The 57,671-nt window shown below is 41.5% G+C and carries 52 protein-coding genes, 16 tRNA genes, 2 rRNA genes and 1 pseudogene; 21 read left to right on the top strand and 50 right to left on the bottom strand.

Annotated features, from left to right (window positions below; translation table 11 throughout):
- Window positions 1–46: 46 nt before the first annotated feature.
- The 5 genes from uvrA to FILTAD_RS06855 form a co-directional block, all read right to left on the bottom strand.
- Window positions 47–2,920 carry an excinuclease ABC subunit UvrA gene (uvrA, locus tag FILTAD_RS06875; RefSeq protein ID WP_124069738.1) on the bottom strand — a complete coding sequence of 958 codons (2,874 nt, stop codon included), beginning with the start codon at window positions 2,918–2,920 and terminating at the stop codon, window positions 47–49.
- 9 nt (window positions 2,921–2,929) lie between these two features.
- On the bottom strand, window positions 2,930–4,912 hold the full coding sequence (gene uvrB, locus FILTAD_RS06870) for an excinuclease ABC subunit UvrB (RefSeq protein WP_124069737.1): 1,983 nt from the start codon (window positions 4,910–4,912) through the stop codon (window positions 2,930–2,932).
- Between the two features lie 166 nt (window positions 4,913–5,078).
- Window positions 5,079–5,315: an IDEAL domain-containing protein gene (locus FILTAD_RS06865; RefSeq protein WP_124069736.1), complete on the bottom strand. Its 237-nt coding sequence runs from the start codon at window positions 5,313–5,315 to the stop codon at window positions 5,079–5,081.
- A 135-nt stretch (window positions 5,316–5,450) separates the two neighbouring features.
- Window positions 5,451–6,662: an ABC transporter permease gene (locus FILTAD_RS06860; RefSeq protein WP_124069735.1), complete on the bottom strand. Its 1,212-nt coding sequence runs from the start codon at window positions 6,660–6,662 to the stop codon at window positions 5,451–5,453.
- Window positions 6,655–7,395: an ABC transporter ATP-binding protein gene (locus tag FILTAD_RS06855; RefSeq protein WP_124069824.1), complete on the bottom strand. Its 741-nt coding sequence runs from the start codon at window positions 7,393–7,395 to the stop codon at window positions 6,655–6,657. Before FILTAD_RS06855 ends, FILTAD_RS06860 begins: the two co-directional genes overlap by 8 nt.
- Before the next feature lie 119 nt (window positions 7,396–7,514).
- On the opposite strand from FILTAD_RS06855, the gene FILTAD_RS06850 reads away from it, so the two are divergent.
- The 5 genes from FILTAD_RS06850 (at window position 7,515) to FILTAD_RS06830 (ending at window position 10,232) form a co-directional block, all read left to right on the top strand.
- Window positions 7,515–7,940 (top strand): HIT family protein, encoded by a 426-nt coding sequence (locus tag FILTAD_RS06850; RefSeq protein WP_124069734.1) that lies wholly within the window; start codon window positions 7,515–7,517, stop codon window positions 7,938–7,940.
- 114 nt (window positions 7,941–8,054) lie between these two features.
- The gene (locus FILTAD_RS06845; RefSeq protein WP_124069733.1) at window positions 8,055–8,579 is read left to right on the top strand and encodes a tryptophan transporter; all 525 of its coding nucleotides are present in this window, start codon (window positions 8,055–8,057) and stop codon (window positions 8,577–8,579) included.
- Between the two features lie 120 nt (window positions 8,580–8,699).
- Window positions 8,700–9,065: a YtxH domain-containing protein gene (locus tag FILTAD_RS06840; protein WP_238988178.1), complete on the top strand. Its 366-nt coding sequence runs from the start codon at window positions 8,700–8,702 to the stop codon at window positions 9,063–9,065.
- A 311-nt stretch (window positions 9,066–9,376) separates the two neighbouring features.
- A complete protein-coding gene (locus FILTAD_RS06835; RefSeq protein WP_124069732.1) occupies window positions 9,377–9,985 on the top strand; it encodes an HTH-type transcriptional regulator Hpr in 609 nt (202 codons plus the stop codon).
- Between the two features lie 61 nt (window positions 9,986–10,046).
- On the top strand, window positions 10,047–10,232 hold the full coding sequence (locus FILTAD_RS06830) for a hypothetical protein (protein ID WP_124069731.1): 186 nt from the start codon (window positions 10,047–10,049) through the stop codon (window positions 10,230–10,232).
- Window positions 10,233–10,297: 65 nt separating this feature from the next.
- Here FILTAD_RS06830 and FILTAD_RS06825 read toward each other — a convergent pair whose 3' ends face one another.
- On the bottom strand, window positions 10,298–10,390 hold the full coding sequence (locus FILTAD_RS06825; protein ID WP_124069730.1) for a YjcZ family sporulation protein: 93 nt from the start codon (window positions 10,388–10,390) through the stop codon (window positions 10,298–10,300).
- 144 nt (window positions 10,391–10,534) lie between these two features.
- Between FILTAD_RS06825 and FILTAD_RS06820 the strand changes: the two genes are divergently transcribed.
- The gene (locus tag FILTAD_RS06820) at window positions 10,535–11,422 is read left to right on the top strand and encodes a peptidylprolyl isomerase (protein ID WP_124069729.1); all 888 of its coding nucleotides are present in this window, start codon (window positions 10,535–10,537) and stop codon (window positions 11,420–11,422) included.
- 57 nt (window positions 11,423–11,479) lie between these two features.
- Here FILTAD_RS06820 and yhaM read toward each other — a convergent pair whose 3' ends face one another.
- The 8 genes from yhaM to FILTAD_RS06780 all read right to left on the bottom strand — a co-directional run bounded on the left by yhaM (window position 11,480) and on the right by FILTAD_RS06780 (window position 19,775).
- A complete protein-coding gene (yhaM, locus tag FILTAD_RS06815; protein ID WP_124069728.1) occupies window positions 11,480–12,418 on the bottom strand; it encodes a 3'-5' exoribonuclease YhaM in 939 nt (312 codons plus the stop codon).
- The gene (locus FILTAD_RS06810; protein ID WP_124069727.1) at window positions 12,415–15,315 is read right to left on the bottom strand and encodes an ATP-binding protein; all 2,901 of its coding nucleotides are present in this window, start codon (window positions 15,313–15,315) and stop codon (window positions 12,415–12,417) included. Before FILTAD_RS06810 ends, yhaM begins: the two co-directional genes overlap by 4 nt.
- A gap of 9 nt (window positions 15,316–15,324) precedes the next feature.
- Window positions 15,325–16,545 (bottom strand): metallophosphoesterase family protein, encoded by a 1,221-nt coding sequence (locus FILTAD_RS06805; protein ID WP_124069726.1) that lies wholly within the window; start codon window positions 16,543–16,545, stop codon window positions 15,325–15,327.
- Window positions 16,546–16,636: 91 nt separating this feature from the next.
- On the bottom strand, window positions 16,637–17,896 hold the full coding sequence (locus FILTAD_RS06800) for an ABC transporter permease (protein WP_124069725.1): 1,260 nt from the start codon (window positions 17,894–17,896) through the stop codon (window positions 16,637–16,639).
- Window positions 17,889–18,788 carry an ABC transporter ATP-binding protein gene (locus tag FILTAD_RS06795; RefSeq protein ID WP_124069724.1) on the bottom strand — a complete coding sequence of 300 codons (900 nt, stop codon included), beginning with the start codon at window positions 18,786–18,788 and terminating at the stop codon, window positions 17,889–17,891. Before FILTAD_RS06795 ends, FILTAD_RS06800 begins: the two co-directional genes overlap by 8 nt.
- A gap of 67 nt (window positions 18,789–18,855) precedes the next feature.
- Window positions 18,856–19,167, bottom strand: a complete 312-nt coding sequence (locus tag FILTAD_RS06790; protein WP_124069723.1) for a DUF2178 domain-containing protein — start codon at window positions 19,165–19,167, stop codon at window positions 18,856–18,858.
- Between the two features lie 2 nt (window positions 19,168–19,169).
- Window positions 19,170–19,367 carry a helix-turn-helix transcriptional regulator gene (locus tag FILTAD_RS06785; RefSeq protein WP_124069722.1) on the bottom strand — a complete coding sequence of 66 codons (198 nt, stop codon included), beginning with the start codon at window positions 19,365–19,367 and terminating at the stop codon, window positions 19,170–19,172.
- Window positions 19,368–19,385: 18 nt separating this feature from the next.
- Complete coding sequence (locus tag FILTAD_RS06780) at window positions 19,386–19,775, bottom strand: hypothetical protein (RefSeq protein ID WP_124069721.1); 390 nt, start codon at window positions 19,773–19,775, stop codon at window positions 19,386–19,388.
- A gap of 210 nt (window positions 19,776–19,985) precedes the next feature.
- Here FILTAD_RS06780 and FILTAD_RS06775 point away from each other — a divergent pair, with 210 nt between their 5' ends.
- The gene (locus FILTAD_RS06775) at window positions 19,986–20,171 is read left to right on the top strand and encodes a YhzD family protein (protein WP_124069720.1); all 186 of its coding nucleotides are present in this window, start codon (window positions 19,986–19,988) and stop codon (window positions 20,169–20,171) included.
- Between the two features lie 177 nt (window positions 20,172–20,348).
- On the opposite strand, the gene FILTAD_RS06770 is transcribed toward FILTAD_RS06775, so the two are convergent.
- From FILTAD_RS06770 to FILTAD_RS06755, 4 genes are all read right to left on the bottom strand, one after another.
- Window positions 20,349–21,128, bottom strand: a complete 780-nt coding sequence (locus tag FILTAD_RS06770) for an enoyl-CoA hydratase (protein ID WP_124069719.1) — start codon at window positions 21,126–21,128, stop codon at window positions 20,349–20,351.
- A gap of 70 nt (window positions 21,129–21,198) precedes the next feature.
- Complete coding sequence (locus FILTAD_RS06765) at window positions 21,199–22,707, bottom strand: coproporphyrinogen III oxidase (protein WP_124069718.1); 1,509 nt, start codon at window positions 22,705–22,707, stop codon at window positions 21,199–21,201.
- Between the two features lie 55 nt (window positions 22,708–22,762).
- A complete protein-coding gene (locus FILTAD_RS06760) occupies window positions 22,763–23,110 on the bottom strand; it encodes a YlbF/YmcA family competence regulator (RefSeq protein WP_124069717.1) in 348 nt (115 codons plus the stop codon).
- Window positions 23,111–23,128: 18 nt separating this feature from the next.
- Window positions 23,129–24,280, bottom strand: a complete 1,152-nt coding sequence (locus FILTAD_RS06755; protein ID WP_345788888.1) for a DUF445 domain-containing protein — start codon at window positions 24,278–24,280, stop codon at window positions 23,129–23,131.
- Between the two features lie 154 nt (window positions 24,281–24,434).
- Between FILTAD_RS06755 and FILTAD_RS06750 the strand changes: the two genes are divergently transcribed.
- Complete coding sequence (locus tag FILTAD_RS06750) at window positions 24,435–25,217, top strand: ABC transporter substrate-binding protein (protein ID WP_124069716.1); 783 nt, start codon at window positions 24,435–24,437, stop codon at window positions 25,215–25,217.
- A 63-nt stretch (window positions 25,218–25,280) separates the two neighbouring features.
- Here FILTAD_RS06750 and FILTAD_RS06745 read toward each other — a convergent pair whose 3' ends face one another.
- Window positions 25,281–27,482: a malate synthase G gene (locus FILTAD_RS06745; RefSeq protein WP_124069715.1), complete on the bottom strand. Its 2,202-nt coding sequence runs from the start codon at window positions 27,480–27,482 to the stop codon at window positions 25,281–25,283.
- Between the two features lie 195 nt (window positions 27,483–27,677).
- The gene (locus FILTAD_RS06740) at window positions 27,678–28,067 is read right to left on the bottom strand and encodes a ferritin-like domain-containing protein (RefSeq protein WP_124069714.1); all 390 of its coding nucleotides are present in this window, start codon (window positions 28,065–28,067) and stop codon (window positions 27,678–27,680) included.
- Between the two features lie 69 nt (window positions 28,068–28,136).
- Between FILTAD_RS06740 and FILTAD_RS06735 the strand changes: the two genes are divergently transcribed.
- Together FILTAD_RS06735 and FILTAD_RS15795 are read left to right on the top strand one after the other, a co-directional pair.
- On the top strand, window positions 28,137–28,340 hold the full coding sequence (locus FILTAD_RS06735) for a YheE family protein (RefSeq protein WP_124069713.1): 204 nt from the start codon (window positions 28,137–28,139) through the stop codon (window positions 28,338–28,340).
- A 53-nt stretch (window positions 28,341–28,393) separates the two neighbouring features.
- Complete coding sequence (locus tag FILTAD_RS15795) at window positions 28,394–28,552, top strand: hypothetical protein (RefSeq protein WP_160117579.1); 159 nt, start codon at window positions 28,394–28,396, stop codon at window positions 28,550–28,552.
- 39 nt (window positions 28,553–28,591) lie between these two features.
- On the opposite strand, the gene FILTAD_RS06730 is transcribed toward FILTAD_RS15795, so the two are convergent.
- From FILTAD_RS06730 to FILTAD_RS06720, 3 genes are all read right to left on the bottom strand, one after another.
- Entirely contained in the window at window positions 28,592–29,857 is a 1,266-nt protein-coding gene (locus FILTAD_RS06730) for an MFS transporter (RefSeq protein WP_124069821.1), read from the bottom strand.
- A 487-nt stretch (window positions 29,858–30,344) separates the two neighbouring features.
- Window positions 30,345–32,102, bottom strand: a complete 1,758-nt coding sequence (locus FILTAD_RS06725) for an ABC transporter ATP-binding protein (protein WP_124069712.1) — start codon at window positions 32,100–32,102, stop codon at window positions 30,345–30,347.
- A 1-nt stretch (window position 32,103) separates the two neighbouring features.
- Window positions 32,104–33,843: an ABC transporter ATP-binding protein gene (locus tag FILTAD_RS06720; RefSeq protein ID WP_124069711.1), complete on the bottom strand. Its 1,740-nt coding sequence runs from the start codon at window positions 33,841–33,843 to the stop codon at window positions 32,104–32,106.
- A gap of 775 nt (window positions 33,844–34,618) precedes the next feature.
- On the opposite strand from FILTAD_RS06720, the gene FILTAD_RS06715 reads away from it, so the two are divergent.
- Both FILTAD_RS06715 and rsgA read left to right on the top strand, forming a co-directional pair.
- Window positions 34,619–35,938, top strand: coding sequence for a hemolysin family protein (locus tag FILTAD_RS06715; RefSeq protein ID WP_124069710.1), 1,320 nt, complete (start codon window positions 34,619–34,621; stop codon window positions 35,936–35,938).
- Window positions 35,939–36,620: 682 nt separating this feature from the next.
- Window positions 36,621–37,703, top strand: a complete 1,083-nt coding sequence (rsgA, locus tag FILTAD_RS06710; RefSeq protein ID WP_124069709.1) for a ribosome small subunit-dependent GTPase A — start codon at window positions 36,621–36,623, stop codon at window positions 37,701–37,703.
- Window positions 37,704–37,770: 67 nt separating this feature from the next.
- Here rsgA and FILTAD_RS06705 read toward each other — a convergent pair whose 3' ends face one another.
- Together FILTAD_RS06705 and FILTAD_RS06700 are read right to left on the bottom strand one after the other, a co-directional pair.
- On the bottom strand, window positions 37,771–38,151 hold the full coding sequence (locus FILTAD_RS06705) for a CopG family transcriptional regulator (protein ID WP_124069708.1): 381 nt from the start codon (window positions 38,149–38,151) through the stop codon (window positions 37,771–37,773).
- A 154-nt stretch (window positions 38,152–38,305) separates the two neighbouring features.
- Entirely contained in the window at window positions 38,306–39,850 is a 1,545-nt protein-coding gene (locus FILTAD_RS06700; RefSeq protein WP_124069707.1) for a carbon-nitrogen hydrolase family protein, read from the bottom strand.
- A gap of 128 nt (window positions 39,851–39,978) precedes the next feature.
- Here FILTAD_RS06700 and FILTAD_RS06695 point away from each other — a divergent pair, with 128 nt between their 5' ends.
- From FILTAD_RS06695 to FILTAD_RS06685, 3 genes are read left to right on the top strand one after another with little or no spacing between them, the layout of a single operon-like run.
- Complete coding sequence (locus FILTAD_RS06695; RefSeq protein WP_124069706.1) at window positions 39,979–40,404, top strand: disulfide oxidoreductase; 426 nt, start codon at window positions 39,979–39,981, stop codon at window positions 40,402–40,404.
- Window position 40,405: 1 nt separating this feature from the next.
- On the top strand, window positions 40,406–40,876 hold the full coding sequence (locus tag FILTAD_RS06690; protein ID WP_124069705.1) for a thioredoxin family protein: 471 nt from the start codon (window positions 40,406–40,408) through the stop codon (window positions 40,874–40,876).
- Between the two features lie 29 nt (window positions 40,877–40,905).
- Complete coding sequence (locus FILTAD_RS06685) at window positions 40,906–41,742, top strand: RluA family pseudouridine synthase (protein WP_124069704.1); 837 nt, start codon at window positions 40,906–40,908, stop codon at window positions 41,740–41,742.
- 43 nt (window positions 41,743–41,785) lie between these two features.
- Here FILTAD_RS06685 and FILTAD_RS06680 read toward each other — a convergent pair whose 3' ends face one another.
- Together FILTAD_RS06680 and FILTAD_RS06675 are read right to left on the bottom strand one after the other, a co-directional pair.
- The gene (locus tag FILTAD_RS06680; RefSeq protein WP_124069703.1) at window positions 41,786–42,724 is read right to left on the bottom strand and encodes a methyl-accepting chemotaxis protein; all 939 of its coding nucleotides are present in this window, start codon (window positions 42,722–42,724) and stop codon (window positions 41,786–41,788) included.
- 125 nt (window positions 42,725–42,849) lie between these two features.
- On the bottom strand, window positions 42,850–43,680 hold the full coding sequence (locus FILTAD_RS06675; RefSeq protein ID WP_238988176.1) for an aldo/keto reductase: 831 nt from the start codon (window positions 43,678–43,680) through the stop codon (window positions 42,850–42,852).
- A gap of 160 nt (window positions 43,681–43,840) precedes the next feature.
- Between FILTAD_RS06675 and FILTAD_RS06670 the strand changes: the two genes are divergently transcribed.
- Window positions 43,841–45,142 (top strand): NCS2 family permease, encoded by a 1,302-nt coding sequence (locus FILTAD_RS06670; protein ID WP_124069701.1) that lies wholly within the window; start codon window positions 43,841–43,843, stop codon window positions 45,140–45,142.
- A gap of 37 nt (window positions 45,143–45,179) precedes the next feature.
- Here FILTAD_RS06670 and FILTAD_RS06665 read toward each other — a convergent pair whose 3' ends face one another.
- From FILTAD_RS06665 to queG, 3 genes are all read right to left on the bottom strand, one after another.
- Window positions 45,180–45,482 carry a hypothetical protein gene (locus tag FILTAD_RS06665; protein WP_124069700.1) on the bottom strand — a complete coding sequence of 101 codons (303 nt, stop codon included), beginning with the start codon at window positions 45,480–45,482 and terminating at the stop codon, window positions 45,180–45,182.
- 327 nt (window positions 45,483–45,809) lie between these two features.
- Complete coding sequence (gene trmL, locus FILTAD_RS06660) at window positions 45,810–46,283, bottom strand: tRNA (uridine(34)/cytosine(34)/5-carboxymethylaminomethyluridine(34)-2'-O)-methyltransferase TrmL (protein ID WP_124069699.1); 474 nt, start codon at window positions 46,281–46,283, stop codon at window positions 45,810–45,812.
- A 16-nt stretch (window positions 46,284–46,299) separates the two neighbouring features.
- The gene (queG, locus tag FILTAD_RS06655) at window positions 46,300–47,439 is read right to left on the bottom strand and encodes a tRNA epoxyqueuosine(34) reductase QueG (RefSeq protein WP_124069698.1); all 1,140 of its coding nucleotides are present in this window, start codon (window positions 47,437–47,439) and stop codon (window positions 46,300–46,302) included.
- 56 nt (window positions 47,440–47,495) lie between these two features.
- Between queG and FILTAD_RS06650 the strand changes: the two genes are divergently transcribed.
- From FILTAD_RS06650 to FILTAD_RS15880, 4 genes are all read left to right on the top strand, one after another.
- Complete coding sequence (locus tag FILTAD_RS06650) at window positions 47,496–48,188, top strand: B3/B4 domain-containing protein (RefSeq protein WP_203229668.1); 693 nt, start codon at window positions 47,496–47,498, stop codon at window positions 48,186–48,188.
- Between the two features lie 29 nt (window positions 48,189–48,217).
- On the top strand, window positions 48,218–48,343 hold the full coding sequence (locus FILTAD_RS16175) for a hypothetical protein (RefSeq protein WP_282432573.1): 126 nt from the start codon (window positions 48,218–48,220) through the stop codon (window positions 48,341–48,343).
- A 321-nt stretch (window positions 48,344–48,664) separates the two neighbouring features.
- Window positions 48,665–49,996, top strand: coding sequence for a glucose-6-phosphate isomerase (locus FILTAD_RS06645; protein ID WP_124069697.1), 1,332 nt, complete (start codon window positions 48,665–48,667; stop codon window positions 49,994–49,996).
- 4 nt (window positions 49,997–50,000) lie between these two features.
- Window positions 50,001–50,246, top strand: a complete 246-nt coding sequence (locus tag FILTAD_RS15880) for a hypothetical protein (RefSeq protein ID WP_162497509.1) — start codon at window positions 50,001–50,003, stop codon at window positions 50,244–50,246.
- A gap of 310 nt (window positions 50,247–50,556) precedes the next feature.
- Here the strand turns inward: FILTAD_RS15880 and galU are convergent, their stop codons facing one another.
- Window positions 50,557–51,438: a UTP--glucose-1-phosphate uridylyltransferase GalU gene (gene galU / locus FILTAD_RS06640; RefSeq protein ID WP_124069696.1), complete on the bottom strand. Its 882-nt coding sequence runs from the start codon at window positions 51,436–51,438 to the stop codon at window positions 50,557–50,559.
- Window positions 51,439–51,480: 42 nt separating this feature from the next.
- On the bottom strand, window positions 51,481–52,935 hold the full coding sequence (locus FILTAD_RS06635; protein ID WP_124069695.1) for a glycosyltransferase family 2 protein: 1,455 nt from the start codon (window positions 52,933–52,935) through the stop codon (window positions 51,481–51,483).
- Between the two features lie 1,013 nt (window positions 52,936–53,948).
- Here FILTAD_RS06635 and FILTAD_RS16280 point away from each other — a divergent pair.
- Window positions 53,949–55,275: pseudogene (locus FILTAD_RS16280) on the top strand (ISL3 family transposase).
- A gap of 389 nt (window positions 55,276–55,664) precedes the next feature.
- Here the strand turns inward: FILTAD_RS16280 and FILTAD_RS06620 are convergent.
- From FILTAD_RS06620 to FILTAD_RS06535, 18 genes are all read right to left on the bottom strand, one after another.
- A tRNA-Leu gene (locus FILTAD_RS06620) sits at window positions 55,665–55,745 on the bottom strand.
- Window positions 55,746–55,779: 34 nt separating this feature from the next.
- Window positions 55,780–55,853, bottom strand: a tRNA-Cys gene (locus tag FILTAD_RS06615).
- Window positions 55,854–55,863: 10 nt separating this feature from the next.
- Window positions 55,864–55,938, bottom strand: a tRNA-Gly gene (locus FILTAD_RS06610).
- Window positions 55,939–55,943: 5 nt separating this feature from the next.
- Window positions 55,944–56,014, bottom strand: a tRNA-Gln gene (locus FILTAD_RS06605).
- 8 nt (window positions 56,015–56,022) lie between these two features.
- Window positions 56,023–56,099 (bottom strand) — tRNA-His (locus FILTAD_RS06600).
- Between the two features lie 29 nt (window positions 56,100–56,128).
- Window positions 56,129–56,204, bottom strand: a tRNA-His gene (locus FILTAD_RS06595).
- A gap of 24 nt (window positions 56,205–56,228) precedes the next feature.
- Window positions 56,229–56,302: transfer RNA gene (locus FILTAD_RS06590), tRNA-Trp, on the bottom strand.
- Window positions 56,303–56,309: 7 nt separating this feature from the next.
- Window positions 56,310–56,394: transfer RNA gene (locus tag FILTAD_RS06585), tRNA-Tyr, on the bottom strand.
- A 9-nt stretch (window positions 56,395–56,403) separates the two neighbouring features.
- Window positions 56,404–56,479, bottom strand: a tRNA-Thr gene (locus FILTAD_RS06580).
- An 11-nt stretch (window positions 56,480–56,490) separates the two neighbouring features.
- Window positions 56,491–56,566 (bottom strand) — tRNA-Phe (locus FILTAD_RS06575).
- A gap of 25 nt (window positions 56,567–56,591) precedes the next feature.
- A tRNA-Asp gene (locus FILTAD_RS06570) sits at window positions 56,592–56,667 on the bottom strand.
- Between the two features lie 3 nt (window positions 56,668–56,670).
- Window positions 56,671–56,745, bottom strand: a tRNA-Met gene (locus FILTAD_RS06565).
- Window positions 56,746–56,776: 31 nt separating this feature from the next.
- Window positions 56,777–56,852 (bottom strand) — tRNA-Val (locus FILTAD_RS06560).
- A 25-nt stretch (window positions 56,853–56,877) separates the two neighbouring features.
- Window positions 56,878–56,952, bottom strand: a tRNA-Glu gene (locus FILTAD_RS06555).
- 21 nt (window positions 56,953–56,973) lie between these two features.
- Window positions 56,974–57,065 (bottom strand) — tRNA-Ser (locus FILTAD_RS06550).
- A gap of 3 nt (window positions 57,066–57,068) precedes the next feature.
- Window positions 57,069–57,143, bottom strand: a tRNA-Asn gene (locus tag FILTAD_RS06545).
- 45 nt (window positions 57,144–57,188) lie between these two features.
- A 5S ribosomal RNA gene (rrf, locus tag FILTAD_RS06540) occupies window positions 57,189–57,304 on the bottom strand.
- Between the two features lie 266 nt (window positions 57,305–57,570).
- Window positions 57,571–57,671, bottom strand: a 23S ribosomal RNA gene (locus tag FILTAD_RS06535); the annotation flags it as partial.

Below are 57,671 nucleotides of genomic sequence, written 5' to 3'. Positions count from 1 at the left end.
GGCGCCCTTCGCCTTTCTTACTATACGATTGTTAGGCAAAAAAGTTTCATTTGGTTGTGTTTTGGGCTTCTTCAATTAGTGTATCCATTCGTTTTTTATCTCGGTCAATAATTGCTTTTAAATAATGGCCTGTGTAGGATATTTCGGATTTAGCCACTTTTTCAGGGGTGCCTGTTGCAATGATTTGCCCCCCTTTATCACCGCCTTCGGGTCCAAGATCGATAATATGGTCGACTGTTTTGATGACATCAAGATTATGTTCAATGACCAGAACCGTATTCCCTGTATCGACAAGTCGTTGAAGGACCGTCAGTAGTTTTGCGATATCATGCACATGAAGTCCAGTGGTTGGTTCATCGAGAATATAAAACGATTTACCATATGAACGTTTATGCAATTCGGAGGCGAGTTTCACTCGTTGCGCTTCCCCACCCGATAATGTCGTGGCGGGTTGCCCCAATTGAATATACCCTAATCCCACATCAACAATCGTCTGCAATTTGCGGCTGATTTTAGGGATGTTTTCAAAAAATACGAGCGCATCTGCAACTGTCATCGCTAGAACGTCTGCGATGTTCTTGCCTTTGTAGTGAACTTCCAGTGTCTCTCGATTATACCGTTTTCCGTGGCAAACTTCGCATGGCACGTATACGTCCGGCAAGAAATGCATTTCAATTTTTATGATTCCATCTCCGCGACACGCCTCGCAACGGCCGCCTTTTACGTTGAAACTGAAACGACCTTTTTTATACCCACGTACTTTAGCTTCATTCGTCGTTGAGAAAACATCGCGGACGTCGTCGAACATACCCGTATACGTTGCGGGATTCGACCTTGGTGTTCGACCGATTGGCGACTGATCGATTTCAATCACTTTTTCCAATTCCTCAATACCTGTTACTGATTTATATTCACCAGGCTTTTGTTTGGACCGATTCAATTTCTGTGCAAAAACTTTATAGAGAACAGCGTTAATAAGTGTACTTTTACCCGACCCTGACACGCCCGTTACAGCGATGAATTGACCCAGCGGGAAATCCACATTAACGTTTTTTAAATTATTTTCAGAAGCACCTTTAATCGTGATTTTACGCCCGTCTGACTTACGTCGTTCTAAAGGAAGTGGAATGAACTTTTTACCACTTAAATATTGACCCGTCAATGAGTTTGGATCATTCATCACTTTTTCAGGCGTCCCGGCAGAAACAATTTCTCCACCTGCCACTCCCGCTCCCGGTCCAATATCTATTAAATAATCGGCGGCTAACATCGTGTCTTCATCATGTTCGACAACAATGAGCGTATTGCCGATATCGCGCATACTCTTCAACGTGTCGATTAGACGATCGTTATCCCGTTGATGAAGGCCGATGGATGGTTCATCCAATATATAAAGAACTCCTGACAGTCTTGAGCCGATTTGCGTTGCTAAACGGATTCGTTGTGCTTCACCGCCTGAAAGTGTCCCTGATGCTCTCGATAACGTTAAGTAGTCCAGTCCCACATTAATGAGAAATCCAAGACGTTCATCAATTTCGCGTAAAATAAGTTTAGCAATTTGCGCATCTTTTTCGGAAAGGTGAAGGTTTTTAAAGAACTGGTCCGCTTCAACGATGGATAGCTCCGTCACTTTCCCGATATGAACGCCGTCTACTTTAACAGCAAGCGTTTCCTTCTTTAAACGATAGCCCCCGCATGTCGGGCACAACCGGTGAGCCATGTATTTTTCCATTTGTTCCCGAATGTAATCCGACGATGTCTCCTTGTATCTCCGTGCCACATTGGAAAGCACACCTTCAAAGTAAATATCACTGTCACGCGTACCTCCAAACTCGTTTGTATAACGGAATCGGATTTTTTCATCTCCTGAACCAGTTAAGAGCTTGGCCAAATCATCATCTGACAATTGACTGATTGGCACATTCAGTGGAATGCCAAAATGATTTGCGACTGTTTTCAATAATTCAGGATAATATTGTGAACTTGTTGGCTCCCATGGCGCAATGGCATGCTCTTTAAGCGTTAGCGACGAGTCTGGAATGACAAGATCCGGGTCAACTTCAAGCTTCGTACCAAGTCCATCACATTCAGGACAAGCACCGAATGGACTGTTGAATGAAAACATCCGTGGTTCCAGCTCGCCGATTGAAAATCCGCATAGCGGGCATGCATGATGTTCACTGAAAAGAAGTTCTTCGCCGTCAAGAACGTCAATTAATACCGTACCTTCAGCTAACCGAAGTGCCGATTCAAGAGAGTCGCTTAACCGAGCTGCAATATCTTCTTTTATAACAATACGATCGATTACAACTTCGATTGTATGCTTCTTGTTTTTGTTCAACTCGATATTATCATCTAAATCGATTATTTCACCGTCCACTCGAATTCGGACGTAGCCCTGTTTCTTAATATCTTCTATTAACTTTACATGGGTCCCTTTTCGTCCTTTGACAATCGGTGCAAGCACTTGGATACGTGAACGATCCGGCAATTGAATAATACGATCGACCATCTGTTCAATCGTCTGGGATGAAATTTCTGTACTGTGGATCGGACAAATCGGCTTACCGACGCGGGCGTAAAGGAGACGTAGATAATCGTAAATCTCTGTCACGGTACCGACAGTTGAACGTGGGTTACGGCTTGTCGTTTTTTGGTCAATCGAAATTGCCGGCGATAAACCCTCAATGACATCTACGTCCGGCTTGTCCATCTGCCCCAAAAATTGCCGAGCATATGAAGATAACGATTCCACATATCTCCGTTGCCCTTCTGCATAAATTGTGTCAAAAGCTAGTGATGATTTACCGGAACCCGACAAACCCGTCATAACGACCAATTTGTCACGCGGGATATTAACATTTATATTTTTCAAATTATGCGCTCGTGCACCTTGTATAACAATCTCCGTGTTTTTCATAAGCCCTCTCTACCTTTCCGCCTTCAATTCCAAAATTGTATCTCGTAACTCCGCGGCACGTTCGAAATTGAGTGCTTTCGCAGCTTCTTTCATTTCTACCTCCAACGTTTGAAGGAGTGTCGACTTTTCTTCTTTTGATAATTTCTTTCCTTGCGTGACTTTTTCCAAATAAGAAATCATTTCATCCGAAACTTGCGTTGCGCGGATATTATCCCGAATCCCTTTTTTGATGGTCGTTGGCGTAATGCCATGTTTTTCATTGTATGCGATTTGGATTTCACGGCGCCGTTGCGTCTCGTCAATCGCTTTTTTCATGGAATCAGTTATTCGGTCCGCGTACATAATGACCTGTCCATTGGAGTTCCGTGCAGCTCGACCGATTGTTTGAATGAGTGCACGTTCCGAACGTAAAAACCCTTCTTTGTCTGCATCGAGAATAGTAACGAGTGATACTTCCGGTATGTCAATTCCTTCCCTTAATAGGTTGATGCCGATAAGGACATCGTACGTGCCCAATCGCAGTTCGCGAATGATTTCAGTCCGTTCAAGTGTTTTTACTTCAGAGTGGAGATATTGCACCTTAATGCCAATATCCTTCAAGTAGTCTGTCAAGTCTTCAGACATTTTTTTCGTCAATGTCGTGATAAGAACTCTTTCGTTTCTCTTTGTTCGCTCATTTATCTCGAAGATTAAATCATCAATTTGACCTTGGATTGGTCGAATTTCAATTACCGGGTCTAATAATCCTGTCGGGCGGATAATTTGCTCGACCATTTCTTTTGTATGCTCGATTTCATAAGGTCCTGGCGTTGCGGAAACGTAGATTGCTTCCTTCACATGTCCTTCAAATTCTTCAAACGTCAATGGACGATTGTCAAGTGCCGAGGGGAGTCGGAAACCATGCTCCACCAGTACTTTTTTCCGTGCTTGGTCGCCGTTGTACATACCGCGTATTTGAGGTAATGAAACATGACTTTCATCGACAACGACTAAAAAGTCATCCGGAAAGTAATCAAGTAACGTATAAGGAGTTGCGCCTGCGGGACGAAGTGTTAAATGCCGGGAATAGTTTTCAATCCCTGAACAAAAGCCCATTTCCCGCATCATTTCCAAGTCATACCGAGTACGTTGCTCAAGTCGTTGTGCCTCAAGTAATTTATCTTGTTCGCGTAAGAATTTCAGACGCTCTTCCAATTCAACTTCTATATTTTCAATCGCTTTCACCATTTTCTCGTCTCCCGTGACAAAGTGGGAAGCAGGGAAAATTGCAACGTGCTCACGGTCACCAATGATTTCGCCTGTCAGTGCGTCTACTTCTCGAATACGATCAATTTCATCTCCAAAAAATTCGATACGGAGACAGAGTGCATCACGAGAAGCTGGTAATATTTCAACAACATCTCCTCTTACCCGAAATGTACCGCGCGTGAAACTGATATCGTTCCGTTCATATTGGATGTCCACAAACTTGCGAAGTAGTTCGTTTCTTCCCATTTCCATACCCGTCCGCAGTGATACAACATGCGCGCTATATTCTGACGGGGAACCAAGTCCGTAAATACAGGACACGGAGGCTACTATTAACACGTCGTTCCGTTCAAATAACGAAGACGTTGCCGAGTGACGTAATTTATCGATCTCATCATTGATACTGGAGTCTTTTTCAATATACGTATCTGTTTGCGGAACATAAGCTTCTGGCTGATAATAGTCGTAAAAACTAACGAAATACTCGACCGCGTTATCCGGGAAAAACTCTTTAAATTCACTATATAGTTGACCTGCCAACGTTTTGTTGTGTGCAATAACAAGTGTAGGTTTGTTTATTTCCTTGACGACATTCGAGACCGTGAACGTTTTACCTGTCCCCGTTGCACCAAGTAATGTTTGGTGCTTTTCACCTCGTTCAAGTCCTTCTAAAAGCTGTGCAATCGCAGACGGCTGATCGCCTTTCGGTGTATAGGGTGCTTGTAAATTAAATGTCCGGACCATCGTAGCCCCTCCCATAAAGAATTGCTCATATCTTATCATACTACCCTTTTTTATACGAGCGAAAAACGAACGTACGTTTTTCACGCTCTTTTCTTGTCATTTACTCTTATTATTTTTGACAGCAAAAAACGCTACATGTCTTTAAGCATGTAGCGTTAGCATACTTTTAATCCTTCTCATCGGCTTTTGCAAGTTTTTCTGCATACAACCTGAATGATTGCTCATCCCGACCATCAAGCGATATATCAATTAACGTTAAAAGTCTCTCTTTTATTTGTTCCCTGTGGATATGTTTCAGAAATAAATCCAAGTAAATTTCATTTAACAATTTCTCTGCATGACGCGTAGAGCTATTTTTACCAACGACTTTCAAAAATTCAGCATATGAATAATTACTTTCCATCACGCTCACCCCTGAAGCCTTTTAACCAGTATATCTAATTTCACCAAGAAGTTGCAAGTTTTTTTTGAATATTCTTTAACCAGTAAAGTATAAAGCATCCAATACACACTTTGTCACAATTGATGTTGACCATTCTCAATCATATTCTTTCTTTTCACCTGTTAATCGAATGGTTGCCTCCGAAATAATCAAAATGACAGCCCCCAGAAGAATAGGCGTTACAGATCCTCCGTACAAAAAGAATGCAGCTATCGTCACGGCCAGTGCTTGTATCTGTTGCACCGTACGGACAATTTTCCGGATGGCCAGTGTACGTCTAATTTCTTTCTCGGGAAAAAGCATATCCATACGGAATTCATCTCCCGCACGTAATGCATGGATAAGTTGGACGGCAGAAGCAAATGCGAGTGCACCTGCAAAAAGGAAAGCAACAATTGGGAACGGGATAAAAAATGCGCCCAAGACAGATAACACTGTAAGCCTTACCCATAAAAAGAAGATATCGTCCGTTCGAATGAATGTCCGTTTCAACAAATATGATTGCGATACAGTTCGTCCAAACGTTGGGTGTCCCATTATAAAACCAAGCCATCCTCTTCTACTTACCGATCCTTTCAAATGTGGTACATCTGTAAAGTAGTTCGCAAAACGATAAAATCGCATCATTCGATTTTGTTCAAGTGCGATGAAATGATCATATGGGAACGGCTTCTCTTTTCGTTTGCTCCGCCAATATAAATTGTACGCTACAATCAACACAGCCAAAATCGGTACAACTAGTACATTTCCGAGGAGTCCCGCATACACGAGTGCACCCGCTAATACAAATCGAATTGTACGGTCTACCCAAGCACCTTGTCCGTTTTTCACATAGCGGTAACTGTATTCAGCCTCTACAAATAGCCATTTGACGACGAGCAACAAAACCGCAATCCATATGAACTCTTGTTTCGATCCTGTTCCTGTCGCCGTTAATAATGGTAAGGCAACGAGGTAAACCAGGAACGGTAAGGGTAGTTGAGAAAAAAATGTCCATCGCAATGACCGACTCATATATGAATGGAGTTTCTTTTCAAGTGGCAGAAAATAGACTGTATCCGCTGGCTTCAACAAAGTTACCGGCAGTGATAAAGTGATTGTCGCAGCTAGAAGTATTGCTGTTAACAATACAGCAGGAAAATCCGCTGGCACATCTTTCAACCACTCACTATACGAATATCCTGCCGCCCCTATTGTGAATACAAGCACAAATACCAAGTGTCCTGTAAATACGTATTTCATGTATTTCTGGAGTTCGGTCACATAATGGATGAACCGCGCCCCCCATATTTCACGTAAATTATTCATGTTGAGCTTCCTCAGTCATCGCAATATATAAATCATCCAAAGAAGCCTTTGGACGGTTAAATGCTTTTCGCAAGTCATCCATTGTTCCCTGCGCACGTAATTGACCTTCATGAAGCAAAATAATGCGATCGCAATACTTTTCCACAGTTGATAAAACATGTGTCGACATCAAAACGGAGGCTCCTTCTTGCTTTTTCTCAGTCATCTGCTCCAGAAGTGATTTAATACCAATAGGATCAAGGCCAATAAAGGGCTCATCAATAATATAGAGTGATGGATTCACTAAAAATGCACACATAATCATTACTTTTTGACGCATACCTTTTGAAAAGTGAGCCGGGAACCATTTCAACCTTTTTTCCATCATAAATTCTTTCAACAATTCAGCGGAGCGTGCTTCAAACACGTCTTGCTCTAACCCGTAGGCCATTGCTGTTAATTCTAGATGCTCTCTCAGCGTTAATTCCTCATAAAGAATCGGCGTTTCCGGTATGTACGTGAACGCCTGTCTATATTTTTCAGGGTCTTCACTAAAAGTAACGCCATTTACACGAATCTCACCCTGCTGCGGATTCATCAAACCGATAATATGTTTAATCGTTGTACTTTTGCCTGCACCATTTAAACCAATCAGCCCAACGAGTTCACCGCTTCCTATTTCAAATGATAAGTCATGTAGGACGGGTCTACGTGTATAACCGCCTGTAACGTCTTTTAATTCGAGAATTGTCATGTCCATCCCCCATTCTTCTTTTCATTTTATCAAAAATTAAACAAAAATGCTTATACCATCACACATCTGTTATCTGAAAATATGCTACACTTGTCTCATTAATGAAAGGAAGTGGCAAAATGACCTCTTGTATATTTTGTAAAATTATCGAAGGCTCCATTCCAAGTGTGAAAGTCTATGAGGATGAACATGTTTTTGCATTCATGGATATCATGCCTGTAACAAAAGGACATGTTCTTCTTATACCAAAAACGCATCGTGAAAATGTTTATGATTTAACTGAAGATGAAGCTTCTAACCTATTTGCAGTTGCACCAAAGATTGCGCGTGCATTAAAAGAGGAATTCAAACCAGTCGGGATGAATCTTCTACAGAACAATGGTGCATTTGCGGGACAAAGTGTTTTCCATTTCCACTTACACTTCATCCCCCGTTTTGACGAAACCGACGGAATCGATTTCAAATGGGACACAAAAGAGTCCGAACTTGGCGCTGAACAAATACAAGAAATCGCTAAAGCGATTCAGTCAAATTTAGTAAAGTAACCTTGCTTACTTTCAGAATTTAGAGTATACTTATCTATAAGTTTTTCGCTGTCGATCACGAGGATACGTCAGGAGAAACTTACAAATATGGGCCTAGACGAGGAGAGATGAGAATTGAAGACGAAAAATCTTGTATTAATGGCACTTTTAACTGCGGTAGGTGCAGCGCTGTACTTAATCATTCCGGGATATAACGGGGGCATGAAACCAGATTTCATGTTGACGATGATGTTTATCGGCATATTCCTATTTCCTGAAGTAAAAAATGTATTTTTACTTGCCGGGACAACGGGTATTCTATCAGGCATCTTTTCCAGTTTCCCAGGTGGCTTTCTACCGAATATTATCGATAAATTTGTTACGGCGTTCGTTATTTACGCTATACTACTTCTACTTAAAAAGGCGTCCATCCATTTAGTCGGAGCCACTGTCCTTGCTGGTCTTGGAACAATTCTTTCGGGAAGTATTTTCCTATCAATCGCCATATTCGTACTTGGCGTTGATCTACCTTTTATGGGACTCTTCTTGACTGTCGTTCTTCCAGCCGTTGCGATGAACGGAGTAGCCTTTTTCATCATCTATCCAATTGTAATCAATCTAGTAAAACGTTCTTCATTCACAACAGCGGTTTCCAATTAACTGTCTACCAAACGCTTTCCGTTGTTGTGCGGAAAGCGTTTTTTAATTGCCCGGACAGCCTTCACATGGTTTAATTGACTATATAACAGGAATACTATTCGTATCGGAAGGGGAGTTTAAATGATGAAAACATCTACATTTTTCCTTGGTCTCGCAACTGGCTCTGTTGCAGCTGCGGTAACCGTATTATATTCTACTCCTAAATCGGGAAGTGAACTGCGCACAACTGTAAAAAGCGCATCCACGGATATGAAGAGCAAGTTTAAAGATGTAAAAGTGAATCTGGCCGTATTGAAAGAATCCATTTCTCATCTATCAAAAGAGGTAAAAGAAACAGTTCCTTCGGCAGTCGCTGATATAAAAGGCTCTGTGGAACAGTGGCAACACTCAACAGAACAGAACAAAAATAGATTGGAAGTAGAGCTTAACGCTATCCAAACAGCTATTGAAGAACTTGAACAATCTATTGCAGCCCAACAAAAATGAAATGAAAAGTTTACATTAGTTAAGTTGAACAAATGAATTTCTATATAGGGCAAACCAGCATAGTCGCCTTCAAAGTGGTAGCCGGAGTGATAAGACTGGCAGTAATCTTCTGCCTGGTTTATCACGGGAGGCATCCACGAAGCACCGAAGCGGATTCAATAGAACTTTTTAGTTCAACATATATAGGTTATCCATCCAGAAAAGGTAACTTTTTTGCCTTCCCAAAATAATTATTCAATTCCAACTTCTCTCTTCTTTGCTTTTTTGCTATAATAAAAGAAAGTTAGAAATAGAGAGAGAAGGTGTCGTCCATGGCAGAACAAACATTTTCACAAAAGGATGCAATGATTTTTAGCCAACGAATTGCCCAGATGTCAAAAGCATTGTGGAAAGCAGTAGAAAAGGATTGGCAACAATGGATCAAACCTTATGACTTGAATATTAATGAACATCATATTTTGTGGATCTCCCATCACATGCAAGAAGCCACTATATCGGACATTGCCAAGTTTGGCGTTATGCACGTGTCGACCGCATTCAACTTTTCAAAAAAACTGGAACAGCGCAATCTGTTGGAATTCTATAAACGGGAAGACGACAGACGTAATACATATGTTTCAGTAACTGAAAAAGGCAGCAGACTATTAGAAGAAATGAATATTAATTACTACAATTCGGAACATGCAGTTCTTGAAGGCTCTCTTCCTATTAAAGATCTCTACGGGAAGTTCCCTGAGCTACTGGAAGTCATGTCTGTTCTTCGCAATATTTACGGGGAAGATTTCATGGAAATATTTGAACGGGGCTTCAAAAACATTGATGAATCTTTTGACGACATAAGTGGTGATTTAATACGAAGAAGTCCAACTGGCATTACTGAGGAAAAACAGACTCTTTTGCACACAGCCGGAGAAAAATAATTTCATTTTCAGTTCCTCATCTGCTATGCTTACATTGGAACGTCTAGAAGGAGGAATGAATATGATCCTTATCATTACAGTTCTGTTCTCATTATTTTACTTATTTCAAATAAACAAGATGACATTTGCACTCTGCGCATCCAGGGAAATTCCTGAGGAAAAACAACCGAAAATATACAGGACCGTCAATATTCTAGTGACCATCCTAATTTTATCATTTTACGTTGAAGTCATGTTATCAGCATAAGAAAAAGTCCATCTCCCCATTTTAGGGAAATGGACTTTTTTATCTTTTTACTTACACATTATCAATTAGTACATATATGCTGCACCAACGATAATCAATAGGATGAACAATACAACAATCAACGCGAAGCCCGAAGAACCCTGGTTATATCCACTCACTTGAGCACCCCCTCTCTCTATATGTATCCTATGCTCACTATTTCCTGTGTTATAGGCATACTATCCAGGGAACTTTTTTGTTTTAGAACCGTTCTTATGGTATAGTATCAACTGTTCCACATTAAAGTTAGGGGAGAAAATCAAATGAAAAAAACTGTACTAGCTCTTACAATGGCTGCATCCGTTCTTGCACTTTCAGCTTGTAGCGACAAAAATGCTGCAGACGAAGAAATCATCGCAACATCAAAAGCTGGCGATATTACAAAAGCTGATCTATATGATGAAATGAAAGATGCAATCGGTATTCAGGTTGTTGAAAACCTAATTCTTCAACAAGCAATTGAAAACGAATATAAAGTTTCGGATAAAGAATTAAAAGAAGCGATTGATAGTCAAAAGGAACAATACGGTGATAATTTCGAACTATACCTTGCACAAAATAATATGAGTGAAGAGTTTTTCGAGAAAAATGTAAAATCACAATTACTTCAACAAAAAATGGTTGAATCACTTAAAGTGTCTAAAGAGGACATCGATGCAGGTATTGCAAACATGAAAAAAGAAATTCATGCACGTCATATTCTTGTAAAAGACGAAAAAACAGCTAATGAAGTGATAGCTAAGTTAAAAGATGGCGGTAAATTTGAAGAGCTTGCAAAAGAATATTCAACTGAACCTGCTGCGCAAGAATCCGGTGGCGACCTAGGTTGGTTCGGACCTGGTAAAATGGTACCTGAATTTGAAAAAGCGGCATTCGCACTTAAAAAAGGTGAAATCAGTGAACCAGTCAAATCAAGCTTTGGCTACCATGTAATTGAACTACTTGACACACGTGAAGCGAAACTGGATAAAACAGACGAAGAACTAAAAACAGAGGTTGAAGATAACCTTAAGAAAGCACAATTTGAAGAAAAGCTTGTCTCCCTTCTAAAAAAAGTAGATGTTGATATTAAGGCAAAAGAATTCAAAAACGTACTTGATGGCTACCTACCAACCGGCAAAAAAGAAGATAAAAAAGAAGACAAAAAGTAATTTGAATACAAAAAAGCTGTCCTTATCAGGACAGCTTTTTTGATTACTCTTTTTTAGTTATTCAAACGAAGGTTTGTAAAACGAACGATTGTCAAGTGGGAAAATACGCTCTGTAAATTCACCAGGAGTTGCTTTGCTGAGTGCACGGTTCAACATATTCATCTTCGCGTCGATGTTGTCGATATAATGCAGGATTTCCGCTTCTTTCAGCATAGGACGTTTCGGGCTACCCCACTCTTCTTTCCCATGGTGAGATAGAACCATATGTTGCAGTAACACCACTTCTTCCCCGACAATTTCAAGTTCGTCAGCCGCTTTGGAAATTTCATTCACCATGATTGTGATATGGCCAAGTAAGTTCCCTTCAATTGTGTATTGCGTCGCGATGGGACCTGAAAGTTCAATAACTTTCCCGACATCATGTAAAATGATTCCCGCATACAATAAGTCTTTGTTCAATGTAGGGTAGAGATCTGCGAGGGCTTTTCCTAGTTTCAACATAGATACTACATGGTCGATAAGCCCTGATACATAGTCATGATGATTTTTTGTTGCTGCAGGATAGGTCATGAACGCTTGTTGATGCTTTTTTAATAAATGACGTGTAATGCGCTGAATATGCGGATTTTGCATTTCAAAGAAGTATTGCATCAATTCTTCATATAAGACTTCTTTGCTTTTCTCCGCGGACGGTACGAGGTCGGAAATCGTCACGCTTTCATCTTCTTTTACCGGGCGTATACTTTTAATACGTAATTGATTTTTTCCCCGGTATTCGTGTAATTCACCGCCAACTTTAACTATAGAAGCCGCAGCATACGTTTTCGCATGTGCATCCGTCGTATCCCATAGCTTTGCTTCAATATCACTGCTTTTGTCCTGTAATATAAGTGTCATGAAAGGGCTACCCTGTTGCGTGACACCTTTTGTAGATTGTTTAATAAGCAAAAAGATATCCATCGGTTCCCCGACTTTATAGTCCGCTAGTTTTTTCATGAAACGATTGCCCCCTGATTGCTCCCGATATCGGAAACGTTTAGTATTGTTGCATCTTTCCATCGCTCTTTCATCGATTCGTGGCATGTAAAATAAATGCACTGATGCTTATATTGGTAATGATCCAGTACATCAATCATACGCGAAAGTCGCTTTTCGTCAAAGTGAACAAACGGATCATCCATCATAATCGGAAACGGCGCTGTATTGTGGACCGATGTCGCAAGCGAAAGCCTAAGCGCTATATAGGCTTGCTCCTTCGTCGCCTGGCTTAGTTCCACAATGGGATAGTACATTCCATTAATCGATAATGCTTCAAAGCGTCCTGTAGCCGTCACGACTAGCGCGGTATAGTTTCCGCCTGTCAGTTTACAAAACATCTCTTCCGCGAATCCAAGCACTTCAGGCAACTTTTTCTCTTTCAATTCTGCCACAGTATGTCTAATCGCCTCGGCAACCACTTTACGTTCAGACCATTTTTTCGCAAGTTCAGCAAGTTCCGCTTTCTTCATCTCAAACAGTTGTTGTTTTCGACCAACGTTTTCGTCTGTAAGGAGCTGTTCCGTATGATGAACAAGTGCAGCATTTTCCGCAACCAAAGTGTTTATCTCACTGGAAATCTCCCTCAATCTACGTTCGTTTCCATCCACTTTTAAAACTAACTCGCCTTCAGTTAAACCAGTGGGCGATTCAAGTTGACCATATGTATCTAGTTGTACTTGAATGTCTTGCAGCTGTTGTGTCAAGCGGACCACTTCCTGAAAGTCATCATATGCAGTGTAAAATTCAGTTTCTGTTTCTGCTTCTGCTTCTGTTAATAATTGCTGTATAGTCGTGCGAAGCGATGCACTAAGTTCAGCCGTCTCCAACAAATCCGATTCAATTCTTTTCATGTCAGTTGTCAATGAGGTGAATAATTCAAGCTGCTCTTTCAGCAAAAAGTATTCCCTCCTCAGCATCTCATACATCACTTCTTTTGACATCGTTTTTTGTAATGCTTTTTCTATTTCCAACGCCCGCTCAGCAATTCTTTCTTCCGAAGCTTGGCGTCGCAATCTCGATCCTTTCAAACTTTGCGTTATTTCTTGCACTTCACGAATCATCCGGAATAGTTCTGGTATTACCTCTTTTGATAACTCCGATTCAAGCCCGTATTGTTCCAAGAAATGGGCCAGTTCGATTTCCTTTTGACGCTTAAAGCCCTTCAATTTTTCTAGTTCAACTTCCGTTTGCTGGTATTTAAGTTCAAGAGACATGTATTCTTCATGTAGACGATCCCTGTTACGATTATACGTGTTCAAACGTTCAATCAGTTCCGTCATCTGTTGTTCTTTACCAGCATGTTTTGCAACGAACGATTCCATCTCCTGCTGTTTTTGTTTACCTGTCTTGTCAGTCTCTCTTTTTGAATAGAAAAATAGTGCCGCCCCACCAAATATGACACCAAGTATACCGATAAGCCATTCTTGTTGGATAAACCCGAACGTAATACAAATAAGCGCCAGTATCGATAACAGTGCAGGAACCTTCAAGCTATCCTGTTTGGATGAACTTTTACCCAGTGCAATATACGCTTTCGCCTCCGCAAGTCGTTCACGTAATTCAGGCCACTTCTGGACACTTTCTACTTCATTTACAGATGGTGCAATTTGTTCAACCGTTCCCAGTCTCTTCTCCGTATCTGCCAGTTCGCTTTCGAGGTCGCTGCGCTTGTTTTCCGTCATTCTTATCTGTTGTTCTTTGTTTGTCAGTTCAGCAAGTAAACGATGCATCTCTTGTTCTTTTTGAATGGATACGTTAGCTTGTAACAGGGCTGTTTCTGCATCGGCAGTGCGGATACCCAATCTGTCAAACAAACGTCGGTAAGAACTTGTTAACTGCCTCTCTTCGTCTTCTGCCGCCCCAGATACAGTATGCCAACTATGCCATTCCGATTCTTTCGCTAACAATGCGTCAATCTCGCCAATTCGTTCCACATCATGCTGTTTAGGCATCCCCGCAACCATCTCTGCTTGTTCTTTTTTCAGTCTTCGCTTTGCCGCTTCTGTTTCTGCTAATCTTCCAGTAAGAGATTCAAGACGTCTGATCCCATCAGCCGGGAAATTTACTGAGCGTACATGAGATAAGCGGGTTTCAAGTTCTTTTTTCTTATGATGAAGAGGGAGTAGTTGACGGATAAGAGAAACTTGTTGCAAATCATTTTGAAGTGTCTTTTCTTCTTTACGAAGATTGACTAAGTATCCTTCAACTTCCTGAATTCTATGAACAGAAGGCATATACGCTTCCACTTTTTGTTGTTCCGCTTTTAGTTCGACTTCCAATTCCCGAAGCTCCGCCATCTTGCTATTCATCTCTGGATTTTTCCCGGATTTCTTAAATAGTTCACTCATTTCCTTTTCCATTCTTTTTTCCAATTGCAGTAAAGAATCCACACCTGTCGTTCCAGACGCGAGTAGTGCTCGGCTTAACTCTTCTTCATCCATTTTTTCAAATCCTTGCAATTGCAAGAGTGAAAACGAAAAAATTGATTCAAATGAGGTCCGGTCGTATTGACGCATGAGAGCCTTTAACGTCTCTTCGCCGCCTTTAGAACCCTCTTCAAAAAATACGGTGACATCGCCCGCTGATTTTCCGCGAACTCGTTCAACTGTACATTTTCCAAATGTATCATCCATAAGCTGCACCTGTCCTCCGTATTTCCCTCCTGATTTAGGTTCGTAGCGCAGTGTCGCATTATTTTTAGGTGGGAAACCGAATAATACATGAAGGATGAATTGCTGGATTGTTGTTTTTCCCGCTTCATTCAAACCATACAAGACGTTCATCCCCGGCCCGAAATCGATTGTAACGTTTTCATGTTTTCCGAATCCATAGATGATTAGTTTTTCAATTCTCATCTTGTCCCCTCATTTCAGTTCCATCATTTCCGCTGTCAGCAATGATGCTGCCCCGGTTTGAATATCACGGATATCCTCTTCACTTAGCACATCAAGGTACTTTACGCCCCTTGTATGTTGGTAGACATCTTTCAAGACTGCCTTCCACTCAGCCTCCGTCCAGCCATTCATCTGGCCAAGAACGGATTGCACAAGTGTACTAGTTATTGCAGCGGATTGCGTCTGTTTGTTGAATGTGATTTTCTGTATCCAGATAAAGCTCTCTTGGTCATCTAATCCCTCTCGAAGCACTTCAAGCCACTCTGCTTCAGTAGATTGGCCGAATAGTTCAGCTGCCTCGTACCCTACGTCTGTCATCGTCAGTTCCACAATACAAGAACCAAAACGCGTGCGATATGTATCTACTACATCTGTACATGCAGCCAACCATTCATTCGCATGACTGATTCCTCCACACGATACCTCGATACGTTCAAAAACAATTGCTGATGAGGGGATGAATTGTAATGACGCCCCTGTCTTAGATAGTTCTACTTCATAGAATCCTTTTTCACCGCTCTCATTGCGGTGCCGCCCCTGTAAATTACCCGGATAAACAATCGGTGGTTCGGCATGAAGGCTTTGGCGTAAATGGATGTGGCCGAGTGCCCAATAATCATAATGCTTTTCCAGCAACTCTGTTTTTGTAAATGGTGCGTAGACATCATGCGTTTGGTCTCCCGCCAGGCTCCCATGAAGCATGCCGATGTGGTAGCTATTCTGATTTCCGGCCACAGGATAGTGCTCGATTATCGCTTCGTGGACATGCCTTTCTTTATAGCTGAAGCCATAAATGGATACCTCCTGATTGTTCACACGGAGTTGCGCCTCTTTGACATTGCCGTCGAATACATGGACATTAGAAGGCAGTGAAAACCGTGTCCACCTACCCGCAAGATGATCATGATTTCCGTGTGTTATAAAAACTGGAATCCCTATCGTATTCAACTTTTCCATTCCGTCATGAAACTTTTTCTGCGCACGCAAACTGCGATTTTCACCGTCATAAATATCACCGACAATCAGGACAAAATCTGGTTTCGACTTAAGCGCATACTCTATTAAATTTGAAAAAGCCGTGAATGTACTTTCACGTAATGCGTGTAACCGTTCAGCCGGCAGTCCTGTCATTCCTTTAAACGGGCTATCAAGATGCAAATCAGCTGTGTGAATGAAACGGATTGATGACACGCTAGTACCTCCTTTACCAAAACGAATATTTGTTCTAATTTTAACATAAAGAAAAAGACTCTGCGAATTTTTTCAGAGTCTTTCTCTTTTATTATTCTTTCCCTAGCTGAATTGCTTTTTTAATATCTTTCAACGAACGGGATGGTCCATACATAAGGACGCCACCGCGGTAGACTCGTGCACCAAACCATCCGAGAAGGAAAATGGTCACGAGCATAATTGCAATCGACAATAGGGGCTCCCATACTGGCAAATCCAACATGCCGACCCGCAAGAACATAACAAGCGGTGCAAAGAACGGAATGAAGGAAGTAATCTGTAAATAGCCCAATTCCGGATTTCCAAGTCCTGACGCTGCAAGGATGAATGCCACAACGATAAGCATGGTCATCGGCATAATCATTTGTTGTACATCTTCCGTTCGGCTGACGAGTGATCCTAGGAGCGCTGCAAGTGTTGCATAAAGGAAGTAGCCTAACAAAAAGAATACAATCGCATAGAGAAGAGTGACTTTATTGATATCCGAGAAGCTGAAGAAATCCGAGAACCCGCCCGGTATTTCGGTCGCAGCCGTTTTCATGGCAATGAAACCCGCAATCCCGTACAACGCAATTTGCGCGAGACCTAGCGAACCAATTCCTAGTACTTTCGCGAACATATGCTTGACGGGTGACACACTGGAAATAAGGATTTCCATGACGCGGGAAGATTTTTCTGTCGCTACTTCCGTTGCAATCATGCTGGAATAAAGGATAACTGCAAAGTAAATGACGAACATAAGCACATAAACAAGTACGCGTGCCTGGTTTAATTCATTTTCAGATTTTGCAGATGGCGAGATATTGTTTTGTTCAAATTGGATGGGCAAGAATAGCGTCTGAACTTGTTCTCCCGACAATGACAATTCTTCTGCTTTCATTTCCGTTTGAATGGTCTGAAGGGCATCTTGAATTTTCGATGGAAGACTGAAATCCGTCGCACTCATCGTCGTGTAATTTGCTTGAATCGTATTTGAATCATCAAGCGCAAGCGTCAGGAAAGAGTCTATTTTCTCCTCCTCCACTTTTTTCATAAGCTCCTGCTCTGTTTTATCGGATAATTCCACTGTAATGGCCTTTTCATTCACATTGAATTGCTCATTCAGTTTGTCGACAAGTACGCCACTTGTATCGATAACTTGCAACGTCTCTTCCGAATCGCCGCCCGTGACATTTTGAACGACATCGATAATTTTCGATACATTCGCAAAAAGAAAAATGGCAGCAATCATGACCGCTGACGTAATGACGAAAGATTTCGTTTTAGCCTTTGTAACAAATGCCTGTTTGAAAATAATCCAAAACTCACGCATGTTCTTTCCCCACCTTTTCGATGAATATGTCTTGTAACGAAGGTTCCTCGATTGCAAAATGTCGAATCGGGCCTGACTTCAACGCCTCAGCAAGAAGCGCTTCTGCAATATGTTCAGATTCAACTTGGTAAACAGCGCCTTCAATCGCTTTTTGCACAGAAGTCACACCTGAAATTGAATCCAATTGCGACAAATCATTATCCGAATGAATTCGGATATTCTGTTTACCAAACGAACGTTTTACATCACGAAGTGTACCGCTCACAATTTGCTTGCCTTTATGGATAATACTCAACTGCTCACATAGTTCTTCAACGTGATCCATACGGTGACTGGAAAATACAATTGTCGCCCCTTGGTTACGGAAGTCCAGGATCGCATTCTTCAACATTTCCACGTTGACCGGGTCTAGCCCAGAAAACGGTTCATCCAAGATAAGAAGTCGCGGATTGTGGATGAGAGAGGCAATCACCTGGATTTTTTGTTGATTTCCTTTTGATAGTTCTTCAACTTTTTTAGTTGCATAATGACTGATTTCCATCCGTTCTAGCCATTTTTTCAATTCAGATTTAGCATCCGCTTTTTTCATACCGCGCAATTCCCCAAGAAAAACAAGCTGGTCTTCCACTTTCATCTTCGGATACAGTCCACGCTCTTCGGGTAAGTAGCCGATTTCAGGACTTGTTGCATAGGTGATTCGCTTATTATTCCAGGTTATTTTCCCTTCGTTTGCATTCAGAAGACCTAAAATCATTCGAAACGTTGTCGTTTTACCCGCACCATTTGCTCCGAGAAATCCGTACATCGTACCTTCCCCTACTGAAAGTGTTAAATCGTCTACTGCGGTGAAATCCCCAAACCGCTTCGTCACATGTTCAAGTACTAATGTCATTGTTTTACCCCTTTCATCCGTTCCATAGTTAACTATACGAATCTACTTTCCTGAAGTTTCAACAAACTCAATTTTTACTACTGGCAATTGCTGCACCAATTGCATACGACACCATATGCGCCACCCAAATCCCAGTGATAATGAAAAAAGCAAGGTGCGGCCCTTCAATAATTATGACGATTATCCATGAAATAAGTATGGCAGCCGTTGTCACGCCCCACGAGATTGACCGGGCATGTTGATGGATTCTCTTATATCTTTCGTCAAACCATCGTTCTTTCTTCCCTTTTTTCCAATTCACAACCATAACAATCGAAATAATTACAAGGGCAAGCGGAAGCCCAACTAAAAATGTCCAGATATCAAATCCCTCGTACATCCTTATTCCTCCTCCGGTTTGAAAATATCTTCAATACGACAATTAAATAGTTTGGCAATTTTGAACGCCAAGACAAGTGATGGGTTGTATCTTCCTTTTTCAAGGGAGATGATTGTTTGCCTTGAAACTTCCAATCGTTCCGAGAGATCGTCTTGCGTCAATCCCATCGCAGTCCGCATTTCCTTTATCAGGTTATTCATTTCAATAGCTCCTTTCCATCAAATCCTTTTCGAAACGACTACGAATGAACTAAATACGGTCATCATAATTAATGCTGCAAGTATACAAACGGTTTGATAACCGTCCAATTGAATTGCTGTAAATTGAAATAAAATCATAAATATAAATAAGAACCCTATTAAAACAAAGTAACTGTAGAACATCCCTTTTTCCTTAATCACTCTAGAACGTTCATCTTTCTTCACGAATTCGGGCAATAAATTGGCATTACAAAATGCTACTACACTAATGCCAATCATCATCACATCGGGTCCTGTTGGGAAAACCCCTGTAGAAATAGACGCATTCGTAAACAATGCCGCAAATAGGAAAAATACAAATCCGAATACTACAAATGTGGAACGCGATACGTGTTTTCTTGTTTTCATTTTCAACCCTCCGTAAGTAAAGTAACCTTTACGTAAAGGTTACTTTACTATATGTTGAATGTCAAGCAACCTTTACAACAATTATCTAAATATTTTACTTCCTCTTCAAAAATGAGAAATTCATTTCTAACAGTAATTATTATGAACAACTATTCATTTTCAGCGTTTTCATAGTATAATGGGGAAAAGAGAGTAGGAAGGATGAATTCCATGCGAACATATAAACTAACAGCATTCGAGAAAAAAGGTGAAGTCATCATCGACGAGACATTTACAGCACAAAACGATGAAGACGCAAAAGAAAAAGGTACAATAATGCTTGAAGAAAAAAACCTAATCGAAGGCACACACCGCCTCGCATCCCCAACCGGACAACTATTGCTGTTTCATTCATAATTAGAAAAGCGTAGGGCGCCTGCCGCTAGACAGAAAAAATGCAACCAAGAGATCTTGCCACTTGGTTGTATTTTTTTCGTTTTCGATTGCTTCACTGATAAATGATACAGCCTTTGAAGGCAAAAAAGTAAAAAGTGCCCGACACTTGCTCTATTGAGTAAGTGTCGGGCACATCTATTACTTCCCTTTAAATTCCGGTTTGCGTTTTGCAACGAATGCCTGAATACCTTCAAGGTGATCTTCAGTTTTACGCATTTTTACTTGTGCTTCGCTTTCCATTGCCAATACATTTTCAAGCTCTGCCGTTTTTTGCTCATGTAAAATATGCTTTGTTGCAATCATTGAAGCAATTGGGGCCGCGAGTAGCTTCTGTGCATACCCTTGAGCAAATGCCGCTGCTTGTCCATCCGCTACTACTTCATCTATTAACCCTTTTGCAAGTGCTTCTTCACCGTTCATCACTTTACCTGTCCAAATCAGCTTTTTCGCTTGCGGTACGCCGACACGCTCTTTCAAAAAGAAATGTCCCCCACCGTCCGGTACGAGGCCGATACCGATGAAATTCATCGCAAGTTTACTAGTTTCCTCTGCAACTATGTAATCGCAAGCGAGAACAAGACTAAAGCCAAGACCCGCCGCCGCGCCATGAACAACTGCAATCGTAATCTGCGGTAACGCATACAATGCTTTTGCAAGGCGTGAAACGTGGACCATCACTTTTCCAATATCCAACGGGCTATTGGGATCGACCATTTTCTTAATATCACCACCTGCTGAAAATGCACGGCCCGCACCATTAATAACGACAACTTGCACTGTAGTATCTGTCTTTAAAAGTTCAAGGACGTCTGCAAGCTCTTCCATCATAACGTCGTCCATCGCGTTCATTGCTTCAGGCCTATTCAATGTCAAACGCGCAAGACGACCCTCTTTTACCAATTCAACTGTTTTATACAAAAAAGACACCCCTTTTAGAAAAATGAATTACCATTCACTTCTCTTATTCGGCGTCTTTTCTGTAAATCCTCTATTTTGTTAGAGGTGCAGGAAAAATTGTATTCAAATGTGCAAGCTTTTTTTCGATTGATTCATCGTATGTCAATATATAAGCAGCTGGATCTTTTGGATTGTAGAACTGCGTAATTTTCCCCGTTCCAGGGTCGATGAACTTGCTTGATGCCCCACAACCGACGCCAATGATCGTTTGTACTTCTTCCATAATGACAATATTATAGATGCTTTCTTCACCCGGTTTCGAATAACCGACGTTTTCCAGGTTTCCTAAAATGTTCTTTTGACGGTATAAGTAGTACGGTTCATAACCATTTGCCGCATTCCATTCTTCACCTAGCTTCATCATTTGTTCCACTGTCTCACGATCAGCCACTTTGTACTTGTCTTTATTGCGTGTCATTTCGGATGCCCGTTTGAACGATAACGTATGAACCGTCAGCGATTCCGGTTGCATTTTTTCAGTCTCTGCAAGAGAATGCTTGAATTCATCGATACCCTCATTCGGCAAACCGATGATAAGATCCATATTGATGTTTTTCATGCCCATATTACGTGACAACCAAAACTTATCAACGGTTTCTTGGACAGTATGATGACGACCAATCGCTTTCAGTGTTTCATCTGTATACGATTGTGGATTGACACTGATCCGGTCGATTCCCCACTTTTTCAATACGTCAATTTTTGCAGGAGTAATGGTGTCGGGACGCCCGGCTTCCACGGTAACTTCACGAACGTTTTCCATATTGGGGAATGAGGCATACATCGTTTCGTACAATCCATCCATTTCCTTAGCTTCGATACTGGTCGGTGTTCCCCCGCCAAAATAGATTGTGGTAATCGCCATATCACGTTCTGTCAACCATTTCCCCATTTCACGTATTTCTTCATGCAGGCCATCTAGAAAGTTTTCAACACGACCGCTTTTTCTATGGATTGCATAAGCAGGGAATGTGCAATACGCACATTTCGTCGGGCAGAACGGAATGCCGATATAGATACTTACTTCATTTTTTAATTCATACAAATCTGGCACTATCTGTAGTTGAACTTTTGCTATTTTTGCCAGTAAAGCACTCTTTTCACTTGAAAGTCGGTGTCTTTCCATTAAAATTTGTTGGGCCTCTTCAGAACTATGCCCTTCTCTTCGATACTTATGGTAAAGCTTCATCGGTCGGATTCCCGTCAGGATACCCCATGATTGTTGCATACCCGTAGCCTGTTCAAGCACTTCAAGGAGAATATGCGAGTATACCCGCTTTAGTTGACGGGTTTTCACGATGTCATCCCCGTCTTCCTCCATCTCAGAAAATGTTGCGGCATAGTCTAGTCCATCCTGAGTTAGGATTGCTTTTCCCACTAGCAGGCCATCTGCGTTCCGGTTTACGGACAAGTCTACTTGTATTGCGCCCTCTTCAACATCCGGTATAATTTGCGATTGTTCAAAGAAAAGATTTGCAAGATGTGTGAACATCCGAATCCAGTCTTGCTCGAATTTATCATTCAATACGATTTTCTGCATGTTCGGTTACCAACTTTCTTTATCTATCTAAAAAACCGGCCTAGGCCGGTTTTGTTTAGATGGTTTCATATATTTCCTGTACAGGTTTCATAAGAACACGGTTCACTTCATCAATAACGCCGCTCAATTTCATTTCCGCTTCAAGCATTTTCATGATCTTTGGATTTTGTTGGGCAAGTTGTGCAGTTTTTTGTGCGTGCTCAAGTTCTTCGGGAACCATTTCTTCGCCCGCCATTTGTTTTTCTTGAAGCGTCAACTGGATTTTGCGGAAGCCTTTAAATAACTCAAGTGCCTCATTGTCGGCTTTTACTTCTTCTACCGTTTGTAGTACGTCCGTAAATTCTGTTGTTTTCCGGAATGCAGCTTCCAAGTTATTAAGATCATCATAGATATTCACTGTCATTTTAATTTCCCCCTAAGATTAGTTTGTCAAAAAGACGATAAGGCCTTGAACAATTCCAATTAGTCCACCAAGAAAAGCACCTAGAACTGTGATCATTTTGAACTCACGTTTTGAAATTCCCAGAACTAGATCTTCTAAAATAGATACCGGGAATGAATCGACTTGTTCCTTTACCATTTCATCGATTTTCAATTTACGCATAGAAAGTTCCATTTGTAATTCAGCTTGTTTAAACGCAAAACTCGTCAATACCGGTGTTACATTCACCGCTGTCCATTCTGCACCATCAGGCCAGTAATCCTGAATTGTCCTATTCAAACGGCTTTCCAGCGCAAGTTCCTTTTCAGCATATATTTTGACGGAGTTGAACAATCCGTCCCAGTCAAATCCCGAAAGTAATTCTTCCACTGGACGTTGTTGTAACTTAATCCACTCGTTACGGATAATTGTATTAACAAGTTCAAATGTACCAGGGGCCGCGATGAATTTCAATGCCTCCCGCTGTATTTTTCCGACAAGTGATTCAGATTCACCAAAAAACATATTGACCATATTGCCGAGTGTACCTTTTGTCGCCAGGAAATCATCAATCAATTTCTTGAACATGGCTTTTCCTTCTTCTGAAGAAAAGTACTGTTCCGATTTATCCAAAATGTACGATGTAATCGTCGGGATACGCCCTTCAGCCTCTAAAAGCCATTTTTCTGGGACCACTTCACTAACTGTTCCCGCCGTTATTTTCCTACGGATTGCGAAAAGTTGTGCATCTAGGACTTCCATTACTTTCCGTTCCGCTTTTGCGGCACCATCCGACGCACCCGCTGTCGTTAACCATTCATTGACCGTTTTTTCCGAATGAAGAACATGGTCTTCCAGTTTCTGTTGCAGAAAACCCTGTGCCTTTTTTTCCATCTCGGGTGTTAACAACTTTTTTCGGAACGTTTCGGGTGTTAACAAATAATTGGTAACCGTCTTCCCTAGTTGAGTAGCCAATTCATCTCGACGTTTGGGTATTAAACCCGGCGTGAAAGGCACACGCCACTTGCCGATATATTTCGCTTCATGTGGCCTGAATAACATTTTAATCGCCAGGTGATTTGTAAGCCCACCGATTAATGCACCTATAAGGGCCATAAATAACAAAGTCCATAAAAAGTTCAATCGCTTCACTCTTTCCCGTTTCTTCAATTCCAATTATACCAGAACCATGCCTAACGGAAAAACGGTAAGCCTTCATGGTGCACAACTTAATCGGATAGGATGACAGAATTTGATTTCACAATTAACATATATGGTAGACATACATACAAAAGGAGTCGGTAGAATGAAAAGAGAAGTAGTCGATCATCTAGGCAGAACTGTAACGTATGAGTATCCTCCAAAAAGAATTATCTCTCTTTGTCCAGGCATAACGGAAACGCTATTCGTACTCCAATTGGAAAATGAAATCGTCGGGAGAACGAGATTTTGCATTTTCCCAAAAGACAAAGTGAAAAACGTTCCGGCTGTAGCGGGGACAAAAGATATTAAACTTGAGGCTATCCACGAAGTGAAACCTGATCTTATCATCGTGGAAAAAGAAGAGAACACGAAGGAAATCGTGGAAACGCTCGAGCAATACTACCCCGTCTTTGTTGCGGAGGTACAGACCGTCGATGAGGCCTATCGTATGATTCGTGACATGGGTCAGCTGACAGATCGTGAAAAACAGGCTGTCTCTCTTGTAGAATCGATTCAGGACCGTTTTGAATCCTTTCCGTCCGTCAATGGAAAACGGGCGGCTTATGTTATATGGAAGAAACCCTATATGGTTGTCGGGAAAGATACATACATCCAATCTATTTTGGAGAGAATGGGCTTCGTCAATCCGTTTGCACAGTTTGAAGGTCGATATCCCGTCGTAACCGCAGAGGATTTCCAACAAGCGAAACTTGACTATGTACTGCTTGCATCAGAACCCTATCCATATAAAGAAAAACATAAAGCCGAATTCCAGGCGATAATGCCGGATACTCTTCCTATGCTTATAGATGGTGAAATGTTCTGGTACGGCGCAAAAATGGTCGAAGCCGTCGATTATTTCAAAGAACAATTTCATTCGCTTTGATTTTCATCTCACAAAAAAAGAATCTCCCAACCATCAAACTAGTTGGGAGATTCTTTTTGACATTTATGCTTGAAAGCCTGCACCAATAGCAGAACCTAAAGCTGCTTTCGCTTTTGCCTCGATACGGCGCGCATGCAGAATCGGCTCTGTATAGCCGTTTGGCTGATTGACACCTTTGAATACAAGATCACACGCCGCCGCAAACGCAATCGATTCGTCAAAGTTCAAAGTCATTGGTTGGTAGAGAACATCGCCTTCATTTTGTTCATCGACGACTTTCGCCATCCGTTTCATCGTTTCGAGTACTTGTTCTTTTGAACAGACACCGTGGTGTAGCCAGTTTGCGATATGTTGACTTGAAATACGCAAGGTCGCACGGTCTTCCATTAGACCGATGTTATTGATATCCAATACTTTAGAGCACCCAACACCTTGATCAATCCAGCGAACCACATAGCCAAGAATCCCTTGTGCATTATTATCCAGTTCCGCCTGAATTTCTTCAGCTGACCAGTTGGGATTTGAAGCTATTGGAATTTGAAGGATTGCATCTTGGAAGTCTTTTGAGCTTTCAATACCTTGCTGTACATTTTTAACATCCACTGTGTGATAATGCGTCGCATGCAACGTCGCCGCGGTCGGCGAAGGCACCCAAGCTGTATTTGCTCCGGCCTCAGGATGGGCAATCTTCTGTTCCAGCATAGCCGACATGAGGTCTGGCATCGCCCACATTCCTTTACCAATTTGAGCGTGGCCCGGTAATCCACAATCCACGCCAATTGCAACATTCGAAGACTCATAAGCCGCCAGCCAAGGCGTTGCTTTCATTCCGTTTTTACGGATCATCACGCCTGCTTCCATGGATGTATGCATTTCATCTCCCGTCCGATCGAGAAACCCTGTATTGATGAATCCAATTCTTTCTCTTAGCTCATAAATACAAGCCTTCAAGTTTAGAGATGTTCTTCGTTCTTCATCCATCAGACCGATTTTCAATGTATGCCGTTTGAGGTCCAATATATCTTCAATTCGATCAAACAGTCTATTGGCGAACGCAGCCTCTTTCGAACCATGCATTTTCGGTTTCACAATATAGATAGAACCGTAATCCCCGTTTTTGAACTGGACATCCTCTTTCAAATTATGTTTGGCGATTAGACTCGTCAAAACCCCATCCATAATTCCTTCTGGCACTTCTTGCCCATCCTTATCCAAGATTGCATTATTCGTCATCAAATGCCCAACGTTCCTGACAAACAGTAACGAACGGCCCGGTAATGTTACTGTTCCACCGTCAAGTGACGTATAGACTCGGTCCGGATTCAAAGTTCGTGTAACGGTTTTTCCACCTTTTTCAAAGGAAGTGGACAAGTCGCCTTTCATCAAACCCAACCAATTCCTATACAGCTGTACTTTATCTTCTGCGTCTACAACAGCAACTGAATCTTCACAGTCCACAATAGTGGAAAGAGCCGATTCCAAGTAAACATCCTTCACGCCCGCCGTGTCATTTTTTCCGATTGGATGCTCATCGTCAAATTGGATTTCAATATGCATGCCGTTGTTCACAAGTACGATAGCTGTCGGCGCTTCAGGTTTACCAAGATACCCGACTAGCTTCTTACCATCTTTTAATTGTGTTGTGTCGCCACTTGAAAGGGTTGCGTGTAGTATTCCGTCCTTTATGGCATACTTTTCCGCAACAGCATGTGATGCATCTGTTAAAGGAACTGCATGATCGAGAAAGTTTTTGGCGAAAGCGATAACCTTTGCACCACGTACCGGATTATATTCACCGCCCGCTTCTGCACCCCCTTCATCACTTATCGCATCTGTCCCATATAGCGCATCGTACAAACTTCCCCAGCGCGCATTAGCGGCATTCAGGGCATAGCGTGCATTCGTCATCGGCACGACCAGTTGCGGTCCAGCTTGCAACGCGACTTCGCTGTCAACTTGGTCAGTCGATACAGTGAAATCACCCACTTTTTTCTCCAGATAGCCGATTTTCTGTAAAAACGCTTTATAACTTGCAGCATCGTTAGTGTCTTTCTGTTCTGTATGCCATGTATTGATAGCTTGTTGCAGTCGTACACGTTCGGAAAGCAACTCTTTGTTTTCTGGAATGAATTCATGAATTACTGCATCAAAGTTTGACCAAAAGCGCTTTTCATCCATTCCCGTATCCTGTAATACTTCGCCATTCACAAAGTTGTACAGTTCTTCAGCAACTTGAATCGATCCCGTTTTTACATAGTTTTGCATCCCAACACCCCTCGTCATTTTTCATTCGTATTTACTAGTTTTACTGTTTTATAACAGGTACTCCTATTATATGATATACTATAATAGATTTAAAAATCAACTGAATTGTAAAACTACTTTCCCGCAACATAAAAAAAGACCATTCAAGTCACGGACAATACAAGGATTGCCGCAATTGAATGGCCTTCACTTTTTTCACAGGGCATTATACATCGTTGAGAAACGGATAGCATGTTCCATTTCATCATGCATGGCGATGAATAATGGGTTATATGCTTGCTGGAATGGTACAGTCAGCAGCATTTCTTTATATAATTCCACTGCTTCCAATTCATCTACAAGTGCCCGTTTTGCACATTCTTTCAACTCATAACAAGGCAATGGCTTTTTCGGATTTTGTACAAACGTCTCCGTCATCATATAATAGAGTTGTTGAAACATTTCATAGTGGCCCTTTTCATCCTCATAGGCATGTTTGATGAAATCTTGCCAATATGGATCATTCGTCATTCCGTACATCGATTTGTACAAGTGATACGCTTTATATTCATCCTCAATCGCCTGTTTTAATTTATCAACAAACAATTTAGCACCCTTTCGCAACTTTTTACCAGTTTATGCGAACGGGTCGCACCTTATGAAAGGAGAGATTTCATGCTTCAGCATTTCAGCTATAAACCCATGTACGAAAATAAAAAATTACCCGGTTGGACGTTCGCTTTTTTCTTTCAAAACAAACGATACACAGGTGAATATCAGCCGGATGGCGGAATACAGTGGACGGGAGATTCACCGTCTGACGAAGAAAGTGTGAAAAAGATGATTCATGAACTAATGATTTTTCACGTTTACGACTGATTGGGGTCATTTTCGGACATACTACAACTTCATAATCATTTAGGAGGCGTCGTATGTCTAACGAGAAATCACCAGAAGAACTACGAAAAGAAAAGGAACAGTTGAAGGTACAAGACCAGAAAACGGAAAACGTTTTTGAAGATAAGAGCCGAGTGCCCGATGAACAGAACGCCTGGAAAGAAACGCAACCCAAACGCAGTGGCGGAAAATGAACAAAACGCCCTACACGATTGACCGTGTAGGGCGTTTTTCTACCCTTCTGCTAACTTCCTCTTTCCGAAGATGAAGAAATAATAGGTGGATGAAATAACGTAGAGCACCGATGTAATTGAAAATGCAATCGCATATCCCCAATAATCACCATTCGCAATAACAAGCCCCGTAGCAATCGGACCCATGGTCGCCCACCCCACATTGAACACCATCTGATTCATCGAGTTTGCAAGCCCTTTGTATTTGTCAGCAACGATTTCCATTGCAACTGCACTTTGAATCGGATTTCCTGCATTCATCAGCGCCTGCCTCATAAGAAAGCCTAGTGAAGCAAGAAGCAATGATGTCGTGAAAGCGGTAAGCAGTAAAAACGGAATTGACAATAGTTGAAAAAGAATAAGTGCTTTCACTTTACCTACTTTCTTCACCAGAACAGGACCGATTAGCATCGCCACAGCAGTCATTGCGGAACCAAGAGACAATATTAATCCTATATAGGCATTCGATGCATCAAAGCGATTCGCAAAATACAAATTCAAATACGGAACAACGAGACCTGATCCAACCCCAATTAATAAACTTGCCAAAGAGAAATGAAAAATTAGGATAATATTGCGCTTAAAGCTATTTTCAACTAAATCATTTTCTAACGGAATCTTAGGTTCGGCTTTTATTTGTACAGGTTCCGGTTGGGTGTTTTTCAACTTGAATAATGGAAGAAGACCTAGTGTGAAAATAATTGCCCCCATAAGTAACGACCAACGGATTGCTTCAGTAGCAGGTATCGATAAAACAATTTCCAATACATCCGCGACGACACCGCCCAATAGACTGCCGATGACGTTTGCCACAGTCATCAGTGCAAAATGGATGCTGAACATATGGACTCGTTCTGCAGAGGTGGAGTTCTCCGCAAGAAAAGGTACACCCGAAACTTGAACAAACGCCATAAACAAACCCGTTAAAAATGCCGCATAAATAATCGGCGTTTCGACGACTGTTATGCCTCTGTAAAATAACGTCATTGCCGTAAATGCTGCACCGCCGACAATCATCCATTTTCGACCAAGTTTATCACTTAGGAAACCCGCTGGAACGAGCATAATCGCCGACGCCATCGCTGTCATCGAGATAACTTTTCCGTTCACTGTCTCCGGCATTCCAAGCTCTTTTATGTATAAATTGTACATGACCATGAAAACGCCCATTCCAATCTGGATGAGTACATTTGCAAGCATGAATAATTTGACGTTTTTATTGAATGATGAGATTTTCAACTTCCAATCTATAAACCATTTAGGCATTGATCTCCAACTTTCCATGTGCGACTATTTCGTTAATCTAAATATACGGTTTCCACAATAGTTTTACAATGGGGTTTATACGAATTATTTGATGAACTCTAGTATGTGTGTAGAAATAGAGTGTTCCATTGAATTCGCTGCGGCGCTCGGGGATGCCTCCCGCGATAAGCCAGGCACAGAAAAAGTCCAACTCGCACCAATTCCGTTGATTTCCGTTCCGAGCGGACGCTTTCCGCGGGCACGGCTTCAGCCTCCTCGTCACTGCGTTCCTGCGGGGTCTTCAGCTCGTGCTGTTCCCGCAGGAGTCGCCGCTCTCCACTACAATCAACTAGTTCTCACTGTGAAAAGGAACGTTTCCAGCGGCCTCGAAGAGCACCGCCAGTCTTACTTCGGCTACCACTTTTAAGGTGCCTTTAGCTTGTATCACACACCCGGTGCCAGGTTAGTGATCCAATCAGATTTCCAGCCATAAAAAAGGGGAACCCCCTCAATCGATTACCGATTGAGAGGATGTTCCCGCTTGTAACTTATACATTTGTGCGTATTGACCGTCTAAAACAAGTAATTCATCATGCGAACCACTTTCAACTATTTCTCCACGGTCCAGTACCAAAATCCGGTCTGCGTTTTTAATTGTAGAAAGCCTATGGGCGATGATGAATGTCGTCCGTCCTTTTTTCAATACATTCATCGCGTGTTGGATGATTTCTTCAGTCTCTGTATCGATGTTAGACGTTGCTTCATCTAGTATGAGTATCGCAGGGTCGAATGCAAGTGCCCGTGCGAATGAAATGAGTTGGCGTTGGCCGGAAGAGAGTGTACTCCCTTTCTCGACAACTTCCTCGTCTATTCCGTTAGGTAAGTGCTTCAATACCCGGTCCCCACCGACTGCATCAAGTGAGTGCTGCACTTTTTCACGTGTAATACGTGAATCACCTAAGCTGACATTCGATGCGACGGTTCCACTGAACAAGTACGGATCCTGTAGGACAATCCCCATATGATCACGTGCTGTTTGTCTGGACATATCATTGATATTCAAGCCGTCAATTGTGATGTTCCCTTTCGACGTATCATAGAAACGGAACAATAGGTTCATAATTGAACTTTTACCTGATCCCGTATGGCCGACGAGAGCAACCGTCTCCCCTTGTTTTGCTTCAAATGAGATATCTTTCAACACGTATTCCTCATCATTGTAAGCAAACCAGACTTTTTCGAAGCGGACATTTCCATGATACCGTTCGACTTTTTCATCACTTACCTGTTCTCCATCTCTATCTAGCAATTTGAAGACCCGCTCCGCCGCGACAAGGGAGTGTTCAAGATGTGCAAACTGATTAACAACACCTGTAATTGGATTAAATAACCTTGTAATATAATCGACAAATGCATAAAGCATACCGACAGAAAGAATACTTCCCCCGGATAAAGACGCCCCGCCGAAATACCAGATGAAAAAGACGAATGTTAATGACCGAATAATGTCAACCAAGTTGTGTGACGTCGCCGCTTCCACTTTCAATAATTTATTTTGATAGCGGAAATGTTCATCATTCAATTCTCCAAATTCATCATCCATCTGTTTTTCCCGACGGAATGCCTGGATGATTGTCATTCCATTGATGGATTCGTTAATCATCGCATTCATATCACTTACTTTTCCGCGAATGATGTGATTCACTTTTGATGCAAATTTCCTGTACATCTTCATCCAAATATACAAAATCGGCAGAACAAACAGCGTAATCGCACCCATCTTCGGACTTAAGTAAAACATGGCGATAAATATACCAATCATGTACATACCACTAACCGCAAACTGTGACACAACAGTTACATACAAATTACGTATGGCTTCCGTATCATTCGTAATTCGTGCAACGACTTTTCCTGCCGGTAAATTATCAAAATACCGGATTGGCAGCCTTTGAATTTGTTCGTAAAGGTCATTCCGCATCTTTTGAATAATACGGTTTGCGGCTTGTTGTAGTAACAAGTACTGAAAATAGCGCATAATCGCAGTCACAATGGCAAGACCAAAGAAGACAGCTAGTAGTTTTGCAATCGGCACGAAGTCAATTGCACCGCCTGATGCACCTGCAATATGGTCGTCAATAATCTTTTTAGCAATTAATGGCCCCATCAAATCTGCTGCTACTGCAAAACCGAGTAATACCAAACCCGTAATCAAAATCCTTTTATAGACCAATGCATAATGGACTAATCGTTTACCAGTACTCAAATTATTCAACCTCCCCAATCTGCTGGCGGTCGAATTGCTCTTTGTACCAGCCGTTCTGTGCAAGCAACGTTTCATGTGTTCCTTCTTCGATGACTCGGCCATCATCTAGAACTATAATCCAGTTCGCATGTTGGATCGCCGACAAACGATGAGTTGTGATAATTGTCGTTTTCCCAGAACGTTCTGTTTGGATATTTTCAATAATCTTGGACTCTGTTTTCGCATCCACTGCGGAAAGTGAATCATCTAAAATAAGGATTTCCGGGTTTTTAACAAGTGCCCGGGCAATTGAAATCCGTTGTTTCTGACCACCCGATAACGCGACACCTTTTTCCCCTACAAGCGTATCGAGACCTTCCGGAAGCATTTCAAGATCCTTTTCAAAGTATGACAAACGAATCGATTCTGCAATATCCGCTTCCGTTGCATTTGGTCGACCGAACAAGATATTTGCCCTTACCGAACGCGAGAAAAGGACATGGTCTTGTGGCACATAGCCGATCCAGTTTCTAACCTGATCTTTTGTTAACGATTGTAACGACACGCCTGAGAAGGTGATTTCTCCTTCACCAGTAGGGTATTCACGCAGTAATTGTTTGACGAATGTAGTCTTACCACTACCCGTCTTCCCGACAATACCAAGCGTATCCCCTCGGTTTAAATTGAGTTTAACATTGTCCAAGTTCACCGAATGTGATGTTGGATACGTAAAAACAACATCACGGAACCCAATACTTTCGGGCTGTTCGACAATCGCCGGATGTTTAGGGTCCTTCACGTCTTCCTCATAATCCAATGTATCCATTACACGGTCCAGTGAAGCATTTCCCCGTTGCAGGACATTGATAAGTTCCCCGATTGCAAACATCGGCCAAACGATCATCCCTAAATAGACATTGAACGTAACAAGATTCCCAAGTGTCATTTCTCCTTTTGAAACCAGGAATGCCCCATATCCGAGTCCAATCATATAAGTCAGTGCGGTAAGCACTTTTGAAATCGGTGTGAATAACGCATCGATTTTCTCAACGTGCATGTTTTTTTGATACACATCTTCTGTCATATCAGAAAAGACTTGCTCTGTCGCACGTTCTTGTACATATGCACGCACAACTCTTACGCCTGCGACAGCTTCAAGAACATTATCATTCAAGTCACCAAATGCAGCTTGTGCCGTCATATATCTTTCATGTATTAACTTGCCTAACACTTGCATGATATACGCAAGTATCGGGAGCGGTAAGATTGCAAATAAAGTTAACTTCCATGACACAAGAAAACCCATCGTCAAAACTAGTGTCAGCAGGTATGCCGTAGAGTCGACAAGTGTCATAATTCCGAAGCCTGCTGTTTCTGAAATAGCACGTAAATCATTCGTCGACCGTGCCATTAAATCGCCGGTTTTATTCTTTTCGTAAAATGTAGGCGTCATCTTCAAAAAATGCCGCATAAGACCGCCGCGTAATTGTCTTTCGATTACATATGCACCGCCGAACAGCTGGTATTGCCAGATGAAGTTGCATGCGTAGTTGAAAAGCATTACGAGTAACATTCCCCCGATGAAAATGGCCAGTAGCTTACCCGTCAATGTCTGTGTATAAATCGAATCGATTACTTGACCGATAATCCATGGCGGGATGATAACCAGTAGATTCGTTATCATGAGAAGGATAAGTGCAGTTGTATACCTCTTGCGATTTTCTTTAAAAAACCATTTTAATTTAACTAATACTGAAAACATGAATCACTCAACCTTCTTCCTTATTCTTTTATAACTATCCGCTTTCTAGAGATTCCTTTTGTAAAATTTTTCTTTGCTGCTTCATGTTCACCATAACCAGCACTCCTTTTCAATTTGTATTTATCCCGCATTAACGGGCAGTAAGACTCCCAACTTCAAGCCTTCGAGAAAACAAGAAGAATAAGCGGGAGATCAACTGCCCGTAAAAGCCCGAATGGCTTAACTAACAATCAGTGGGGGATGAGAAAAACCCCCACTGATTGAAGTTTCGCTTTATGCAACACGCAAAGCGTGAGAACATCGAATCTTCCTTAATTGGGAACCAAAAAAAGCACACGCCTTTTAACTTAAGCGTGTGCTCAGGTAAAGGAACAGTAACTAGCACCATCCCTAATTTACGGTTTCATAGAAGAATAGATTTGGGCTGGTACGGATTTGTTATACAGTTGTATGAGTCAAACATTGACTTTGCCATTGTCCGTACCTCCCTTACTATTTCGAGTATCTAACTATACCAGATTACCATTTCCGTTTTTAGAATGTCAACACTTTTCTAAAGGAATAGAAAATACTAATTACACGTTATCTTGCGAGATTTAGCCACAAGAATCCCGAAAATAAAATATAAGAGCGATAGGTGTATCTATTTGTCTTTTTCTTGTAAATAAATTATTATAGTATTAACTAGCTATTTTACCATTACAGGAGGTGTACACTTTGTTCTCCCCCTCATTCGGGTTTGGAACAAAGGAATTATTTGGAGATTGCCATACGATTGACAGCATTTGCTGTCTTGATCGCCCTCACCGCATTTTTTGTTGCGAGTGAATTCGCTATAGTGAAAGTAAGGATTACACGCATTGACCAGCTTGTTGCAGAAGGCAACCGTCGTGCTATCAATGCGAGAAAAGTAATCGGTAATTTGGATGAGTACTTATCCGCTTGCCAATTGGGAATTACGATTACAGCTCTGGGCCTCGGTATGCTTGGGGAACCAACTGTCAAATTGATATTGAAACCAATTTTTGCTCACTTTGATTTGACAACAAGTGTTTCCAGCTTCCTTTCATTTATTATCGCATTCACGGTCGTCACATATTTGCATGTTGTCGTCGGTGAATTGGCACCAAAAACAATCGCGATTCAAAAAGCGGAAGAGATTACGTTGTCTTTCTCAAAACCGCTCATTTTTTTCTACCGCCTAATGTACCCGATTATAAAAGGCATGAATGGTTCGGCACGTTTCGTAATCAGGCTATTCGGTTTCAAATCCATTTCAGAGTCTGAGGTTGCACACACGGAGGAAGAACTTCGAATGATTTTATCGGATAGTTTAAAAAGCGGGGAAATTAACCAAGCTGAATACAAGTATGTCAACAAAATATTCGAATTCGATGACCGTATCGCAAAAGAAATCATGGCTCCTAGAACAGAAATGATGACAATAGATAAAGACCTTACCTTACATGAAATTTTTGATATGACCAGTGTTGAGCAATATACACGTTACCCTGTTACAGATGGTGATAAGGATCATGTTATCGGGCTCGTTAACATGAAAAACTTGTTGACGGCATATATTAAAGACTCTACCACAGGAACTCAGCCTGTCATCAACTACATGCAACCAATAATACGTGTCATTGAAACAATTCCGATTGGCGATCTTCTACTCAAAATACAACGGGAACGTATCCATATGGCTGCCCTAATGGATGAGTATGGAGGAACTTCAGGACTTGTAACAATTGAAGATATTTTGGAAGAAATCGTCGGTGATATTCAAGATGAATTCGACCTGGATGAAGTACCGGAAGTGCAAAAAGTCGGTGAAGGTCATTATATTTTAGATGCAAAAATGTTGATAGAAAACGTCAATGTGATTCTTGGTATCGAAATTGATGAAGAAGACATCGATACAATCGGTGGTTGGTTCATGACCCAACGCTTTGAAGCCATTCAAGGTGAAAAGATTATTGAACAAGGTTTTGAATTCATGGTGAAAGACGTGGATGGCCATCACATTTTATACTTGGAAGTATTTAGATACGAAGATAATGAAGAAGATATAGCAGATCTTTCGTTGGATTCCTAAAGCAAAGCGGCTCTCAATAAGAGGGCCGCTTTTTCAATAGAAAGGCGAAAAAGAGGCTTACACCCGGTGCCGGTTTCTGGCATCGGATTAAAAGAAGTCCATTGAACACCGCTCGGCGCTTGGGGATGCCTCCCGCAATAAGCTAGGGCAGAAGTTCACAAGGCCACTGAAAAAGTTCTTTTTTATAGTGAAAACCAGTTGATTGTAGTGGAGAGCGGCGACTCCTGCGGGAACAGCACGAGCTGAAGACCCCGCAGGAACGCAGTGACGAGGAGGCTGAAGCCGTGCCCGCGGAAAGCGTCCGCTCGGAACGGAAATCAACGGGATTTGAAGAGAGTTGGACTTTTTCAGTGCCCTCGATTTTCACTGTCAGTCTTATTGCTTCGGCTACCCCAGTAGGCGCCTTCGCTGGAGATTAAATAGAATTGTTTTTTCAACATAACTAGTTTGAAAAGTCCCTATTGACGAACTTCTTTTGTTTTGCTATTATTAAACCATCTTAGAGAAAGCAGGTGAAGTTTTATGGCTATTTTAAATATGACGATTGTTGATTTGATCGGACCCATACCTTCACTTGTAATGCCTTCCTAAAAGGCATGCTTTTTCTGTTACGCGCGTGAAGCCGTGGTGTCCGATTAGGAGCCACGGCTTTTTTATATGCACATAACAGGAGGAATTTAAATTGACAATACTTAATGACTACGGTTGGAATAAAATACATGAAGAAAATTGGAAAGAGCTGAATGTTGGTCCCAAATTACAAAAGTGTGTGCCAGGGCGTGTCACACTTGAACATAAGAAGATGTTCCGAATTGTAACTGAAGAAGGCGAATGGCTAAGTGTTTGCTCAGGTGCTTTTCAATACGAAGCAACCGAACGGAAAGACTTCCCTGCCGTCGGTGATTGGGTAGCTGTTGAAAAGATGCCCGGCGAGGAACGGGGAATCATTCATGCACTTTTACCAAGGACATCGCTCTTTTCAAGAAAGTCTGCGGGTACAGCGATAACAGAACAAATCATTGCTGTAAATGTTGACATCGTCTTTCTCGTCATGTCGATGAATAAAGACTTCAACGCCAGACGACTTGAACGTTATTTAGTCGCAGCCTATGATTCAGGTGCAAACCCCGTTGTCGTATTGACAAAAAAGGATGTTTGTGAGGAGCCTTTACTGTACATTGAAGAAGCACAGAATATCGCACTTGGTGCAGAAGTTTTTGCGATCAGTAATGTAACCGGCGAAGGGATTGAAGCGTTGACTGTCTTGTTGAAAGACGGAAAAACGGCAGCGCTATTAGGCTCATCAGGTGTCGGAAAGTCATCACTTACAAACGCCATTTGCGGCGGAGAAATGATGACCATACAAGACATACGAGGTGATGATGACAAAGGTCGTCACACAACGACTCACCGTGAATTAGTCAAAATCCCCACTGGTGGCGTACTTATCGACACTCCTGGTATGAGGGAGTTCCAGTTGTGGGAAAACAGCGAGAGCCTCGATTCTGGATTTAAAGACATTGAGGCACTTGCCGGTACATGTAAGTTCAGTGATTGTCAGCATGGTCATGAACCAGGATGTGCAGTACAAGAAGCACTTACTACAGGCACCCTACCCGCAGAGCGTTATGCTAGCTATTTGAAGTTACAAAAAGAATTGGCGTTTTTAGAACGAAAAATGGACTCCGCCGCCAAATCTGCTGAACGGAATAAGTGGAAAAAAGTTACGAAATCCATGCGGAAGCACCCTTCGAAGAAGAAATAATTACCCACTATATAAATGAAAGAGGCAGTCTCAACTGAAGACTGCCTCTTTTTTATATATCTTTCTTCTACAACTTACCAAGCGCTTGTTTCACGGCTGCATTCGCTTTAAAAACACCTTTGACTTGAAGGGATTTGATTGTTTTAACCGCAAGTTCCACATCAATATCTTCATCCAAAATAAGCAATCCAATTATTTTCATCTCTACTTTTTCATTGGACGCAAGAAGTTTCTCCAATTCTTTTCTTGAGTACTTTACTACACCTACAACAAATTCTTTTCTGACAAGCAAACTTTCCAGATCTGCCGCATGTGTGGCCAATTGATTGCGAATGGAAGACCTAATGAAGTCCGTTCGATTGGAATAAAACCCTTGATCTACAAGCAAATCGACTTTCCCAAGGTCAACAACATTCATATTGATCGTTATCTTTTCTGTTTCTGCCATATACACCACTCCCCTCACTGATTAATCTAATTATAACACACAAACCATCCACAGGGATTATTTATGGATACCTTTCGTAATATAAATAAGCTTCCACAAAAAAAGAAAAGCCCATTCACCAATTCAACAACGGTGGATGGACCCTTTTTTCTCGTCAGTCTTTCTTATATTCAATGTGATACACATCATGACGGCGGTCTTTCAACTGCTTGACCGTTCCATCTTGGCGCTGTCTCCGTAAAATTTCTAAATCTACATCTCCAATCAACACCATTTCCAAGTTCGCATTCGTTTCCCCGACAATGCCATCACGCGCAAATTCGAAGTCTGAAGGTGCGAATATCGCCGATTGCGCATATTGAATATCCATATTTTCCGTTTGCGGCAAGTTACCGACCGTTCCCGAAATGACTGTGTAGATTTGATTTTCAATCGCGCGGGCTTGTGCACAATATCTTACACGTAGATATCCTTGGCGGTCTTCCGTACAAAATGGTGTGAAGATGATATTCGCTCCCATGTCAGTTGCAATACGGGCCAATTCTGGAAACTCAATATCATAGCAAATCTGGATTGCGATCTTTCCACAGTCCGTATCAAATACACGGACCGAATCCCCCGCACTGATTCCCCACCATTTTCGCTCATTCGGTGTAATATGAATTTTATATTGTTTTTCAATCGATCCATCTCGGCGGAAAAGATAAGATATATTGTAGATTTCTTCATCCTCTTCTTCAACAAAATGAGATCCACCTATTATATTCACATTATAACGGACAGCGAGATTCATGAACATCTCCATATATTGCGGCGTATACTCCGTCATTTTACGTACAGCACGACTTGGTGAGGGCTCATCCAGGAAAGACATAAGTTGCGTTGTAAATAGTTCCGGAAAGACCACGAAATCTGAATTCGCATCTGACGCAACGTCAACGAAGTATTCACATTGATGTGCCAGTTCATCAAAAGATGTAATTTTACGCATAAAGTATTGAACAACACAGATGCGTACTGGATAACTCGTCTTGAAATGCCGCTTCGTAAGTGGTTTATAATCGACATTGTTCCATTCCATAAGCGTTGCATATTTCTTCGAGGCTTTATCATCCGGTAAGTAATTCGGATTAACCCGCATAAGTGTGAAGTCATTCATAAGTTGAAAGGTCAGCACAGGATCATAGATTTTGTGTCGTGACACCGATTCAACATATTCCCTCGGTGACATTTCAGTTGCATACTTGTGGTAATTCGGAATGCGTCCACCTAATATGATCGATTTTAAATTGAGTTCTCTTGCAAGTTCTTTTCGTGCTTCATATAAGCGTTGTCCAACTTTCATCCGGCGATATTCCGGGTGCACCATCACTTCAATGCCGTACATATTGTAGCCGTCTGCATTGTGGTTTGTAATGTACCCTTCATCCGTTACGTCATCCCATGTATGCCGATCATCGTACTCATCGAAATTAATGATTAGACTTGAGCAAGAACCTATGATTTCCCCGTCCAGTTCAGCAATCAGCTGTCCTTCCGGAAAAATAGCCAAGTGGCTTACCAAATGTTCTTCAAGCCAAGGCTCCATTCCCGGAAAGCAGAGTTCTTGCATCCCTAGAATTTTCTTTATATCATCGCTTACCATCCGGCGAATAATCATACTTATCTCAAATGAGGATACATCGAATTCTTCACTCACGCAAAACACCTCTTCCAAATTCGTTTCTCTTCATTATATAGTACCATGTCTGCGATGAATAATATTTTACTTGCATCATGCCACACCCTATAATCAACTATGTAGTCTTTTAATCAGGAGTTGATAGAATGCACAAACGGCTGGAAAACGTTCTTATTCTAATTTGTACAACCGCATTGATTGCCACTCTCGGTTCATTGTACTTTTCGGATGTACGTGGCTATGAACCCTGTACACTTTGTTGGTACCAACGGATTTTGATGTATCCAATCGTACTTATTTCCGGCGTTGCCCTGTTCCAAAAAAATGCAAGAATTGCGCTGACAACGGCTGTGTTTGCATTAGTTGGCGGATGTATTTCCCTTTATCATTACGGAATTCAGAAACTTTCCTTCCTTAGTGATAGCGCACCCGCTTGCGGGAATGTATCGTGCACAGGTCAGTACATCAACTACTTGGGATTCATCACTATTCCCTTGTTGGCACTTATCGCGTTTGTAATCATCTTTATATCAAGCCTACTTATAATCAAATGGCAAAAGGAGTCGAAGTAATGTGAAAAAGTTATTCATAATTGGTGGCGCAGTCATTGCGGTCTTTATCCTTATCATCGTCCTATCCAATAAATCCGATGAAGCAAAGCTGAAGGACAATCCATATGGAACGGAAAAATTGGAGAAATCGACAATCGGTTTAATCGGCAATGAAAACTATAATAATATTATCTTACCGGATGCTCTCTTTAAAAAAGTGGAGTCTGGTGAATCGGTGACTGCTTACTTTTTTAGTCCTGAATGTCATTATTGCATGGCAATGACGCCTGTCATGATGCCGATCGCAAAAGAAATGGGTGTCAATGTACTTCAATATAACATGCTTGAGTTCGGTCAACAGGCAGCTCCCTATGGCATTAAATCTTGGCCAACACTTGTCCATTATGAAGATGGTAAGGAAGTTGGGCGTATGGTAGGCGAACAACCCGAAGAAAACATCCGTGCATTTTTCACCGAATTTGAAGGTAAATAATTGAAGGTAGTTCAAAAGGAGAGTGCTGAATGCCGATTTTTCATTATACAACGCAAGAAGAAGGTCTGACTGTTGAACAGCTTCTCCGCGAAGAGTGGCAAGCCGGTAAAAAGACGGTACACGAAATGCGAATGGCGAAAAGTGTAACAGGCCTGGATGGTGAACCTATTGAATGGCGGACACCACTTGCCGGAGGCACAGAATTGACTTTTGCATTTCCAGAAATGCATTCCACTTATATCCCCGAAGTACAAGATGATCTAATTGTTCTTTATGAAGATGAACATATACTTGCTGCTATGAAACCTGCTGGTATCGCAACCCATCCAGATGGTCCAGGTGAAACTGGAACGTTCATAAACCAAGTTTTCGCCTATGTCAAAAAAAATGGCGGCGACTATGCTGAACATATCCATCGACTCGATAAAGGGACAGCAGGCGTTATTCTTATCGCAAAACACCCGATTGCAAAGGCCCTTTTCGACCGAATGATTGAGCAAAATGAGATGACAAGGAAATATACCGCTGAAGTTGACGGTTACATGAAAAGACCAAAAGGAATGATACGGCTTCCTATTGGACGGGACCGCCATCATCCAGTGAAGCGTCGTATTTCCACCTCTGGACAATCTGCTGTCACTCATTTTCAGGTTACGGAACGAAAGGAAGACTCAACACTAGTAGAGGCCACATTGGAAACCGGCCGAACACACCAAATCCGTGTTCACTTGTCTCATATCGGGTATCCCGTTAAAGGCGATACATTATATGGAGGCAGCGAAACCGACGATGGAAACTACCATCTGACCGCTACGACACTAGTATTCGTACACCCATTTACAAAACAACAGACAATTATAGAATAAAAAAAACGATGGAGACCCCAGAAGGGTTTCCATCGTTTTCTAATTAGCTGAATGTCAATTGACGAATGCCGTTTTCAAGGCGTTCATCTACTTCTTTTGCATCTTCAATATGCAAGACAATCAAGTCATGTGCTTGTGTGAAAAGTTCTTTTGCACCATGAAGTTCTCGTTTCACTTCTTCGGATAACTTTTTCTGTTCTTCAATCATTCCTTGAATTGAGCCAATGTCTCCTTGACTGTCTTCAATTGTACTGAGAATACTTTCAATCTTGGAAGCTGTTTCAAAACTGACAGCCACTCCTTTTTCAACAAGTTCAGCACTCTTTCTTGTTGCAGCAAGTGCCTGCTCAATTTCATTTCGCAGTGAGGAAGTCAACTTTTGGATATTGGATGTACTGTCGGAAGTACTTTCCGCCAGTTTTCGAACTTCCTGGGCGACGACCGCAAACCCTTTCCCTGATTCTCCTGCACGTGCAGCTTCTATAGAAGCATTTAACGCAAGCAAATTAGTCTGAGCTGCAATATCTTCAATAACACCTACAATCGACTGAATTTCTACCGATCGAGTGCTTAAATTTGTCATATTCTGTTCAGAGGCTTGAATTTGAATACCAAGATCCTTAATAACATCAGCTGTTGCATTGACCTCTTTTGTACCCTCTTTAGCCTCACTCACCATATTATGTGATTTTTCTTCAAGGGCTCGTCCTTTTTCGTATAGCTCATGCGACTTGTCTGATGTTCTTCCACTTAAGTCTCCGACATTTTCAAACCTTTCTTCAATTTGACTCACTGCTTCTCCTAGAACATTATGCTGGGCATTTACTTTCTCATGCTGGGTAACAGCTGCATCCAGTTCACTTTTTAATCCAGTCAAACGCTGGCTATCTTGAATTTCTTTATCGGAATAGGTCATTTTCAAGTGCTCAAGTTCCATTTGTAAACTATCTTCTTGAACACTCTTTTTTCTGCTTCTGAACAAAATGATTCCTCCCACACTCTTTTTTACATCATATCATAAAATACGTAAGATTAACTTATATCTTCGTGATAAAAGTTGCAATTTTTCAAATGAAATTACAACTTCCCGCGACTTTCCTCACATCTTTACACATCATATGTGTCGGGATTCGTTCCGGTCCGTTCATTTAAGTTTAGGTTGTCGATCACTTTCATATCACTTTGTGTCAATTCAAAGTCGGCAACTTCACTGTTTTCTTTGATGCGTTCAGGCGTAACAGATTTCGGTATGACAATGAGGTCATTTTGCAAATGCCACCGGATAATTATTTGTGCCGCTGTTTTTTCATATTTATCACCAATATGAAGTAAAGTCGGCTCAACTAGTAATTTTCCACGTGCGAGAGGAGACCATGACGTTACGGCAATTCCATTTTCTTCACAAAACGCTCGTAGTGGTTCTTGGGAAAGCCGTGGATGTACTTCAATTTGATTCACCATTGGCTGGACATTCGCTTTTACGAAAATCCTTTCAAGGTGATGGGCATGATGATTGGATACGCCAGTAGACCGAATCAGCTTTTCATCATAAAGACGTTCGATTGCTTTGTATGTCTCTACAAATTTTCCCGCTACAGGCCAATGTGTTAAATATAGATCTAAATAGTCAAGGCCTAGTTTTTCTAAAGAAGCATCAAATGCACGAAGTGTCGCATCATAACCTTGATCTTCATTCCATACTTTCGACGTGATGAAAAGCTCTTCTCTTTTGACGCCCGCATGACGGATTGCTTCACCAGTCTCTCTTTCATTTTCGTAAATGGCGGCGGTATCAATTGCACGGTAACCGTTTTGAATAGCGTAGTGTATCGCTTCGACCGTTGTTTGCGGATCCGTCATCTTGTATACGCCAAGCCCAAGGCGCGGCATAGAAATACCATTTACAAGTTCTTTTGTTTCATTGAAAAGTTTTGACATAGTATCCTTCTCCTTTTTGAATGCGATTAGTATGATTATACAATCCATGGATCATATATTACGAACTAGATGTTTGTATTTTTCAGTTGAAATTTAGCCAAGAAACGAATATTATTAATAATGTAATTGATATTGTTCGTAGTTTGAGAGGAGAATCCTTTTGTTTCATTTAAAGAAACACAATACCACTGTAAAAACTGAAGTTTTAGCCGGAATGACAACATTTCTGACGATGGCCTATATTGTCATCGTTAACCCCATTATTCTTGCTGACGCTGGAGTACCATTCGACCAAGTGTTTCTCGCAACAATTATATCCGCTATAGTCGGGACACTGTGGATGGGCTTATTTGCGAATTACCCGATTGCTATTGCGCCAGGTATGGGATTGAACGCTTACTTCACATCCGTTGTTCTCGCTTCAGATGGGCAACTCGATTATATGACAGCTTTTTCTGCGGTGTTCATCGCCGGGATTCTATTCGTTCTTCTATCCATGACTTCATTCCGTGAAAAACTGATCCAGTCAATTCCTGAAAACTTGAAACATGGAATCACCGCTGGGATTGGGTTATTCATCGCCTTCATTGGCTTAAGAATGTCCGGAATTGTTGCACCGCACGAATCGAATCTTGTAAAACTTGGCGACCTCACATCCGCTCCTGTACTACTCGCATTGTTTGGACTCCTCGTCACGATTGTCCTTATGACTTTGAATGTGTATGGTTCCATTTTCATTGGTATGATTTTGACGGGGATTGTTGCGTTCTTTACAGGCCAACTTGAGTTTAAAGGTGCTCTATGGCAAATGCCGCATTTACCTGAAGGTATTATCGTTTGGAATCCGATACAAGCCGCCGGTGATGTCATTTCGCACGGTCTGTACGGCGTCGTCTTTGCATTTCTTATCGTTACACTATTCGATACTACAGGCACGATGATAGGTGTCGCCAAACAGGCCGGCCTTATGAAAGGCAATACGCTCCCTCGTGCACGTCATGCTCTTCTTGCGGATTCAGTTGCGACAACTGTCGGTTCAGTATTCGGGACAAGTCCCACATCGGCATTCGTTGAATCTTCTTCAGGTGTCGCCGTCGGTGGACGAACTGGTTTGACCTCAGTTACAGTCGCTATCCTTTTCATCATCGCAGCTTTTTTCAGTCCATTCGTAAGCGCATTGTCGGGTGTATCCGCAATTACGGCACCTGCTCTTATCATTGTAGGCAGTCTGATGATTGGTGTAGTCAAACATATTGACTGGGATTCCTTTGATGAAGCTTTTCCGGCATTCCTCATCATCTTAACGATGCCGTTAACATCCAGTATCGCGACGGGAATTGCACTTGGTTTCATCACCTATCCACTTTTGAAAGTTGTAAAAGGAAAGTGGAAAAAGGTTCCTGTACTATTATATATCTTTGCAGTACTGTTCACTTATCAATTATTATTTTTGCCCCATTGAAAAATGCCCTTCCGATTAAAAAGGAAGGGCATTTTTTTCATATGACCGATGTACGTCTAGACGTGATAGCAGATATCAATAATACGATTGCAGTGATTAAGTGCATGAACCACCCAAATACAGGGATCACACTTACCACACTTGTAAGTAGACCCAAAATTGAACCTACTTTACCCTGCATATCGCGAATGGATAGAACTAGGGTAATCACATGAAGAACAAACATAACGCCTAAAGCCGAGTAGCCTGTACCGATTACAAATGCACCACCGATGATTGGAATTGCAAGAAAACCTTCCCCCAATGCCGTAATCCATTTCATAACTGTTGAAAATTTCATATCAATGTCCTCCATTATTTTAGAAGTTGTACTACTCTATACGTATTGGAAAGCTGTAAGTTTCATTTATAAATCATTTTTCCCTCTTCTGTCACAACTTTTCGGGACAGACATTTCAATTATATCCGGAATGGGGTATACTAAGTGAAGTACTATTGATTTTACAGGAGGTATATCCGATGTCACTTCTTCTTATAGCGGGCGTTTGCCTCGCATTTTTATCTGCAATCTTTACTGGTGGATATGAAGACAAGCCTGGTAAAGTTAAAGTACCAGGTCACAAAAAATAATTATGAAAAAGGGACTGGCATAGGCTGGTCCTTTTTTTCATTCTAATCCAAGGTACATTTGCTGTCTAAGTGCTTCGTAAACAAGGACAGCCGCTGTGTTGGACAAGTTAAGTGACCGGATGTTATCATTCATCGGAATGCGCAGACAGCGGTCCTCATTTTGTAAGGTAACCTCTTCAGGTAGGCCAGTCGTCTCTTTACCGAAAACAAAGAAAAGATCTTTCGTTTCATCCGAAAAGTCAAATGTTGAATATGTTTTCTTACCGAATTTAGTGATGAAATAAAAATCGGCCTTAGGATATGCTGCAAACAATTCCTTTATTCCCTCATGATACGAAATATCAACATGGTCCCAGTAATCGAGACCTGCCCGTTTCAGCATTTTATCATCCGTCGAAAATCCAAGTGGTTTTATAAGATGTAGCTTTGCACCAGTTCCCGCACAGGTTCGCGCAATGTTCCCCGTATTCGCAGGAATTAGCGGTTCAAATAATGCAACATGTATAGTCATTTCTATTTCCTCCTAGTTAAAGACGTTCTTTTCGATTGTTCAATGCACCTTGCAACTCCGCCAGTACATCCTTATCTGTTTCATTCAACAATGCAGCTTGTAACGCAGTATACCCTTCTTCTGTACCGATTTGACCGAGTGCCCATGCGATAGTCCCCCGGATAACCGGACGCGGGTCTTTAGCCAACATGGCAATCAATTCGGGTACCGCCGACTCCTCCTTGAAATGTGCGAGTGCAATAATTACATTTCGCTGAATCGGATTTTTCCCCCGCCATGAACCTGAAACATGACCGAACTTCTCTTTGAATTCACGATTTGACAACTTGAGTATAGGTTGTAGAAGTGGTTTTGCAAGCTCAACTTCCGGTTGAAATGCAGACTGATGCAAATTATGTTTCCTTTTATTTTTTGGACACACTGTTTGACAAGTGTCACAACCATATACACGGTTACCCATTTCCATTCGAAACTCTTCTGGCATAGGTGTTTTAGTTTGTGTTAGAAAGGCAATACAACGTTGTGCGTTCAATTGTCCCCCCTGAATCAAAGCCCCTGTCGGACATACATCCAAGCAAAGCGTACATGTTCCACATTCATCTTCCATCGGCTCATCGGGAGCAAACGGAATGTTCGTGATCATTTCACCAAGATAGACGTACGAACCAAATTCAGGCGTAATGATTGAACAATTTTTTGCGGACCAGCCAATTCCCGCACGCTGCGCAACTGCACGGTCAGAAAGTTCACCGGTATCCACCATCGATTTAACTTTCGCGTCAGGCGCATGTTGGAAGATAAATCGCTCAAGTAAGCTTAATTTTTCACGGAGAACAGTATGGTAATCTGTTCCCCATGATGCACGGCAAAACATACCTCGTCGTTCCCCTTTTTTCCCCTTTGGCGCATTCTCCATCTTGGATGGATAAGCAATCGCAATCGCAATGATGCTTTCCGCCTGATCGAGAAGAAGTGCCGGCTCCGTTCTTTTCTCCAAATCCTTTTCCTCAAATCCCGACTGATAGCCAAGTTCCTGCTGACGTTTTAAACGATTTTTCAGTTCGCGGAATGGAGCAGCTGTCGTAAAGCCTATTTTATCAATACCAATCGAATCTGCAAACTCACGTATTGACTGTTGCAATTGAACAGCATTCACGCTCTATCTCCTCCTTTGTGCTAAGATTAAAATAAAATATATAAAGGGTGATAGTATTGGTTCTTGAATTAGATGAACAGCTTCTAAAAGTAGTACCCGGATTAAAATTAGGCATTAACCATTATACCAAAATTACCGTATCAGAATCGCCTCAGATGATAAAAGGAAGATTACAATTATTCCAAGAGCAATTGTTTTTTGAACTTGAAGATAAACCGCTTAACGATTTTCCCGGCATACATGAATGGCGCCAGGTTTGGAAAAAACTTGGGGCGGATCCCAACCGCTATCGGCACTCTACAGAAGCACTTTTACGCCGCATCAAAAAGCAAAACTACATAAACCCATTCCATACAGCCGTAGACTTGAATAATTTCTTTTCCTTACAACACGAAATTCCTGTTGGCATCTATGACTTCGAAAAAGTTATCGGTGACATCTGCCTAACAAAAGGTGAAAGCGAGGATGGATATGACGGACTGAACGGGCGTTTCAACTCATTGACTAATATCTTACTACTTAAAGACGATTATAGCCCGTTCGGCAGCCCTTTCGTAGACTCTGTACGTACGGCAGTCACTGAAGAAACGACGGAAGCAATTCATGTATTCTTCATTCGGCCGTCTATGGATGCGGAAGAATCACTCAAACTGACAACTGCATGTGGCAACATGTTCACTAGCGTGAGCGGTGGCGAAACGCATTCATATGTTTTACATGATGGACAAACTTCAATTCATATAAATTAACAAGTTTCAATTCCAAGGGGAATAGACAAATGGCCAATATTTCACTTGCTGAAGCCGTAAAGCTTAAAAGTATTTTGAAAAAGCGAATTCATGAGCTAGAAGACGAAATGAGAAAAGTAGCCTTCACGACGATAGAAAAAGGTCGTGAAGGCTGAAATAGGCTCACGCACCCTTACTATATCTAATGACCCGCTTTGGATACAGTAATCGCCCACTTTTACAAGTGTTACTTGGTTCTCCCCCCCGTGAAAAGTGCTCCTTAATAATGATTTCAATCGAAAGAACCAAAAAGCCCAAACTATAAAATAGCAAGGTGTTAAACGAGAGTATACAGAGTTGTGTATACTTTTATTTCGTATGCGCTAAAGCACCTAATATTTATGTCAAACACCACCCCGTACTGAATAGTTTACTAGGATTAAAGCATATATTAAGTAGTTTGTTGGAGATAAAATGAAGATTGGGAAGGTGACGCATTGACGCATATTAGTTTTGACTTTTCGAAAGCGACGCTTTTTTTTGGTAGTTATAAGCTTTCCTTCTTGGAACAAACAGTTGAGTCAATCCATCATGAAATGCACAGTGCATTGTCACCCCATAAAGACTATTTGGGCTGGATTGAGTTACCGAGTAATTATGACATAGAAGAGTTCGCCCGAATAAAAAAATGTGCAAGCAGGATTGAAGAAACAAGCGATATTCTTCTTGTTATTGGAATTGGCGGCTCCTACCTAGGTTCACGAGCGGCTATTGAAATGCTGAATCATAGTTTCTATAATCTACTGTCCAACGAGAAGCGGAGGAATCCACAAGTTTTTTTCGTAGGTCATAATCTTAGCTCATCTTATATTACAAATGTCATTGACCTTTTGGCAGGAAAGGATTTTTCCATCAATGTCATTTCAAAATCCGGTACAACGACAGAACCAGCTATTGCATTTCGAATTTTTCGCAAGTTGCTTGAAGAAAAGTACGGAAAAGTAGAAGCTTCAAAGCGGATTTTCGCCACAACAGATAAGGATACTGGTGCGTTAAAAGAGTTAGCTAGTAAAGAGGGCTATGAAACTTTCGACATTCCAGATAATATTGGCGGGCGTTATTCAGTTTTGACTGCAGCTGGATTATTGCCGATAGCCGTCAGTGGTATTGATATTAACGAAATTATGGCGGGTGCTTTGAAAGCACAAACTGAGTTAATGAATCCGGTATTGGATCAGAATGCTGCTTATCAATATGCAGTTATACGTAATATTTTGTTTCAAAAAGGGATGGCCATAGAAATGTTTGTAACGTATGAACCGGGCATGCATTTTTTAGCAGAATGGTGGAAGCAACTTTTTGGTGAAAGTGAGGGAAAAGATCGTAGAGGGATTTTCCCTGCTTCTTCAAATTTCTCAACAGATTTACACTCATTTGGACAGTATATTCAAGAAGGTCAACGTAATTTATTCGAAACAATTATTAGAGTGAAAAAACCTGTACATGAATTACTTATTGAAGTGGATAAACAAAATATAGATGGATTAAATTATCTAGCTGGAAAAACAGTTGATTATGTGAATAGTAAAGCTTTTGAAGGCGCACTTAACGCCCATACTGAAGGTGGAGTTCCTGGGTTAGTGTTTGAAATTCCTAAAATGGATGCCTGCACATTTGGCTATCTTGCTTATTTTTTTGAAAAAGCTTGTGCAATGAGCGCTTACCTATTTGGTGTTAATCCATTTGACCAACCCGGTGTTGAACAATATAAGCTGAATATGTTCAAATTGTTAGAGAAACCAGGATATGAGAAAAAAAGACATAGATAATTAAATGTGCAGTCAAAACGACGCCCAATTACCAGCCGATGCAGCGGATGTTATAGTTGGTTATATGGAACAAGGTGAATCAGAATTACTTATTGAAGTGGCAGATGATAAACAGGTAGAAAAGAATGGACTTCTAATGTATATAAGCGCGAAAGTCGAAATTAACTTGCCGAAATCTGATGTGTTGAAATATAAATTAGGGGATGGTTCGTTTGTTTGTTTGTATTCGCCCTTCAGGTATGTAGCCTAAATGTAAGTTTTATTTTGCGGTGAAAGATAAAACTGCGGAAATAGCGAATGAAAGCCAACCTTGTTTAGTGAAAGCCATTTTGGGTGAAAGGTGTTCACTTTCGATTGAAGTATTTCAAAAGTCTATTTACGTAAATAGGGCAAAGTTCCTGTGTAAGACACTATCCGGAAAGTACATTACAATTGCATAAATAAAAAGAGGAAGTCAGCAGTATTAATCTGCTTGGCTTCCTTTTGCATATATATACCATAACTTAAATTGTCATAATGTGCGTTGCACAGGCACCGTGAAAAATGCACTATGAAAACCATTATAAAACGGCTCCTTCTGCCGCAATGACATCTTTCATATAGTTGATTAGTTCGAATCGAATATCCTCATCTAAAAGAGCAAAATCTAAAGTTGCTTTAACAAATCCTGCTTTTTCTCCAACGTCATATCTTTTCCCATCAAAATCATACGCGTAGACTTTTTGAGTCTGGTTTAATTTTTGTATTGCGTCAGTTAACTGTATTTCTCCTCCAGCGCCAATTTCTTGCTCGCTTAAAAAATTAAAAACTTCAGGTGTTAAAATGTAGCGGCCCACTATTGCAAGGTTTGACGGCGTGATCTCGGGACTTGGCTTTTCTATTAAGTTTCGGACTTCATATCGCGTATCCTGTTGTAAGCCGGGATCTATTATGCCGTAACGCTGTGTATCTTCCCAGGGGACTTGTTGAACCCCGACTACGGATGAACCTGTTTTTTCATATACATTAATTAGCTGTCCTAAACAGGGGATTTCACTTCGAACAATATCATCACCAAGAAGGACTGCAAATGGTTCATTTCCTATAAAACTTCTTGCGCACCATATAGCATGCCCAAGGCCAAGTGGTTCCTTTTGGCGTACGTAATGGATGTTTGCGAGATTTGAAGAATAACGCACTTTGTTTAACAAGTCTATTTTCCCTTTTTTTAATAAGTTTGCCTCAAGCTCGGGCGCAAAATCAAAATGGTCTTCGATGGAACGTTTGCCTTTGCCTGTAACAATGATGATGTCCTCAATTCCAGATGCAACTGCTTCTTCAACTATATATTGGATTGTTGGTTTATCAATAATTGGTAGCATTTCCTTAGGTTGTGCTTTAGTAGCCGGCAAAAATCGTGTACCAAATCCCGCAGCAGGAATGATTGCTTTTGTTACTTTCATCGCGATTCCTCCAAACTCTATATTTTAGTACGTACTTTCTTTTTAAGCCTTATGGCGCCCTCTTAATTTCCAAAGTTGGTATACCATAGCTAAGGATGTGAAGATGGTGAAGTAGGTAAGTAAAATCCAGCCCGAAAGTAAATAAGGTCCGACTGAAGTTTGCACAGCCTCGCTAGTTAGAAAGCTTCTTTGATCAATACAAAAATATATTCCGAGTGTAATCAATACTATTACTACAATAATGCCTTCGGTAAGCTTGCTTTTTGTTTGGCCTCTTTCGGCACTATACTGAATGGCCCAACCATCTTTTTTATTCGCAGATAATTTCCCCAACCAGACATTTACAAACGTAATCAGGTTAACCCATAAATATATTTCCGGACTTATTAATAAAGCAGCAAAAATAATGTCTATTGGTCTATGCATTGGCGTCTTTAGCGCGAGAATAGTATTTAATATAGAAGCTAGAATTACAGGCGTAAGCCAAATCCATGACCAATTAAACTGGTCTGTCGCGAGGCTTAGGGCTAGTAGTAGGATGAATAGTAAACGAATGGTTAGATTCGAAAATGTTTTTAATTGTGAACGCCAAATTTTCCCTCTATGCTTAGAGCGGACCCCGATATTACCATTTGTAAGTAAATCAACTGTTCCGGATTGCCATTTATTTCTTTGTTGCCTGAATGTATGGTAGGATTTCATAGCGTCAACATAACAGCGTGCAGTAGGGCTGATTAAAGTTTTCCACTTCTTCTGGATTTGCCATGTTAACAGCATATCCTCTACATCACTATCATCCTGCCAAGGGCCGTCTAACTTGTTTTCGCTAATTACGTCCTGTAGTGTCTCTGGCCGAAATAAGGTAGCTTGACCTCCTAATACATAGGTGCTGCCTCCACTATATTGTAAATCTAATAGCCAACTTGCCATATCTTGTTTTTGTTGATGTGTCCACCAACGTGAAATGGGTCCTCCGTATTCCCCGATGGCAATCTTTTCTTCGTAATGGGGATCAGACTTTGAAATAAGGCTTTTCTTTTTTGGCATTCTCATGGTGTACTTAGCCATTACACCACCGATATTACGAGAACTCATTAATCCCTCCCAAAGCTGCGATAATGCACCAGGCGCGAGTCTACTATCCGCGTCCATTCCAAGAACTGCCTTGACGGAGTTTCTGTAATACTCTTGATAGATTGTTTGCCTTTTATCGTATAAATCTAAAGGATCTCCATAAATACTTTTCCAAGCTGCATTTAAAGCACCAACTTTACGTTGTTTATTATTTTTGGTTGTAAGGACCCTCAATTCTAAATTAAATTCTGCTCCAGCTGCTAGAGCCATCTCTTCAGTCTGATCCGAACAGTTGTCAGCAATTACAATTACATCCAGATTAACGTCCAATGGCAAAGATTGATCGCCTAATCCGGCTAAACAATCACGAATAGATTTTTCCTCATTATGGGCGGGAATGAAGGCAACAATTCTTGGTTTCATGTAAGTATTTCTTACACTTGGTATCCGCTTTGATGTTAAATCCTCATTTCCATCTAAATGAGCTATTAATTCCTGACTGCCTATTCTTATTCCTCCCTTTTATGAATAGTAACTTAATACTAGACTTAGAATTCTATGCCTCCAAATATCATTTCATTCTAATCCTAATTTACTTAAAAACTATTAAAACTAGAACAAAAGAGTGAAGTTTAGTTCAAATAGTATAGATTCTCTTTTGAGGCGCCCGTGCAGATGCTATTCAAATTCCTCATTATGATTACGTATTAATGAGTATTGCGGACAAAATAAGCCAGCTGTGCGGAGTTTTGAGCCACTGTTTGCGGACGATAGAGCCAGTAAGTGCGTCAAAGGGAGCCGCCGGTTAGTAAAGCACAAAAAAATAAACAGCCAGGTATTAGTTACTTGGGGTGCAAGATGGCGACTTCTGCGAGAACAGCAGTGCAAAGATAGGAAGAGTAAGTCCACTCTTCCCCGGCTGAAGACCCCACAGGAGCCTGTTTTCCGCCACAAGAAGGAGGAAAGATTGAACCGTATCTTTCCTCACTTTTAGCCGTACACGCGGAAAGCGTCCATCTGGAACCCGTATACAATCAACCATATCTATATAGAACCACCTTTATAACACCAAAAGAAGCAGTTGCTTTCCGGTTGTACAATAAATGACGTTGGTGAAAGAAAATCCCCATCCCTTTAAATAGGAGATGAGGAGGATCTTCATTAACGTCATTTTTTATAAATATATTGGATAAGGTAATTCTACTACCCGCTGGTTTCCGTTCCGAGCGGACGCTTTCCGCGGGCACGGCTTCAGCCGCTTCCCTCGCTACGCTCAGTCCAGGGCCTTCAGCTCGTGCTGTTCCCGCTGGAGTCGCCGCTCTGCACTCCAATCAGCTAGAAAGTGTAGGAGTCATAAGTTCAATATAAATAGAAAACAAGTGAGATTCCCTGTAGAATAAAAGTCGACCAAAACCATCATCCAGGAGGGAATTCACTTGTCATGTTCTAATAGTATTAAATCTTTGCTTGATATTCAAGACGTAAACATTATATTTGACGAAAATTGTGTAAAAGAAGGAACCTATAAAGGAAAAAGGTGTAAATACATTTTAGGGAAGTTAACCTATACTCCTACACATTGCGTGAAATGCGGTGTGAAAAATACCGACTTTACAGTCTATAAAAACGGGACACAATTATCCAGAATTACCTTACCCATTACGGGTATAAATCCAACCTACTTACTTTTACAGAAACAACGTTTCATGTGCCAATCCTGTCAAAGCAGTTTTACTGCTAAAACGCCTATTGTTCAACGGAATTGTTTTATTTCACAAAATGTGAAAGCGCAGGTCATTTTAAAGTCTGCCGAAGCACAATCGCTTACGTCTATCGCGAGGGATTGTTCGGTATCTCCCGCATCCGTTCAACGACAAATTAATCAAGCCGCAAAACAATTTATACCCCACTACAAAGCGCTACCTAAGCACCTTTCTTTTGATGAGTTCAAGTACGCAAAAGGTGAAATGGCCTTCGAATCTATAAATGCGGAATCAGGCGACATATTGGATATCCTAGATAGACGAGATAATCTTACGATTAAAAAATCACTTTATTGTGAACTACAGTTTGACTGACCGTCAACGTGTGGAAACCGTAACAATTGATATGAATGCGGGTTATGTAAGTGTGATTAAAGAATTATTTCCACGGGCGAAAATTATCATTGACCGATTTCATCTGGTTCAACTGATTAATCGCTCTATGAATAAATTTCGTATTCAAGTCATGAATCAACTAAGAACGTCCAATGGGAATGATATGAAGAAATACCGTCGCCTTAAGCGTTATTGGAAGCTATTATTAAAAAAACGTTCAGATCTTTCCAGCGTAGAATATAAGTATTACTCATTGTTTGGACAACGTACAGGGCAAAGTGTTGTAGACGAGATGTTGAATTATGATCCTGCACTAAAAGAGAACTATGAACTTTATCAAGAATTAATGGAATCCATGTCAAATAAGGACTTCGCAGCACTATCGTCTTGTTTGACAACACCTGTTTCACCTTTAACTTCAAATTATATGAGAACGAGTTTAAAAACGTTAAGAAAACATCTTCCGTTTATAGAAAACAGCTTTATTTACCCCTACAATAACGGAAGAATTGAAGGAAATAACAATAAGATCAAGGTATTGAATCGTGTCGCTTATGGTTATAGAAACTTCCAGAACTATAGAAAACGAATTCTGTTACACTTCAAGTTAAAATCATCGGTTAAACAGCGGGAACAAGGACAATCCCATTTTGACGTTGCGTAGCATTTTTGAGGATTTAATAGGCTTGGAAGTCTTTTGTCTATTTTTATGTAATTTACGAGTTCAATACTAGTTGTTTGGAGTGCAAGATGGCGACTCCAGCGGGAACAGCGCGAGCTGAAGACCCCACAGGAGCGTGCTTTTCGCGACGAGGAGGCTGAAGCCGTGCCCGCGGAAAGCGTCCATCTGGAACGGAAAACAACGGGATACATGAAACACAATATGAAAAAGGACTATCCTAAAAAATCAGCTTTACTGACTTCTTGGATAGCCCTACAATAACTAAATTATGGTTGGCTACTATTCTTCACCAACGTCATTTGACAAAGAACCTTTCCTTGTCAATCTTTTTAAATACAAAAAAACACAACCAATGTTGTGTTTTTTCTTGATACCCGAGGCCGGACTTGAACCGGCACGCCTTGCGGCATCGCATTTTGAGTGCGACGTGTCTGCCATTCCACCACTCGGGCGTATCAGTATTCAATTAAAAAAAAAGTGCAATTTTGGAGGCGGCAACCGGAATCGAACCGGTGATAAGGGTGTTGCAGACCCATGCCTTACCGCTTGGCTATGCCGCCATGGAAAGAGTGGAGCGGAAGACGGGATTCGAACCCGCGACCCCGACCTTGGCAAGGTCGTATTCTACCACTGAACTACTTCCGCTAAAACTGGGGTAGCTGGATTCGAACCAACGATGACGGAGTCAAAGTCCGTTGCCTTACCGCTTGGCTATACCCCAAAAATAAATGGGGCGGACGAGGGGAATCGAACCCCCGAAATGTCGGAATCACAATCCGATGCGTTAACCACTTCGCCACGACCGCCATAATTATAATATCTAGTTATAAATGAATGGGGCGGATGAGGGGAATTGAACCCCCGAGTGTCGGAATCACAATCCGATGCGTTAACCACTTCGCCACAACCGCCACAATTTATATGTTAGAGTGAAATGGCAGGGGCAGTAGGAATCGAACCCACATCAAAGGTTTTGGAGACCTCTATTCTACCGTTAAACTATGCCCCTACAAAAATGGTGGTGGGGGACGGATTCGAACCGCCGAACCCGTAGGGAGCGGATTTACAGTCCGCCGCGTTTAGCCACTTCGCTACCCCACCATAGGTGTCTGGTGCCGGCGAAAGGAATTGAACCCTCAACCTACTGATTACAAGTCAGTTGCTCTACCAATTGAGCTACACCGGCAAATATTAAAATGGTGGCTCAGGACGGAATCGAACCGCCGACACAAGGATTTTCAGTCCTTTGCTCTACCGACTGAGCTACTGAGCCACATAATTATTTTTTCTGTAAAAAATGGCGGTCCCGACCGGGATCGAACCGGCGATCTCCTGCGTGACAGGCAGGCATGTTAACCGCTACACCACGGGACCATTTGGTTGCGGGGGCAGGATTTGAACCTGCGACCTTCGGGTTATGAGCCCGACGAGATACCACTTCTCCACCCCGCGACAATATTATAAGTAACATTTAAAAATGATGTGGTGGAGGATGACGGGCTCGAACCGCCGACCCCCTGCTTGTAAGGCAGGTGCTCTCCCAGCTGAGCTAATCCTCCGGGTTTACAATGTTGTAAAATTAAATGGTGACCCCTACGGGATTCGAACCCGTGATACCGCCGTGAAAGGGCGGTGTCTTAACCGCTTGACCAAGGGGCCATTATTTTAGGAAGGTATAGCTGGCGGAGAGCAAGGGATTTGAACCCTTGAGACAGCGTTAACCGTCTACACGATTTCCAATCGTGCTCCTTCGGCCACTCGGACAGCTCTCCAATTGGCTCCGCAGGTAGGAGTCGAACCTACGACCGATCGGTTAACAGCCGATTGCTCTACCTCTGAGCTACTGCGGAATAATGATAATCACTTATAGAAGGTATTCTATAAAAGGTATAACAGACCAGCGACGTCCTACTCTCACAGGGGGAAACCCCCAACTACCATCGGCGCTGAAGAGCTTAACTTCCGTGTTCGGTATGGGAACGGGTGTGACCTCTTCGCAATCATCACTGAACTATTTCCTATAAGACAAGATTAATTATATCACATCTTTTATATATTGCAAGCGTTTTTTTCAAAATAACTTTATTTTGTTCGCTCAAAACCGGATAAAACGGACATTGTATTCGCAAATCAGGGCCAACCGTGCCCTTCTTAATTGTCCAGCTCAAGCGGCCAGACTCTCGGGTCATAAGTCACCTCAACTACGTGGCAAAAAGCGCCACTTCGTTGATTCGCCTTATGCCTGTCGAGTCTAAACGGCCGCTTTCGCTTTTAGTTTAGGTTAAGTCCTCGACCGATTAGTATTCGTCAGCTCCACACGTCGCCGTGCTTCCACCCCGAACCTATCAACCTCATCTTCTTTGAGGGGTCTTACTTAC

It is taken from the genome of Filibacter tadaridae (assembly GCF_900609045.1).
GTDB lineage: Bacteria > Bacillota > Bacilli > Bacillales_A > Planococcaceae > Sporosarcina > Sporosarcina tadaridae.
This window is presented reverse-complemented; position numbering and strand designations above follow the sequence as displayed.

What these genes read in the sequence shown, in the direction of transcription:
- uvrA (WP_124069738.1), bottom strand. Translation starts at nt 2,920, where the DNA reads ATGAAAAACACGGAGATTGTTATACAAGGTGCACGAGCGCATAATTTG.
- uvrB (WP_124069737.1), bottom strand. Translation starts at nt 4,912, where the DNA reads ATGGTCCGGACATTTAATTTACAAGCACCCTATACACCGAAAGGCGAT.
- FILTAD_RS06865 (WP_124069736.1), bottom strand. Translation starts at nt 5,315, where the DNA reads ATGGAAAGTAATTATTCATATGCTGAATTTTTGAAAGTCGTTGGTAAA.
- FILTAD_RS06860 (WP_124069735.1), bottom strand. Translation starts at nt 6,662, where the DNA reads ATGAATAATTTACGTGAAATATGGGGGGCGCGGTTCATCCATTATGTG.
- FILTAD_RS06855 (WP_124069824.1), bottom strand. Translation starts at nt 7,395, where the DNA reads ATGACAATTCTCGAATTAAAAGACGTTACAGGCGGTTATACACGTAGA.
- FILTAD_RS06850 (WP_124069734.1), top strand. Translation starts at nt 7,515, where the DNA reads ATGACCTCTTGTATATTTTGTAAAATTATCGAAGGCTCCATTCCAAGT.
- FILTAD_RS06840 (WP_238988178.1), top strand. Translation starts at nt 8,700, where the DNA reads ATGATGAAAACATCTACATTTTTCCTTGGTCTCGCAACTGGCTCTGTT.
- FILTAD_RS06835 (WP_124069732.1), top strand. Translation starts at nt 9,377, where the DNA reads ATGGCAGAACAAACATTTTCACAAAAGGATGCAATGATTTTTAGCCAA.
- FILTAD_RS06830 (WP_124069731.1), top strand. Translation starts at nt 10,047, where the DNA reads ATGATCCTTATCATTACAGTTCTGTTCTCATTATTTTACTTATTTCAA.
- FILTAD_RS06820 (WP_124069729.1), top strand. Translation starts at nt 10,535, where the DNA reads ATGAAAAAAACTGTACTAGCTCTTACAATGGCTGCATCCGTTCTTGCA.
- yhaM (WP_124069728.1), bottom strand. Translation starts at nt 12,418, where the DNA reads ATGAAAAAACTAGCGGACTATAAAGTCGGGGAACCGATGGATATCTTT.
- FILTAD_RS06810 (WP_124069727.1), bottom strand. Translation starts at nt 15,315, where the DNA reads ATGAGAATTGAAAAACTAATCATCTATGGATTCGGAAAACATGAAAAC.
- FILTAD_RS06800 (WP_124069725.1), bottom strand. Translation starts at nt 17,896, where the DNA reads ATGCGTGAGTTTTGGATTATTTTCAAACAGGCATTTGTTACAAAGGCT.
- FILTAD_RS06795 (WP_124069724.1), bottom strand. Translation starts at nt 18,788, where the DNA reads ATGACATTAGTACTTGAACATGTGACGAAGCGGTTTGGGGATTTCACC.
- FILTAD_RS06790 (WP_124069723.1), bottom strand. Translation starts at nt 19,167, where the DNA reads ATGTACGAGGGATTTGATATCTGGACATTTTTAGTTGGGCTTCCGCTT.
- FILTAD_RS06785 (WP_124069722.1), bottom strand. Translation starts at nt 19,367, where the DNA reads ATGAATAACCTGATAAAGGAAATGCGGACTGCGATGGGATTGACGCAA.
- FILTAD_RS06780 (WP_124069721.1), bottom strand. Translation starts at nt 19,775, where the DNA reads ATGAAAACAAGAAAACACGTATCGCGTTCCACATTTGTAGTATTCGGA.
- FILTAD_RS06775 (WP_124069720.1), top strand. Translation starts at nt 19,986, where the DNA reads ATGCGAACATATAAACTAACAGCATTCGAGAAAAAAGGTGAAGTCATC.
- FILTAD_RS06765 (WP_124069718.1), bottom strand. Translation starts at nt 22,707, where the DNA reads ATGCAGAAAATCGTATTGAATGATAAATTCGAGCAAGACTGGATTCGG.
- FILTAD_RS06760 (WP_124069717.1), bottom strand. Translation starts at nt 23,110, where the DNA reads ATGACAGTGAATATCTATGATGATCTTAATAACTTGGAAGCTGCATTC.
- FILTAD_RS06750 (WP_124069716.1), top strand. Translation starts at nt 24,435, where the DNA reads ATGAAAAGAGAAGTAGTCGATCATCTAGGCAGAACTGTAACGTATGAG.
- FILTAD_RS06745 (WP_124069715.1), bottom strand. Translation starts at nt 27,482, where the DNA reads ATGCAAAACTATGTAAAAACGGGATCGATTCAAGTTGCTGAAGAACTG.
- FILTAD_RS06735 (WP_124069713.1), top strand. Translation starts at nt 28,137, where the DNA reads ATGCTTCAGCATTTCAGCTATAAACCCATGTACGAAAATAAAAAATTA.
- FILTAD_RS15795 (WP_160117579.1), top strand. Translation starts at nt 28,394, where the DNA reads ATGTCTAACGAGAAATCACCAGAAGAACTACGAAAAGAAAAGGAACAG.
- FILTAD_RS06730 (WP_124069821.1), bottom strand. Translation starts at nt 29,857, where the DNA reads ATGCCTAAATGGTTTATAGATTGGAAGTTGAAAATCTCATCATTCAAT.
- FILTAD_RS06720 (WP_124069711.1), bottom strand. Translation starts at nt 33,843, where the DNA reads ATGTTTTCAGTATTAGTTAAATTAAAATGGTTTTTTAAAGAAAATCGC.
- FILTAD_RS06705 (WP_124069708.1), bottom strand. Translation starts at nt 38,151, where the DNA reads ATGGCAGAAACAGAAAAGATAACGATCAATATGAATGTTGTTGACCTT.
- FILTAD_RS06695 (WP_124069706.1), top strand. Translation starts at nt 39,979, where the DNA reads ATGCACAAACGGCTGGAAAACGTTCTTATTCTAATTTGTACAACCGCA.
- FILTAD_RS06685 (WP_124069704.1), top strand. Translation starts at nt 40,906, where the DNA reads ATGCCGATTTTTCATTATACAACGCAAGAAGAAGGTCTGACTGTTGAA.
- FILTAD_RS06675 (WP_238988176.1), bottom strand. Translation starts at nt 43,680, where the DNA reads ATGTCAAAACTTTTCAATGAAACAAAAGAACTTGTAAATGGTATTTCT.
- FILTAD_RS06665 (WP_124069700.1), bottom strand. Translation starts at nt 45,482, where the DNA reads ATGAAATTTTCAACAGTTATGAAATGGATTACGGCATTGGGGGAAGGT.
- trmL (WP_124069699.1), bottom strand. Translation starts at nt 46,283, where the DNA reads ATGACTATACATGTTGCATTATTTGAACCGCTAATTCCTGCGAATACG.
- FILTAD_RS16175 (WP_282432573.1), top strand. Translation starts at nt 48,218, where the DNA reads ATGGCCAATATTTCACTTGCTGAAGCCGTAAAGCTTAAAAGTATTTTG.
- FILTAD_RS15880 (WP_162497509.1), top strand. Translation starts at nt 50,001, where the DNA reads ATGTGCAGTCAAAACGACGCCCAATTACCAGCCGATGCAGCGGATGTT.
- galU (WP_124069696.1), bottom strand. Translation starts at nt 51,438, where the DNA reads ATGAAAGTAACAAAAGCAATCATTCCTGCTGCGGGATTTGGTACACGA.
- FILTAD_RS06635 (WP_124069695.1), bottom strand. Translation starts at nt 52,935, where the DNA reads ATGAAACCAAGAATTGTTGCCTTCATTCCCGCCCATAATGAGGAAAAA.